The organism is Micromonospora sp. SL1-18, from assembly GCF_047921505.1.
Classification (GTDB): domain Bacteria; phylum Actinomycetota; class Actinomycetes; order Mycobacteriales; family Micromonosporaceae; genus Micromonospora.
Genome location: NZ_JBLROA010000024.1, coordinates 1 through 56067, shown reverse-complemented (window position 1 = coordinate 56067; position 56067 = coordinate 1). Strand labels below are relative to the sequence as shown.

Genomic DNA, 56067 nt, shown 5'->3' with positions numbered 1-56067 from the left:
CGAAACCGGTGGCAGAGGGGGTCGCCGACGGGGTCGGGCTCGGCGCGGCGCTGCTCGGTGCGGCCGAGGAAGGCGCGGTGTTGGTCGGAGCCGGAGCCGACGAGGTGGCGGCAGGGGGCTGCCCGCCGTCGCCGCGCTTGTCGTCGCCGCTGGTGAGCAGCGGCACGGCCACCGCGAGGCCGAGCAGCAGCACCGCGACCAGCGCGCCGATCAGCAGGTTGCGCCGGCTACGCTCCGGCTTCGTACCCGGAATGATCACGGCCCGGCCGGTCGACGGCGCCGGACTCACCGGCTCCGTCGGGACGGAGGTGGGGTTCCTCGGCGGGGCCGCCGGGGGGCCGGCGACGGGCGTCGAGTCGATCCGCGTCTCGTCGAGGCCGGCGTCGGCTCCGTCCACCGGCGTCTCGTCGACGGCGAGCGTCGGGCCGTCGTCGGTCTTCGAAGCGCTGTCGGGCGTCGAGGCGGCGCTGTCGAGCTTCGCGGTCGGCTCGGCGGCCGACGGGTCCACCCTCTCGGTGGGCGCCGCGTCCAGGCTGTCGGGCACCTTGACGGTGGCGTCGGCGGCGACGGCCGCGCCTGCGGCAGCGGCCGTACCCGCGTCGGGCTTGCGCGGAGTCGGGGTGGCGGGCGGCCGCTCGACGCGGGCAGCGGCCGGACGCGGCGCCGGCACCAGCGGTGGGCGCGGCTCGCGCGGACCGTGCGGCCCCGGCCGGCGTACGCCGTCCAGCAGTGAGATGCCCTTCGCGCGCCGGCCGGCCGCCTTGCGGAGCAGGCGCTCGGCCACCTCGGCGTTGATCCGCTCGGCCGGATCCTTGCGCAGCAGGCCCTGCAGCAGCGGCTTGAGCGGCCCGGCGTTCTTCGGCGGCGGCAGCGGCTCGGTGGCGAGCGCGGCCAGGGTGGCGATCGCCGACGGCCGGGCGTACGGCGATTTGCCCTCCACGGCGGCGTAGAGCGTCGCGCCCAGCGACCAGAGGTCGGCCTCTGGCCCGGCCGTGCCGTCCCGCGCCCGCTCCGGAGAGATGTACGCGGGCGAGCCGAGGACCATGCCGGTGCGGGTGACGTTCGGGTCGCCGGGGATGGTGGCCAGGCCGAAGTCGGTGAGCACCACCCGGCCGTCGTTGCCCATCAGGACGTTGCCCGGCTTGACGTCGCGATGCATGATGCCGGCCTTGTGGGCGGCCTTCAGCGCGCCCAGCACCCCGAGGCCGATCTGGACCGCCTGGGCCGACGACACCGGGCCGTCCTCGGCGATGGTGTCCTGCAACGACTTGGACGGCACGTACTCCATGACGATCCACGGATCGCCGTCGGTACGCAGCACGTCGAAGATGCGGACCACGTTGATGTTGTTCAGCCGGGCGATCGCCCGCGCCTCCCGCAGCGAGCGCTCCCGCATTTCGCGGCGCTCCTCGGGGGTGAGGCTGGGCGGCGGGACGAGTTCCTTGATGGCCACGTCCCGGTGCAGCACCTCGTCGCGTGCCTTCCACACTCGACCCATGCCGCCCTGACCGAGCGGCGAGATGAGCCGGTACCGATCGGCAACGAGTTGGGGCAGCGCGTTCGACATCGTTGAAACCGTACCCGGCAGCTCTGACGGGCACACCGCCGGCACGCCACTGTGCGACGAAGGTCAAGTTCTCGGCGCGTACCCTGACCTCATGCCTGCCGAAGAGCCGCTTTTCCGGATCGTCCGCGGGGTGCCCACCGCCGAGGAGCTGGCCGCCCTGGTCGGCGCGATCGTGGCGCGGGTCCGACCGGCCGCCGCCCCCGCGCCGGCCGCCGCGTCGCAGTGGGCGCGCAGCGCCCGTCCGGCGGGCGCGGCGCTCGTCGCCGGCCCGGGTGCGTGGCGCGCCTCCGGCCTCCCCCGCTGACAGTTCCCCGGGTACGCCCAGCCCGCTGCGGCCGCCGCGCTCACCGCGGACGTCCCCCCGCTGGGCTTCGAGTCGGCGGCCGCGACCGAAGCCGTCTCGACACAGGCGGCATCACCACAGGACGGCGGGGACGAGAGCGCGACGGTGCGTGGGCTGGCGACGCTGAGCGTACTGCTGGCGGCAGGTGGTGGCTATCTGGTGTGGCGGCGTCGCCGACGTGCCGACGACCCGCCACCACGGATCAGCCGGTAGCGTCGCTCACGTGTCGACCTTCATGCCGCTTCGCCTCGTACTCGCCTCGCAGAGCCCCGCCCGCCGCAAGCTGCTTCAGGCTGCCGGGATCGAACCCGACGTGCTGGTCAGCGGTGTCGACGAGTCGCAGGTGGTCAGCGACCGGCCGGAGGATCTGTGCCTGGAGTTGGCCCGGCTGAAGGCGCAGGCGGTGCTGGGCCGGCTGCGTGCCACGCCGGACGAGCGGACGCTGGTGCTCGGCTGCGACTCGGTGCTGGCGTTCGACGGGGAGATTCTGGGTAAGCCGGTCGACGCGGCGGATGCCACCCGGCGGTGGCAACGGATGCGCGGGCGTAGCGGGGTGCTGCACACCGGGCACTGCCTGATCGATATTGTCCGCGACTCGCGGGCGGAGGCGGTGGCCTCGACCACGGTGCACTTCGCCGACATCAGCGACGAGGAGATCGCCGCGTACGTGGCGACGGGCGAGCCGCTGGCGGTGGCCGGGGCGTTCACCATCGACGGGCTGGGCGGGCCGTTCCTGACCGGCATCGAGGGTGACCCGGGCACGGTGGTTGGGTTGAGTTTGCCGCTGCTGCGTAGCCTCCTCGGCGAGCTGGGGCTGCGTATCACTGATCTGTGGACGAAGGTCGCGCCTGGGGGCCAGGAAATCGAACATCTCGGCTAACGTTCGATCATGAGCACGAAGCCGCTGCCGCTGACCTCGGAACTGCACGCCTACCTCGTGGCGCACGGTTCCGCCCCCGACGAGATCGTGCGGGAGCTGGCGGAGGAGACGCGTGCTGCTCTTCCCGATCAGGCGGACATGCAGGTCGCGCCGGAGCAGGCCGCGTTCCTGACCTTCCTGACCCGGCTGCTCGGCGTGCGGCAGGCGGTGGAGGTGGGCACCTTCACCGGGCTCTCCTCGCTGGCGATCGCCCGGGGCCTCGCCGAGGACGGCAGGCTGACCTGCTTCGACATCTCCGAGGAGTACACCGGCATCGCCCGCCGCTACTGGACCCGCGCCGGCGTGCAGGACCGGATCGACCTGCGGATCGGCCCGGCCGCGGAGACGCTGCGCCAGTTGCCGCAGGAGCGCTACCTGGACCTCGCCTTCATCGACGCCGACAAGGTCGGCTACCCGGTCTACTGGGACGAGCTGGTGCCCCGGATGCGGCCGGGCGCGGTCATCGCGGTCGACAACACCCTGCGCGGCGGCCGGGTGCTCGCCCCGCAGAACGCCGACGACCGGGCCGTCGCCGCGTTCAACGACGAGATTCTGGCCGACGTCCGGGTGGACGTGGTCATGCTGCCCATCGCCGACGGGGTCACCCTGGCCCGGGTGCGCTGAGCCGCGCTTGATCGACTCGCGTTGCGGCATCCTGCGGTATTGAGGCGGCGGGACAGCGCGAGATGCCGCAAACGGAGTGGACCAGAAGCCGGAGTGGATCAGAAGCCGGAGTCGATCACGGCCGGGCCGCGAGGGGGGCGGCGACAGGGTCGGCGGCGGGGCGTGCCATCCGGAGGACCCGGCCGAGCCGCACGGTGAGCAGTACGGCCGTCGCGATGAAGCCGGGCAGCAGCAGGAAGGCCAGGTGTGGTCCGACACCGTCGGCCACCCAGCCGAGCAAGACCGGCGCGATCCCGAAACCCACCCCCATCGAGTACGACGCCCACCCGGCCGCCTTGTCTGCGGCAGGCCCGGCGACGGCGAGGGCGATGGAGATGGCCAGCGGGTAGTGCAGGGCGTTACCCAGGCCGAGTACGACCAGGCCGGCGATCGCCAGCCAACCGAGCGTGGCGGACCAGAAGAGCGCGAACCCGACCAGGGAGATGGCCAGCGCGCCGAGCAACAGCGGCACCGGCGGCCAGCGCAGCGCGAACCGGCCGCCGGCCACCCGACCGACGAACATCCCGCAGACGATCGCGGCGACAGCCGCCGACGCGCCGCCAGCGTCGAGCCCGGCGTGGGTGCGGAGCACGTCAGCGGTCCAGAGTGACAGGCAGACCTCGATCGAGCCGGTGACCGACATGAGCACCCAGGCGATCCAGTACGCTGCCGGCAGCCGGCCAGCCGCACGGTTGCCGCCCCGGTCACCTGCCCGCCCGTCCGGTGCGGCGACGGCGGCGTTCGGCAGGCGTACCCGGAAGGCCAGGGCGGCGAGGGCGACCAGCGCGATCAGCCCGACCTCGACGGCCATCGCCGGCCGCCAGCCGTGGCCGGCGTCCACGGCGGCGCCGATGACCAGCGGCGCGAGGATGCCCATGCCGGCGCAGGCGGCGTTGGCCTCGGTTAGCGCGGCGGGCGCGGCGGGCCCGTGGTGGGCGGTGAGCACCACGTTGACCCCGCTGATCACCATCATGCCGAAGGTGGCGATCACCGCGACCGCGGTGAGGGTGGCGGGCAGCGGGCGCAGCAGCCCGAGAGCGGCGACGCCGGCGGCCACGCCGGCGAGGCCGAGCCAGATGGCCGGGCCGCGGCCGAGGCGGCGGGCGACCGGCGCGAAGAGCGCCCCGCCGAGCAGCGCGCCGACCGCGATGCCCGTGCTGTGCAGGCCGGCGACGGCGGCGCTGGTGCCCTGTTCGTCGCGGAGCAGCGGTACGACGGGACCGAACCCGTAGAGGAAGAAGCCCCACAGCCCGAGTTGGGCATAGGTCAACCAGGTCGTCTTGTCATGGGTGAGGCGGGGCACCGGCTCACGCTACGCGCGTACGCCCGGTGCCCCGCGCCTGGTGAGAGGCAACTCTCGTCGACTCAGCGGACGCTGCGGGCGAACTGCCGGGCGGCCCAGACCACGCCGGCGACGGCGAGCACCGCGACGATCGTCAACCCCTGCCAGACCTTGTCACTGCTGAGGTCACCGGCGAAGAGCGCCCGGGTGCCCTCGACCGCCCAGGAGAACGGGTTCCAGTTGGCGATCCCCTTCAGCCAGCCGGGCGCGAAGGTGAGCGGCAGCAGGATTCCGGAGAGCAGCAGCACCGGCTGGGCGACCGTGTTCATCAGCGGGGCGAGCGCGTCCTCACTCTTGACCTTGAGCGCCACGCCGTACGAGACGGCCGAGGTCATCAGCGCGATCAGGGCCAGCATCAGGTACGCCAGCAGCAGGTAGCCGATGAAGACGCGCAGGTCGAACGCGAGCGCCAGCAGGGTGATGATGATCGCTTGCGCGATCAGCGAGACCACGTCCCGCAGTGAGCGGCCGAGCAGCAGGGCGAGCCGGCTGACTGGGGTGACCCGGGACCGCTCGATCACCCCGGCGCGCAGCTCGGCGATCAGGCCGAAGCCCTGGAACAGGCCGCCGAAGATGGCCAGCAGCACCAGCAGGCCGGGGACGAAGAGCTTGTACGCCTCGGCTTGGCTGGGCTGGCGCAGCGCCTTCGTGAGCAGCGGGGCGAAGAGCAGCAGGTACATCACCGGCTGGAAGACGCCGACGAAGAGCCAGACCGGGTTGCGCAGCAGGAGCTGGAACTGGCGCTGGAAGATCAGCCAGGTGTCGCGGGCGAATTTCATGACAGCTTCTCCGGGTGGTCAGGACTCGCGCAGCGAGCGGCCGGTCTTGGTGAGGAAGACGTCGTCGAGGCTGGGGCGGTGCAGCTCGATGGAGCGCAGGTCCAGCCCGGCGCCGTCGAGGCGGCGCAGCACCTGCGGGATGGCGGTGGCCCCGTCGTCGACGTAGAGGCGCAGACCGCCCTCGTCGACGGTCTCCAGCTTGTTGACGTACGCCTCGGTGTCGAGCAGCTCCGCGGCGTGCGGGGTGACGGCGGCGTCGAGGCCGACCTGCACCACCTCGCCGGAGATCTCGCGTTTCAGCTCGGCCGGGGTGCCCTCGGCGACCACCTCGCCGTGGTCCATGATCGCGATCCGGTCGCAGAGCGCGTCGGCCTCGTCCAGGTAGTGCGTGGTGATGAAGACGCTCATCCCCTCGGCACGCAGCCGGCGGATCTCGTCCCACATGTGTGCCCGGCTCTGCGGGTCCAGGCCGGTGGTCGGCTCGTCGAGGAAGACGATCTTCGGCTCGTGGATGATGCCGAGCGCGATCTCGACCCGCCGGCGCTGGCCGCCGGAGTAGGTCTTGCACTTGCGGTCGGCGTACTCGGCGAGCTGGAAGGCGTCCAGGGCGCGGGCGGCACGCCGGTGTGCCTCGGCCTTGCTGATGCCGTAGAGCCGGGCCTGGAGCACCAGCTCCTCGCGGGCGGTGGACTCGTCCCAGGTGCTGCCGCCCTGGGCCACGTAGCCGATCCGGCGGCGCACCTCGGCCGGATCCTTGCACAGGTCGGCCCCGGCGATGGTGGCCTCGCCGCCGTCCGGCTCGATGAGGGTGGCGAGCATCCGCAGGGTGGTGGTCTTGCCGGCGCCGTTGGGGCCGAGGAAGCCGAAGATCTCCCCCTCGGCGACGTCGAGGTTGACGCCCCGGACCGCGTCCACGGTCTTCGTCTCGCGACCCGCACGGGAGCGGAACGACTTCCGCAACCCCCTGGTCTCGATCATTTCTTACTCCTGGTCGTCCGGGCCGGACGTGACCGGCCACCGATCGTCCGCGAGGAGGGCACACCGGTCCCTCGCGGTCCGGGGAGACACTAACGCGATATAGCTCTTGTGGTCAATCTTGATTATTCCGCGTTGTCGCGCTGGGGTGCGGCCCCGTCCGCCCACCCGGACCAACCCTCGGCCCGCTCCATCTCAGCGGGCAGGTACGACACTCCCGACTCGATCCGGTCGGCGATCCGCCCGCACCAGGCCATCTCCGCCTCGGCCCGGGCCAGCCAGAGCTCGAACATCCACCCGACGTGCACCGGCTTCCTGTTGCGCACCCAGTCCGAGTCCAGCGACGCGCGCATCGACTCGACGCCCGCCCGGAGCAGGTTGGCCCGGTTGCGCAGGGCCGCCGCCGCCTCGTCGCGCGGCATCGCGGGCAGGAAGGAGAACGCGGCCACGAACGGGTCGGGCGGCTCGTGGAGCTGCCACCACTGCGCCCGCAGCAGGGTCTCGAACTCGTCCTCGCCCTTGGGCGTCACCTCGTAGGTGGTGCGGGCGGGACGGGCCCCGACCTGCTCGGTCGACACCGCTCGGAGCAGGCCCTCGTCGGTGAGTTTGCGCAGCGCGTGGTAGATCGATCCCGGTTGCACGTTGGCCCACTTGTCGGCGCTCCAACTCAGCAGCTCACGGCGTACGTCGTAGCCGTGCACCGGCTGCATCCACCTGACCAGGCCCAGAATCATCATCCGCGTTGCCGACATCGGGCAAGCGTAATAACCAAGTTTGACTAATGCGCGGTGGGACGTGCCGCATGCCACACTGAGCGATCGTTAGGGCGACCAGGCCGGCCGATAAACTCCCGGCATCGACCTCCGGGGAGGAGCCACCAAGGTGCGCAAGGTACTCATCGCCAACCGCGGCGAGATCGCCGTCCGCGTCATCCGCGCCTGCCGCGACGCCGGTCTGGCGAGCGTCGCGGTCTACGCGGACTCCGACCGGGACGCCCTGCACGCCACCCTCGCCGACGAGGCGTACGCCCTGGGCGGCGACACCGCGGCCGAGAGCTACCTGCGGATCGACAAGCTGATCGACGTCGCCGCCAAGTCGGGCGCCGACGCCGTGCACCCCGGCTACGGCTTCCTCTCGGAGAACGCCGACTTCGCCCAGGCTGTCATCGACGCCGGACTGACCTGGGTCGGCCCGACCCCGCAGGCGATCCGTGACCTCGGCGACAAGGTGACCGCCCGGCACATCGCCCAGCGCGCCGGCGCGCCCCTGGTTCCCGGCACCCCGGACCCGGTCGGCAGCGCCGACGAGGTGATGGCCTTCGCCGTCGACCACGGCCTGCCGGTCGCCATCAAGGCGGCCTTCGGCGGCGGCGGGCGCGGCCTCAAGGTGGCCCGCACCATGGAGGAGATCCCGCACCTGTTCGAGTCGGCCACCCGCGAGGCGGTCGCCGCGTTCGGCCGGGGCGAGTGCTTCGTCGAGCGCTACCTGGACCAGCCCCGGCACGTCGAGGCGCAGGTCCTCGCCGACCAGCACGGCAACGTGATCGTGGTGGGCACCCGGGACTGCTCGCTCCAGCGCCGACACCAGAAGCTGGTCGAGGAGGCCCCGGCGCCGTTCCTCACCGACGGGCAGCGCGCCCAGATCCACGACAGCGCCAAGGCGATCTGCCGGGAGGCCGGCTACCACGGCGCCGGCACGGTGGAATACCTGGTCGGCGCCGACGGCACCATCTCCTTCCTGGAGGTCAACACCCGGCTCCAGGTCGAGCACCCGGTCACCGAGGAGACCGCCGGCATCGACCTGGTCCGCGAGCAGTTCCGCATCGCCGACGGCGAGAAGCTGCGCTTCACCGAGGACCCGACCCCGCGCGGGCACGCCATCGAGTTCCGGATCAACGGCGAGGACCCGGGCCGCAACTTCCTGCCCGCCCCGGGCACCATCACCGCGTTGCGGCTGCCCAGCGGGCCGGGCGTCCGGGTGGACACCGGGATCTCGGCCGGCGACGTGATCGGCGGCAACTTCGACTCGCTGCTGGCCAAGGTGATCATCACCGGCGAGACGCGTACCGAGGCGCTGGAGCGGGCCCGCCGGGCGCTGGACGAGATGGTGGTCGAGGGGATGGCCACCGCCCTGCCGTTCCACCGCCTGGTGGTCCGGGACGCGGCGTTCACCGCCGAGCCGTTCACCGTGCACACCCGGTGGATCGAGACCGAGTTCGACAACACCGTCCCGGCGTTCACCGCCCCCGTCGGCGCGGTCGAGGGCCCGGCCGGGCGCGAGACCGTCGTGGTCGAGGTGGGCGGCAAGCGGCTGGAGGTCACCCTGCCCGCCGGCCTCGGCGCGGGTACGGCCGCCGCAGCGCCCGCCGCGAAGAAGCCGGCCCGCCGGGGCGGCGCCGCGAAGGCCGGCGTGGCGGTCAGCGGCGACACGCTCGCTTCTCCCATGCAGGGCACCATCGTCAAGATCGCCGTCGCGGACGGGGACACCGTCGCCGAGGGCGACCTGGTCGTCGTCCTGGAGGCGATGAAGATGGAGCAGCCGCTGCACGCCCACAAGGCGGGCACCGTCAGCGGCCTCTCCGCCGAGGTCGGCGCGGTCATCACCGCCGGCGCCCCGATCTGCACCATCGCCTGAGAGGTAAGGAGGGGCCCCTTCTTAACGCCTGCGGTAGAGGAAGGGGCCCCTTTTAACAGGCACGCTCAGCGAAGCGCGACCGTGTAACAGGCACGCTCAGCGAAGCGCGACCGCCGCCTCGGCGCGGACCGCGTCGGTGAGCGCGCCGAGCACCTGCGACTCCAGCCGCCAGTGCTGCCAGTACAGGGGCACGTCGATGTGCCGCCCCGGGTCGAGGTCGACACAGGCGCCACTGGCGAGGTCCGCCTCGGCCAACCGCTCCGGGACCAGCCCCCAGGCGAGGCCGCACCGGATCGCCTCGCTGAACGCCGGTACCGACGGCACGTGGTGCACCGGCGGGTCGAGGTCCCGGCCGGTCACCGCCCGTACGAAACGGTGCTGGACCTGGTCCTTGCGGTCGAACACGAGCATCGGCGCCGTAGCCAGCGCCTCGGCCGCCAGCCCGTCGGGAAACCAGCGGGCGACCAGCGCCGGGGCGGCGAGCGCCCGGTAGCGCATCGCACCGAGCGGGCGTACGCGGCAGCCCTGCACCGGCTCCCGCTGGGCGGTCACCGCCGCCAGCACCGCGCCGTCGCGCAGCAGTTCGGCGGTGTGGTCCTGGTCGTCCTGGCGTACGTCGAAGCAGACGGCCAGCGCGGCCGGGACGCGCGCCAGCGCGGGAACGAACCAGGTGGCCAGCGAGTCGGCGTTGACCACCACGGGAACCCGGGTGGGCCCGGCGGCGCCGTCCACCGACCCGCACGCCTCGGCGAGCGCCTCCCGTTCGAGCAGCGTCAGCTGGACGGCCAGGCGGAGCAGCGGCTGCCCCGCCCCGGTCGCCTGGCAGGGGCGGCTGCGGCGGACCAGAACCTGCCCGACGATCTCCTCCAGCGCGCGGATGCGCTGGCTCACCGCCGACGGGGTGACGTGCAGGACCCGCGCCGCCCCCTCGAAGCTGCCCTCACCGACCACCGCGGCCAGGGTGCGCAGTTGGATCGTGTCGAGCCCTTCCATAAGCTCAGCTTACGCAGCCTCAGAAAGATTAGTTGGACTGCGCCAGGCGGCCATCCGTAGCGTCAGAGCCGTGCCCGACCTGCTCCCCTCGGCCGTCGCCGGGTTCTCCGTCTCACTCGCCCTGATCGTCGCCATCGGCGCGCAGAACGCCTTCGTGCTCCGCCAGGGGCTACGCCGCGAGCACGTGCTGCCCGTGGTGGTCGCCTGCGCCGCCTCGGACGCCCTGCTCATCGCGGCGGGCATCGCCGGTCTCGGCACCGCCGTGGCGGACCGGCCGGGGCTGCTCTCCGCCATCCGCTGGGCCGGGGCGGCGTTCCTGCTCGGGTACGCCGTGCTCGCCGCCCGCCGGGCGTTGCGCCCGGGCGCGCTCACCCCCACCGACAGGCCGCCAGCCACCCTCCGCGCGACCGTGCTGGCCTGCCTCGCCTTCACCTACCTCAACCCGCACGTCTACCTCGACACCGTGCTGCTGCTCGGCGGCGTGGCCCAGCAGTACGAGCAGCGTTGGGCGTTCGGCGCCGGCGCGGCGCTGGCCAGCGTGGCCTGGTTCACCACGCTCGGCGGCGCGGCACACCGACTGGCGCCGCTGCTCGCCCGTACCGCCGCCTGGCGGGTGCTGGACGGCGCGGTCGCCGTCGTGATGACCGGCACCGCCGCGGCGCTGCTGCTCGGCTGACGCCGCCGAGGTGTTTTCCGTGACCATCGCGGGCGCGCCATCCGCCGGCCGGGAATGATGTTCCGGTGCGGTTCCTTCATGGCGCGGTTCCCGCGCACGACCTGACCTACAACGACGTCTTCATGGCGCCCAACCGCTCCGAGGTGGGCTCCCGACTCGACGTCGATCTGGCCTCCGGCGACGGCACCGGCACGACCATCCCGCTGGTGGTGGCGAACATGACGGCCGTCGCCGGCCGGCGGATGGCCGAGACCGTGGCCCGCCGGGGCGCCATCGCGGTGATCCCCCAGGACATCCCGATCGAGGTGGTGGCCAACGTGGTCGCCTGGGTCAAGCAGCGGCACCTGGTGCACGACACGGCGATCACCCTCGGCCCGACGGACACCGTCGGCGACGCGATCCACCTGCTGCCCAAGCGCGCGCACGGCGCGGTGATCGTGGTCGATGAGGCCGGCCGCCCGGTCGGTGTGGTCACCGAGGCGGACACCGTGAGCGTGGACCGGTTCGCCCAGCTCCGGCACGTGATGTCGACCGAGCTGCACACCGTGCCGGCGGACGCGGACCCGCGTACCGGCTTCGACCGGCTGTCCGCCGGGCGGCGCCGACTCGCCCCGGTGGTGGACGCCGAGGGGCGGCTGGTCGGCGTGCTGACCCGGCAGGGCGCGCTGCGCGCCACGCTCTACAAGCCGGCGGTGGACGGCAAGGGCCGGCTGCGGATCGCCGCTGCGGTGGGCATCAACGGCGACGTGACCGGCAAGGCCGCCGCGCTGCTGGAGGCCGGGGTGGACACGCTGGTCGTGGACACCGCGCACGGCCACCAGGAGCGGATGATCTCCGCGCTACGGGCGGTGCGCGGGCTCGACCCGGCGGTCCCGGTCGCGGCCGGCAACGTGGTCACCGCCGAGGGCGTACGCGACCTGGTCGAGGCGGGCGCCGACATCGTCAAGGTCGGCGTCGGACCGGGGGCGATGTGCACCACCCGGATGATGACGGGCGTCGGCCGGCCGCAGTTCTCGGCGGTACTCGACTGCGCCGCGGCGGCCCGGTCGCTGGGCCGGCACGTCTGGGCCGACGGCGGCGTACGCCACCCGAGGGACGTGGCGCTGGCCCTGGCGGCGGGCGCCTCGAACGTGATGATCGGGTCCTGGTTCGCCGGCACCTACGAGTCCCCCGGCGACCTGTACACGGACCAGGACGGCCGGCGCTACAAGGAGAGCTTCGGCATGGCGTCGTCCCGGGCGGTCAGCGCGCGTACGGCGGAGGACAGCGCGTACGAGCGGGCCCGGAAGGCGATCTTCGAGGAGGGCATCTCCTCGGCCCGGATGTACCTGGACCCGACCCGGCCGGGCGTGGAGGACCTGATCGACGAGATCGTCTCCGGGGTACGCAGTGCCTTCACCTACGCGGGCGCCCGCAATCTGGAGGAGTTCCACGAGCGGGCGCTGGTCGGCGTGCAGAGCACCGCCGGCTACACCGAGGGGATGCCGCTGCCGACCAGCTGGTGACCGTCGGGCCCGTGAAGGCAGCGGCGCACGGGGCCGACGGAGCAGACGACGGGCCGACGGAGCAGACGAGGGGCCGACCGTCAGGGGAAGAGCCGGCTGATCACCGTACGGGCGGCGGCCTCGGGATCGGGACCGATCCGGGGTGGCAGGGCGCCGGCGAGCCAGAGCGTCGCGAATCCGTGCACAATGGACCAGGCCGCGAGCGAGTCGACCTCCGGGCCCCGACCGGTATGCCGGGCCACACCGGTGCGCAGCACCTCGCCGGCGCGGGTGCGGGCGGCCGTCACCTCGGCGTCGTCGGCATGGTAGAGGTCGGGGCGGAACATCACCTCGAAGTGCGCCCGGTGGCGGACCGCGAACCTGACGTACGCCACCCCGACCTCCACCAGATCGTCCCCCGCACTGCGCAGTGCCTCGGCCAACAGGTCGAAGCCCTGCGCGGCGAGCGCGGTGAGCAGGCCTGCCTTGTCGGCGAAATGGTGGGCGGGAGCGGCGTGCGAGACACCGGCCCGGCGGGCCAGGTCGCGGAGGCTCAGCGCGGCCGGGCCGGACTCCGTCAGCGCCTCGACCGCGGCGTCGAGCAGGGCGCGGCGCAGATCGCCATGGTGGTAAGCGCGAGACCGGGTCATGCCCACAGCCTAACTTGCCATTGACAAGATGCTCCCTGCGGCGCAATCTTGTCAGCGACAAGTTGACCTTTCCGGAGGCGTACCCATGGCACCCCTGATCGCCCTGATCGCCGGCACCGCGGCAGCCCGCAGCATCGGCCTGCTCGGCGTCGCCGCCGCTGACGGCTGGCACCCCGCCCTGCGGGTCGGCCTGGCCCTGATGTTCGCGGTCACGGCCTCAGCCCACTTCCTGTCCCGCCGCGCCGACCTGATCGCCATGGTGCCGCCGCGGCTGCCCCGCCCCGACCTGCTGGTCACCCTGACCGGCGTGCTCGAACTGGTCGGCGCACTCGGCCTGCTCGTGCCGGCCGCCGCACGCCCGGCCGCCGCCGCCCTGGCACTGCTGATGCTGGCCATGTTCCCGGCCAACGTCTCGGCCGCCCGCCGCAGTCTCACCCTGGCCGGCCGCCCGGTGACCCCGATCGGTGTCCGGACCGCGCTCCAGGTGCTGTTCGTCGCGTCCGCCGTGATGGTGGCGATCGGCAACTGAGGCGACGGGATCGGAAATTAGTTTGGGGCCTGACAATCTGGGGGCTAACCTGTACCCGTGAACACGGGACCGCTCGTCAGCTTCCCCGACGCGCTCAAGCACGCGCCGCTCGGCCGGCTGATCTCCATCGCCGGCCACGTGGTCGAACAGCACTGGGGGCGCTACCTCGCCGAACACCACGGGCTCACCTCCGCCGGCATGCGCGTGCTGCTCATCCTGCTCCGGGCCGGTGACAGTACGCACCGGGAGATGGCGGAACGATGCTTCGTCCGGCCGGCCACTCTCACCGGCATCGTCGACACGCTCGAACGCGACGGTTTCGTGGCCCGCCAGCGGGATCCGAACGACCGCCGCAGCGTCCAGCTCACCCTGACCGACAAGGGCCGGGAACACGCCCTCGCCATCATCGACCTGATCCACAGCAACCGCCCGCTCACCTCGGTCGACGCCGACCCGGCGAAGCAGGCGGTGATCCGGGAGTTCCTCGTCGAACTCATCACGAGCATGTCCGACGGCGACCTCCATCGGTTGAACCGAAACAGCGATCCCGACACCGAGACGACATCGGGGGAACGTCCGTGCTGATCCGCCTACTCCGTAACCATCTGCGCCCGTACCGGCGGCTGCTGGCCGCCGTGGTGGCGTTCCAGTTCGTCGGCACGATGGCCTCGCTCTACCTGCCGAGCCTCAACGCCGAGATCATCGACCGTGGCGTGGCCGTCGGCGACACCGGCCAGATCCTGCGTACGGGCGGCTGGATGCTGCTCGTCAGCCTGCTCCAGATCGCCTGCTCGATCACCGCCGTCTACCTCGGCGCGAAGACCGCGATGAGCTTCGGCCGGGACGTCCGGGGCGCCATCTTCAGCCACGTCAACCGCTTCTCCGCCCGCGAGGTGGCCCGCTTCGGGGCGCCCTCGCTGATCACCCGCAACACCAACGACGTGCAGCAGGTGCAGATGCTCGTCCTGCTGACCTGCACGATGCTGGTGGCCGCGCCCATCATGAGCATCGGCGGCGTGGTGATGGCGCTGCGCGAGGACGTCGGCCTCTCCTGGCTGATGCTGGTGAGCGTGCCGGTCCTCGCGATCGCGCTGGGCCTGCTCATCCGGAAGATGGTGCCCACCTTCCGGCTCATGCAGACCCGGATCGACACGGTCAACCGGGTGCTGCGCGAGCAGATCACCGGCATCCGGGTGGTCCGCGCCTTCGTCCGCGAGCCGTACGAGACGGAGCGCTTCGGCGTCGCGAACGCCGACCTGACCGCGACCGCGCTGCGGATCGGCCGGCTCCAGGCGCTGATCTTCCCGCTCGTGATGCTGGTGCTCAACATCTCCGGCGTCGCGGTGCTCTGGTTCGGCGCCGGCCGGGTCGACTCCGGCCAGATCGAGATCGGCGCGCTGACCGCTTTCCTCCAGTACCTGATGCAGATCCTGATGGCGGTCATGATGGCCACCTTCATGCTGATGATGGTGCCCCGGGCGGCGGTCTGCGCCGAGCGCATCGTGGATGTGCTCGACACCGAGTCCTCGGTGGCACCGGCGGCCCGGCCGGTGACCGAGGTGTCCGGCCGGGGCGAGCTGGAACTGCGCGGCGTCAGCTTCCAGTACCCGGGGGCGAACGCCCCGGTGCTGCACGACATCTCGTTCCGCGCCGAGCCCGGGCGGACGACGGCGATCATCGGCTCCACCGGCGCCGGCAAGACGACCCTGCTCACCCTGATCCCGCGGCTGGTCGACCCGACCGCCGGGGCGGTCCTCGTCGACGGGGTGGACGTCCGCGACCTGGCCCCGGACGAGCTGTGGCGGCGGATCGGGCTGGTGCCGCAGCGGCCGTACCTGTTCAGCGGCACGGTCGCCAGCAACCTGCGCTACGGCAACCCGGACGCCACCGACGCCGAACTCTGGGCGGCGCTGGAGATCGCCCAGGCCCGGGAGTTCGTCGCCGAGATGCCGGGCGGGCTGGACGCGCCGATCGCGCAGGGCGGCACGAACGTCTCCGGCGGCCAGCGGCAGCGGCTCGCGATCGCCCGCGCGCTGGTCCGCGAGCCGGAGATCTACCTGTTCGACGACTCGTTCTCCGCGCTCGACCTCGGCACGGACGCCCGGCTGCGGGCGGCGCTGAAGCCGGTCACTGCGGAGGCGGCGGTGGTGATCGTGGCCCAGCGGGTCTCCACGATCATCGACGCCGATCAGATCATCGTGCTCGAGGACGGAGGCGTCGTCGGGATGGGACGACACGAGGAACTGCTCCAGACCTGCCCCACGTACGCCGAGATCGTGGCGTCCCAGCAGACGGCGGAGGTCGCAGCGTGAGCGCCGTAACAGAGAAGGCGACGCCGAAGCGGCTGCCACCGGCCGGGCGACGCGGCGGCGGCGGCCCACCACACATGAGCATGGGCATGCCCGCCGAGAAGGCGATGAACTTCGGGCCGTCCGCCCGGCGGCTGCTCGGGCGGCTCCGGCCGCACCGGATGGAACTGACCGCCGTGCTCGCGCTGGCCGTGGCGAGCGTCGGGCTCAGCGTCATCGGGCCGAAGGTGCTCGGCCACGCCACCGACCTGATCTTCAGCGGGCTGATCGGCCGGCGGCTGCCCGCCGGCACCACCGCCGACCAGGCGGTGGCCGCGGCCCGGGCGTCCGGCAACGGCAACTTCGCCGACATGCTGGCCAAGATGGACGTGGTGCCCGGCGTCGGCATCGACTTCACCCGGCTGGGCCAGGTGCTGGCCCTGGCACTGGCGCTCTACGTCGGGGCCAGCGTGCTGATGTGGGCGCAGGGCTGGCTGCTCAACGGGGTGGTGCAGCGGACCGTGCTGCGGCTGCGCGCCGAGGTGGAGGAGAAGCTCAACCGGCTGCCGCTGCCCTACTTCGACCGGCAGCCGCGCGGCGAACTGCTGAGCCGGGTCACCAACGACATCGACAACATCTCGCAGACCCTCCAGCAGACGCTGAGCCAACTGCTCACCTCGCTGCTCACCGTGGTCGGCGTACTGGCCATGATGGTCTGGATCTCGCCGCTGCTGGCGGTGGTGGCCCTGGTGGCGGTGCCACTGTCGGTGGTCGTCACCGGCCAGATCGCCAAGCGCTCGCAGCGCAAGTTCATCGCTCAGTGGACGCACACCGGCGAGCTGAACGGGCAGATCGAGGAGGCGTACACCGGCCACGAACTGGTCAAGGTCTTCGGTCGGCAGAAGGAGGTGGAGGCCGCCTTCCACGCCAAGAACGAGCAACTGTTCCAGGCGAGCTTCGGCGCGCAGTTCGTCTCCGGAATCATCATGCCGGCGATGTTCTTCCTCGGGAACCTCAGCTACGTGGCGATCGCCGTGGTCGGCGGCCTGCGGGTGGCCTCGGGCACGATGAGCCTCGGCGACGTGCAGGCGTTCATCCAGTACTCTCGGCAGTTCACCCAGCCGCTCACCCAGGTCGCCTCGATGGCCAACCTGCTCCAGTCCGGGGTGGCCTCGGCCGAACGGGTCTTCGCCGTCCTCGACGCCGAGGAGCAGAGCCCGGAGCCGGCGCAGCCGGCCGGGATCGCCGACCCGCACGGCCGCGTCGAGTTCGAGCACGTCTCCTTCCGGTACGACCCGGACAAGCCGCTCATCGACGACCTGTCCCTGGTCGCCGAGCCCGGACACACGGTGGCGATCGTCGGCCCGACCGGCGCCGGCAAGACCACCCTGGTCAACCTGATCATGCGGTTCTACGAGCTGGACGCCGGCCGGATCACCCTCGACGGGGTGGACATCACCACGATGCGCCGGGACGAGCTGCGCGGCCGGATCGGCATGGTGCTCCAGGACACCTGGCTCTTCGGCGGCACCATCCGGGACAACATCGCGTACGGACGGCCGGACGCCAGCGAGGAGGAGATCCTGGCGGCGGCCCGGGCCACCTTCGTGGACCGCTTCGTCCGCAGCCTGCCCGACGGATACGACACGGTGATCGACGAGGAGGGCAGCAACGTCAGCGCGGGCGAGAAGCAGCTGATCACCATTGCCCGGGCGTTCCTCGCCGAGCCGTCGCTGCTGATCCTCGACGAGGCGACCAGCTCGGTGGACACCCGGACCGAGGTGCTGCTCCAGCGGGCGATGGCGGCGCTGCGTTCGGACCGGACCAGCTTCGTCATCGCGCACCGGCTCTCCACCATCCGCGACGCGGACCTGATCCTGATGATGGAGAACGGCCGGATCGTCGAGCAGGGCACGCACGACGAGCTCCTCGCCGCCGGCGGCGCGTACGCCCGGCTGTACCGGTCGCAGTTCACCGGCGCGGTGATCACGGACGAGATCCCGGCTCCGCCGCCAGGGGGTGCCCCGGCCGGGACGCTTCCGACGGTCGCGCCAGCCAAGAACTGACGTGGACCGTGCGCCCGGCCTGGCGCCGGCTTCCCACCCCGATGGCGGGAAGCCGGCGCCGGCCGCCGCCCGGAACGCCGCCCAGGATGCCGGGACAGGCTCGGGCCGGCAGCAGTCAGGCGGCCGGGAGCAGGCCGGCCGAGCGGGTGGCGACGACCCGCCCGATCAACCCCAGCGCGTCGGCCACCGGCATCGGGTCGAGCCCGCGACCGTCGCGCAGGCGCAAGGAGACCGATCCGTCGGCCGCCTCCCGGGAGCCGACCACCCCGACGTACGGGATCTTCCGGCGCGCCGCGTCGCGGATCCGGGCGCCCAGCGAGCCGGTCAGGTCGACCTCGGCCCGCAGCCCCACCGCCTCGGCCCGGCGGCACCGGTCGACGGCCGCGTCCGCCTGGCCGTCGTCGACCGGGAGCAGCACCAGCTGCACCGGGGCGTACCAGGCCGGAAAGGCGCCGGCGTGCACCTCGATCAGGTACGCGAAGAGCCGTTCCATGCTGCCGACCAGGCTCCGGTGCACCATCACCGGTCGCTTCCGGCTCCCGTCCGCGGCGGTGTACGACAGGTCGAACCGCTCCGGCTTGTCGAAGTCGAGCTGGATGGTGGAGATGGTCGACTCCCGGCCGGCCGGGTCCACGATCTGAATGTCGATCTTCGGGCCGTAGAAGGCGGCCTCGCCCGGGCCCTCGTCGTAGTCGACCCCGTCGAGCGCGGCGCGGAGCAGCTCCTCGGCCCGCGCCCACGAGCGGTCGTCCCCCACGTACTTCTCCCCCGACCCGCGCAGCGACAGCCGGAACCCGGCCGGCCGTACGCCGAGCGCCGCGTGCGCCTCGCGGATCAGCCCGAGGATCTCGCGTACCTCCTCCCCGACCTGGTCCAGCGCGCAGAAGTTGTGCGCGTCGTTGAGGGAGATGGCGCGGACCCGGGCGAGCCCGCCGAGCACCCCGGAGCGCTCCGCCCGATACATCCCGCCCAGCTCGGCGACGCGCAGCGGGAGCTCCCGGTAGGAGCGGCCCCGGGCCCGGAAGACCAGCGCGTGGTGCGGGCAGAGCGCCGGCCGCAGCACGAACTCGTCGTCGGGGCTGAGCCGGATCGGCGGGAACATGTCGTCGGCGAAATATCCCAGGTGGCCGGAGAGCTCGAACAGCTCCCGGCGGCCCAGCGACGGCGAGTAGACGTGCCGGTAGCCGGCGCGGCGCTCCAGGTCCCGCACGTACTCCTCGACGGCGTGCCGGGCGGCGGCGCCGGCCGGCAGCCAGATGGGCAGGCCGGCGCCCGCGAGCGGGTCCGAGACGAACAGCTCCAACTCCCGGCCGAGCCTGCGGTGGTCGATCATGTCGCTCTCCTTGATCGGGTACGACCCGGAGGCGAGCTGGCCCGGAACGCCACGAGGCCCCGGGGCGGTTCGCCCCGGGGCCTCGTCGACGGATACGTCAGTGCGGCGCGCCGGGGATTCCCGGCGTCGTGGTCACCACCGCGCTGCGCATGCGGTGACGGTACGACCGGCACAGCACCCGGGGCGACCGGTTTTCCGGCCGGCACCGCCTCCCGTGCGAGGTCAACGCTTCTCGCAGGCGATGCCGTCCCTGTCCCGGTCCAGGCGGGTGTTCTTGGCGTAGACCGCGTTGTTCACCGTGAAGTTGGTGACCGGCTTGGTCTTGCCCCGGACCTTGTCCTTCGCGCCCTTCCTGCCCACGCCGTGCTTGTAGACCTTGTTCAGCGCGGTGCAGTTCGCGTATCGCTTTGCCGCCGCCTCGGCCGGGGCGACGGCGACTAAGGTGCTGCCGCCAAGCAGCAGGGCCAGGGCGAACACACCCCGAACCAGCCTGGAAACCATCGAGGAGCCTCCCGAATGGGATTGTCGGTTGAGCCCGGGATCGTATCCGAGGACCGCCCCCACGGGGGTGTGCTGTCGGAGGCCCGACAAGGAAGCTGTGGGGCGGGTCGCCGGCACGGGACCTGCCGGCGACCCGCGGCGGCCCGGCCGTCGGAAACGGGGGATCCGACGGCGGCGGAACCGCGCCTCGACAACGGTACGCCGGGAATTGGCGGTTTGCCGCCCGCGTCGGTGAGCGCCGCCACGCCGAACAGTCGTCACAAACGACACGCTGGCATCGTTGTCCACGGGTGGCACACCGGTGTCAGTGGTCACCGTCGGGCAGGGCAGTTCGGAGTGACGCGAGGCACGCCGGCAGGCTCGGTGCGACCGAACGGGGGAATCCGGCGAGGTGGCGGTCGTGCCCGAACTCATCTCTGACGTCGCGTCGCCCACGTGGGCGTACCTTGTGCTGCTGGGGTTACTGGCCGCGGACGCGTTCGTTCCGGTCGTACCGACCCAGGTCGTCATGATCACCAGCGGCGCGCTCACCGTCTACGGCGGGCTGAGCCTGCCGCTCACCATCGTCGTCGGCGCGGTCGGCGTCTTCACCGGCGATCTCGCCTGCTACCTGCTGGGCCGGAGCGCCCCGGGCCGCCGGGCACCCCGGTACACCCTGCCCGGCCGGGCCCGCCGGGCCGCCGCCCGGGTCACCCGCGGGCTACGCGAGCCGGGGCCACTGGTGATCCTGCTCTGCCGCTTCGTACCCGGCGGGCGGATGGTCGCCTGCTTCGCGGCCGGGCGCAGCCGCTACCCGTACCGCCTCTTCCTGCTCTACGAGGCCACGGCGGCGACCAGCTGGGCGGCGTACGGAACGCTGGTCGGCCACCTGGGCGGCACGGCGCTGACCCAGTCGGCGTGGCGGCTCGCGCTCATCGGTGGAGCGGCGGCGGCCGGGTTCGCGGCGGCCGGCTGGGCGGTGAGCACGATCAGCGCCCGCCACACCCGCGCCGAGGGCGAGACCGAGGTCCCGGTCGGCGTCGACTGACCGGCTCACTCCGCCGTCCGCTCGCGTGTCTTCTACCACGGCGTATAAGCTGGCCTTATATTGGCGACATGTGGGAGATCAGACTGCACCCTGAGGTCGAATCGTGGTTTCTCGACCTGTGCAGGAGTGATCCCACCTCAGCCGATCTGGTCAGTGAGGCGATCGACCTGCTCGGGGAGCATGGCCCAGCACTGGGCAGGCCCCTGGTCGATCGCCTCAAGGGCAGCGCCTTTCACCACATGAAGGAACTACGGCCCGGCTCGACCGGCTCCACGGAGGCACGGATGATCTTCGCGTTCGATCCGTTACGGGAGGCAATCTTCCTGACGGCAGGCGACAAGTCCGGACAGTGGCAAGGTTGGTACCGGACGGCCATACCCTTGGCTGACGCCCGCTTCCAGGAGCACCTGATCGACCTGAAGGAAGCCTAACAATGAGCGGTGGAGCGAACTGGCGAGACGTCAAGGCGAAGGCCAGGGAGATCGATCCCGCCTGGGACGAGCCTGAGCGCGCTGCTCGGCGGGGACGGATGCGCGAACAGATGCTCGCCTCGGTGAGCGGTGCCCAGCTCGCGGAGATCCGGAAGCAGCTGGGCATGACACAGACGCAGTTGGCTGAGGCTGCAGGACTATCTCAGGCAAGGATCAGCCAGATCGAGAATGGGGAGAGCACCAGTTTGGAAAGCCTGAGGGCGTACGTGATCGGCCTCGGCGGGCATCTCGATGTCGTCGCCCGGATCGGGAACATCCACCTCAACGTCGCCTGACGCGCCGAACATGATCATCAGCACGCCGGACAGACGCGATGAAGGGGCGGACCGCCGAGCTGTTCCGCGCCGAGGCCGACGCAGTCACGCTCGACGACGGCAGCCTGGAGTGCTTCTGGGACTGATCGGCCGTCACTCCAACTCGTGGAGCATGAGCTGGCGGGCCGCCTCGGTGATCGAGCCCGACAGCGAAGGGTAGATGGTGATGGTCTGGGCCAGCTCGTTGACGGTGAGGTTGTTCTCCACCGCCATGGTGATCGGCAGGATCAGCTCGCTGGCCTTCGGCGCCACCACCACACCGCCGATCACCTGGCCGCTGGCCGGGCGGCAGAAGAGCTTGACGAAGCCGTCGGCCAGGTCGGCCATCTTGGCCCGGGCGTTCCCGGCGAGCGGCAGCATCACCTGACGGGCCGGCACCTTGCCGGCGTCCACCTCGTTCTGCGAGACGCCGACCGTGGCCAGTTCCGGGTCGGTGAAGGCGTTCGCCGCGACGGTACGCAGCCGCAGCGGACGCACCGCCTCGCCGAGCGCGTGCCACATCGCGATCCGGCCCTGCATGGCGGCGACGCTGGCCAGCGGCAGCACCCCGGTGCAGTCACCGGCGGCGTAGATGCCGGGCACGTTGGTCCGGGACACCCGGTCGACGGTGACGTAGCCGCCCCGGGCCAGCTGGACGCCGTACTCGGCGAGGCCCAGGTTGGCGGTGTTGGGGATCGAGCCGACCGCGATCAGCGCGTGCGAGCCGACCACCACCTGGCCGTCGGCGAGCACCACCTCGACGCCGTCGCCGATCCGGCGGACCGCCTCGGCGCGGGAGTTGTTGAGGATGGTCATGCCCCGGTTGCGGAACACCCGCTCGATCGCCATCGCGGCGTCGGCGTCCTCGTGCGGCATCACCCGGTCGCGGCTGGAGACCAGCGTGACCTCCACACCCATCGCCAGGTACGAGCTGGCGAACTCAGCGCCGGTCACGCCGGAGCCGACCACGATCAGATGCTCCGGCAGCTCCGTCAGGTCGTACACCTGGCGCCAGGTGAGGATGCGCTCGCCGTCGGGCAGCGCGGTGGGGAGCTGGCGTGGGGTGGCGCCGGTGGCGATCAGAACGGTCGAGGCGTCGATCGAATACTCCGCGCCGCCGTCGGACGGGGTGACGACCACCCGGTGGGTGTGACCCAGCGTGTCCTCGCCCAGCCGGGCGGTGCCGGCCACGAACTCCACCCCGGCCTTGACCAGCTTGGTGTGGATGTCGGCGGACTGGGCCAGGGCGAGCCGCTTGACCCGCTCGTGCACCGCCGGGGCGTCGACGGTCACCGCCTCCAGCCCGTCCGAGTGCACACCGAACTCCTCAGTGTCCCGGTAGCCGGTGACCACCTCTGAGCTGGCGATAAAGGTCTTCGACGGGACGCAGTCGGAGAGTACGCAGGCACCGCCGGCCCCCTCCGCCTCGACCACGGTGACATCAGCGTCCAGCTGGGCGGCGACCAACGCCGCCTCGTACCCGGCCGGGCCCCCGCCGATGATCACGATCTGGTTCACAGCGCTCGCCCCTCGTCAGTGCTCACAGTGACTTTCTTTCCCCCGTCGCGTTCGACACGCACCGTCGTATTCTCCCCCACCCGCCGATCGGGCTATCGTCATCGCCGTGCGTGTGTACGCCGCTTATGGCTCAAACCTGGACCCCGCCCGCATGCGCGCCTACTGCCCGCATTCGCCGATGGTGGGCACCGGCTGGCTGGAGGGGTGGCGGCTCACCTTCGCGGGCGAGGGCGTCATCGGCTGGGAGGGCTCGGTCAGCAGCGTGGTCGAGTCCCCGGGCGACCGGGTCTTCGTCGCGCTCTACGACATCCACCCGTACGACGCCGCGCAGCTCGACGAGATCGAGGGCGTGACCGCCGGGACGTACCAGAAGCTCACGGTCCGCGTCTCGACGCTGGACGGGGACGTGACCGCATGGGTCTACGTCTTCGACGGGTACGAGGGTGGCCTGCCGACGTCGTGGTACCTGTCCGAGATCGCGAACGCCGCGGAGAAGGCTGGTGCGCCGGACGACTACGTCACCGAACTGCGGTCCCGCCCCACCGGCACCGCGTCGGCCTAGCGCGGGTCCCACGTGGTGTCGGCGTAGCGCGTATCGCACGCCTTCAGTCTCCTCGGCGGGTCCCCCGGCGGGCGGGCGGCCCCGCGCCGGGTCGCCTATCCCACACCCACGGCGGTGACCGTGCGCTCGTAAATGTCGGTCCAGCGCACCTCACGCAGCCCGACCGAGCGGTAGAGGGTCACCGGGGTGGTCGGGTTGGCCAGGTCGACGCCGAGGCCGGCGGATGTCCGCCCCTTCACGGCGTAGGTGGCAAAGGCCCGGCGCAGCAGCGCCGCCCCCACCCCGCGCCGCCGGTACGCGGGCAGCACCGACAGCGTGCGTACCCAGCCCATGTCCAGCTCCAGCGCCTGGTCCGAGGACTGGAGGGCACCGGCCGGCTCCCCGTCGACCTCGGCGACGAACCACTCGTCCCACACCTTGCCGTACGACGGGATCAGCTCCCGCCACGACTCGAAGCCGAGCGGCTCGTAGTCCGGGGTGTCCTGGAACGCGGTGTCGAAGATGCGGTGGAACAGCCGCAGGTCCGCCTCGTCGCCGGCGTGCAGCGGGCGGATGGCCACCCCGGCCGGCGGGGGCGGTTCGGCGGGCAGGTCGGCGAGGGAGCGGCTCATCCGGATGTACCGCTTGACCCGGGTGAAGCCGGCCTCGACCAGCTCGGCCGCCCAGCGGGTCTCCGGGGCGAAGACCCCGCAGCGCACGGTCAGCGCCGGCAGCTGGCGTTCGGCGGCCCGTTCGGCGACCCGGTCGAGCTGCCGGGCCAGCAGCGGGGCGCGCAGCTCGTCGGCGCGGTCCGGGTCGACGAGGACGTCGACGAACTCGCGGCCGATCCCGGTCGGGTTGTTCAGGATCGCCCAGGCGACCGCGGTGCCGTCCGGGTCGGTGACCAGCCACGAGTCCCGGCCCGGGTCGAAGAAGGGGGCGGTCAGCACGGACTCGACGTCCTCGGCGTCGAAGTCCGGGTAGCCGACGGCGAAGATGTCGGCGGCGTGCACCACCTTCAGGATCGCGGGTACGTCGTCGCGGGTGGGGCGGCGGGCGGTCCAGCCGGCGGGGAGCGTCACGCCGCCGATCCTGGCAGCCCACCCGGGGCGTCCGCCCCTCAATTTATCCGCGGACGTGCAGCCGGGCGGCGGTGAGCAGGTTGAGCAGTTCGGCCGCCTCCCCGGGGGCGAGCGCCCGGAACGCGGTCGAGGCCAACCGGTCGGTCACCGTCTCGGCCCAGAGCCGCCGCCGCACCAGCGGCCCCACCGGCGGGTACGGGGGCGACCAACCGCAGGCGGCCGCCCCCGCCTCCCCCTCCGGCCCGGCCAGCACCGCCTCGAGCGGGGTCATCCCGGCGGCCCGGACCGCCAGCAGGTACGCCCCGGCGAAGTGCTCGCGGAGCAGCAGCAGCGCGACGGCCGCCCGCGCGCCCGGCGAGCGATCCGGGACCGGCATGGACCGCCAGGCGGCGAAGAGCGGCATCCCGCTGGCGTCCGCCGCCTCGACCGCCCGTTCCAGCAGGCCGGCCAGGCGGGGCGCCTGGGGTCCGTCACCCAACTGCTCGGCGCCCCACCGGCAGCACTCGGCCAGGGTCGCGCCGGCCACCTCCAGCGGCCGGACCGTACGGGCGGCACCGTCCCAGCCGTCGGCGAACGCTTCGGGGGCGATGAAGCCGAGCGCGGCGGCGGCCGTCTCGGCACGGACGTCACCGAGCGCCCCGGCGCGGCCGGTGATGTAGAACGCCCAGCCGGAGATGCCCAGCAGCCGAGCCCGGCGCAGCGTCGCCGGACGGCGGGAGAAGATCTCCCCGAGCGCCAGCACCAGCGGCTTGCTGGCGGCGGCGACCTGTTCCGGAGTCATCGGCGGGGCGCCCCCGTCCAGCCACCGTGGTCATCCATCCCGGTCAGTCTGCCCGGTCGCCGCCCACGTCGGCATCCCCCTCTTCGGCGTCCAGCGCCTCCAGCGCCGCCTCCACCTCCCCGCTACGCCGACGGGCGGCGGTGACCGACCGCTCGGCTCCCCGCCGGGCCAGCTTGGCGCGGCTGAGATCCTGCTCGGCGACGGCCCGCCGGCGTTCCAGCTCGGCCAGCTCGGTCTCGATCCGGTCCAGCGTCGCGCCGCCGTCCCGTTCGGACCGGACGGCCTCGGCCAGCTCCTGCTCGGCCCGGTCCTGATCGCCGCGGGCCTTCGACAGCTCGCGGTCCAGCGCGCGGCGGCGTTTCGCCCGTTCGGCCCGGGCCGCCCGCTCGGCAGCCCGCTCGTCGTGCGCCCGCCGGGTCTCGGCCCGCTCGGGCGGCTCCTCCACGCCCCCGGTGACCAGCCGCAGCTGTGGGCGCGGCACCTCACCGAAGCCGGCGTAGTGGGTGGCCCGGAGCAGTCGGCCGGCCCGGATCTGCTCGGCCACCTCGGGGTCGGACAGGGCGGCGTTGAGCGTCGCCTCCACCTCGGCCAGCGGCAGCTTCCCGGCCGGCGGGGCGGCCGGCTCGGCGGCGGCCAGCTTGCGTACCTCGCCGACCAGGGCGCCGACGACGGCCCGGCGTTGCGCGGAGAGTTCGCGCAGCTTGCCGCCGCGCAGCTCGCGTTGGGCGGTGCGCAGCGACTCGGCGAGCCGCGCCAGGTCGGCGACCAGCTCGGGCCGGCGGATGGCCAGCAGGTTGACCAGCCAGGCGGCGACCGTGGGTCGGCGCAGCCGGCCGATCTCCCGGGCGGTCTTCGGGTCGCCGGCCCGGCGCGCCTCGGCGGCCGCGGCGTCCCGGTCCGCGATGAACCGATCCGGCGGCGTGGCGTAGAGCCGCTGGACCAGCTCGGGGGGCGGACCGGCCATGTCGGTCAGACGTCGATCCTGGTGCCCGGTTCGAGGCGGCGGTACTCGGTCTTCGACAGCGCGGTGTACTGCCGGTCGAGCACGCCGAAGCCGTTGGCGTTGAGCAGCCCGTCGTGCAGCGCGAAGGCGCGACGCGGGGCCACGGCCCGGATGAAGTCGACCACCTCGGAGAACTTCGACCAGGGTGCGTGGATCGGGGCGAAGAGGGTGTCCACCTGGAGGTCGTCGGGTACGACCAGGGAGTCGCCCGGGTGGTAGACGACGTCGTTGAACACGTAGCCCAGGTTCTGGATGACGGGGATGTCGGGGTGGATGACGGCGTGCTGCCCGCCGTACGCGCGGACCGGGACGCCGGCGGCGGTGAACGACTCGCCGGGCGCGACCACGACCAGCGCTTCGGCGGCGGCACCGAGGATGCCGGCCAGCGAAGCCGGACCGTTGACGGTGAACGGGCGGCGCTCCAGCGCCTGGTTCAGCGCCTCGACGTTCACGTGGTCCGGGTGCTCGTGGGTGATCAGCACCGCGTCCACCCCGTCCAGTGCCTCCGGTTCGCTGTAGACCCCCGGGTCCACCACGACCACTCCCCCGTCGTGCTCCAGCCGGACACAGGAGTGGCCGTACTTGGTGACCTGCATCGTGACTCCTCGATTATCGAATCGTGATGTCCTCAGCGCAGTCTGCCGGAACCGGCGCGATGGCGCGCCGCGTCCGACGTATCGACCCCGGGGTGGGGTCGACGAGGATCGGAGCGGGGACATGAGCGAGCAACAGCGAGCGAATCATCAGCACGGCGTCGTGGTGCCTCATGCCGGCGCCGAGCGCGGCGAGGTGGCGGCATGACTGGACAAGGGAGACGTCGCCGGGCCGTGGCGCTGGCGGCGATGGGGCTGGTGGCGGTGCTGGCCGCGGGGGCCTGCGGCGCCGACGGCGGGAAGAACGCCAGCGACTCCGGGATGCCTGCCGCGGCCCCCAACGCGGGCGGGGCCGCCAAGGCGGAAGGCGGCGCCGACCAGGACAAGGCCGCAGGCGGCTCGGGTGGAACGGACCTGCGGGTGGACCAGCGGTCGATCATCTACACGGGAACGATGCAGGTCCGGGTGGAAGACGTGGACCGGGCGGCCCGCGAGGCGACCGCCCGGGCCCGCGAGGCGGGTGGATTCGTCGGTGGCGACCAGCGGACCAGCGAGTCGGCGGACGCCCGGGCCGAGCTGATCCTGCGGGTGCCGGCGGACCGGTTCACCGCGCTCATCGACGGACTCGCCGGCCTCGGCAAGCAGGAACGACGCGAGATCCGCACCGAGGACGTCACCGAGGAGACCGTCGACCTGGACGCCCGGATCGCCACCCAGCGGGCCCGGGTGGACAGCGCCCGGAAGCTGTTGGCCCGGGCCACCTCGATCAACGACCTGGTCACGCTGGAGAACGAGGTGGGCCGGCGGGAGGCCGACCTCGCGTCGCTGGAGGCGAAGAAGCGCCGGCTGGCCGACCTGACGGCGCTCTCCACGATCACCGTGGCCTTCGTCGGCCCCCACGCCGTGACCGTCGAGAAGGAGGACGACCTGGGCTTCCTGGTCGGGCTGCGGGGCGGCTGGTCCGCGTTCCTGAGCTCGCTGACCGTGGCCCTCACCGTGCTGGGCGCGGTGCTGCCGTTCGCGCTGATGATCGGCGTACCGGTGGCGCTGCTGATCTGGCTGGCCCGGCGGCGGCGGGCGCGGCGGGCTCCGCCGGCCGGTCCGGCGCGGATGGTGCCGGGACCGGCCGGGCCGGTGCCTGGTCCGACGCCTAGCGCGCCGCCGCCAGTGCCCGCAGCGCGGTCTGGACCATGAGGCGTACGCCGACCGGGATGGCGCGCTCGTCCACGTCGAACGAGGCCCGGTGCAGGTCCACGTTGGGCCCGCTCCGGCCGACCCCGAGGCGGGCGAGCGCGCCTGGCACATGCTCCAGATACCAGGAGAAGTCCTCGCCGCCCATGCTCTGCGGGGTCTCCGCGATCCCCTCGGGGCCGAGGGCCGCGGCGGTGGCGGCGGTGAGCACGCCGATGGCCCGGGCGTCGTTGGTGACCGGCGGCCGGCCACGCAGGTACTCCAGGTCGACGGTGGCGCCGGTGGGCGCGATGACGTCCCGGACCACCTGGGCCACGATCTTCGGGGCCTGGTCCCAGGTGTCACGGTCCATCACACGCAGGGTGCCGGCCGCGCAGGCCTCGGAGGGGATGACGTTGTAGCGGGTGCCGGCCGAGGCGTGGCCGAACACCAGCAGCAGCCCGCTGTTGGCCGGCACCCGGCGGCTGACCAGGGCGGGTACCTCGGTGACCAGCCGGCCGAGCGCGTCGACCAGGTCGACGGTGAGGTGCGGTCGCGCGGTGTGCCCGCCCGGGCCGGTGAGCCGGACGGTGACGTTGTCGGCGGCGGCGGTGATCGGGCCGACCCGCAGGCCGACCCGGCCGACCGGCAGGTTCGGGTCGCAGTGAACGGCGAAGATCTGCACCACGTCGTCCAGGCCGCCGGCCTCGATGACCTCCAGGGAGCCGCAGGGCAGGATCTCCTCGGCCGGCTGGAAGATGAGCCGGACCCGGCCGTCGAGCTGGCCGAGGTCGGCGAGCTGGGCGAGCAGCATGCCCACGCCGAGCATCACGGTGGTGTGCACGTCGTGCCCGCAGGCGTGGCAGACGCCGTCCACGGTCGACCGGTAGGGCACGTCCTTGGGGTCGGCCAGCGGGAGGGCGTCGATGTCGGCGCGGAGCGCGATCACCGGACCGTCCGGGCGCCCGTCGATGTCGCAGATGACGCCGTTGCCCTTGGGCAGCAGGCGCGGTTTCAGCCCGGCGAGGGAGAGCTCCCGGTGGATCAGGGCGGCCGTCTCGAACTCCGCGCCGGACAGCTCCGGGTGGGAGTGGATGTGACGGCGGGTGGCAATGAGGCCGGGTATCCGGAGGGCCAGCAGATGGTCGAGCTCGAAAGGCAGGGGCTGGGATCCGGATGGCGCCTCCGGCCAGGACGACGCCAGCGGGCTGCCGGCTGAAGGCAGCGTCAACGCACTCGTCACGTCGAATTCTCGATCACTAGAAGTGGATGGATCTTCGGGCAGAACAGCAGACAGCCTAGACCTCCGGCGGTGACGCTGGGCAACATCTTTCGCGTAGCGGTCGGACCGCGCAGCGTTACGAATGCCCTGGTAAGAGGGCTCAACCATCTGCGGGACAGCAGGTAGATCGCGGTCGAAGGCCGTCATCTGCCCCACACCTCCTACAACGCGTAACCGGTTCGGCGATCGCCAAATCACGGACCGTCGTTCCGAATTGTCGCATTAGTCGCCGCAGTTAACTGCCGCTCCGACAATTGCGCGACAACGGCCGGCTGTCGGGTGACTCCCGAGAGTCACATGTCGACCCGGGATGCGACCGCACAGGCTGTCCGTCCCGTTCACCCGATCGGGTTACCCGCATCCCCGATCCACACACGCGTCACGGCGGGGCTCCACTGCCCCGACGGCCCGGGCGGACGGGCCGGACAGCACGGCGGCCCCGTCGGGCACCCGGAGCGGGCGCCGGCGGGGCCGCCGTCGGATCACGTCAGAACCGGTCGCTCGGCCGGTACGTCCCCCACACCTCGCGCAGCGTCCCGCACACCTCGCCGACGGTGGCCTTGGCGCGCAGCGCCTCCTTCATCGGATACAGCACGTTTCCGGTGCCCTGGGCAGCGGCGCGCAGCTCCGCGAGGGTCCGCTCGACCGCCTCGGCGTCCCGCTCGGCGCGCAGCTTCGCCAGCCGCTCCGCCTGGGCGGCCTCGATCGCCGGGTCGACCCGCAGCGGCTCGTACGGCTCCTCCTCGTCGATCTGGAACCGGTTGAGCCCGACCACCACCCGCTCGCCCGAGTCGATCTCCTGGGCGATCCGGTACGCGGACTGCTCGATCTCCCGCTTCTGGAAGCCCGCCTCGATCGCGTCCACCGCCGAGCCGTGGTCGAAGACCCGCTGCATCAGCTCGCCCGCGGCCGCCTCGATCTCGGCCGTCATCGCCTCCACCACGTACGACCCGGCGAACGGGTCCACGGTGGCGGTCAGGTCCGTCTCGTACGCCAGCACCTGCTGGGTACGCAGCGCCAGCCGGGCCGCCTTCTCGGTGGGCAGCGCGATCGCCTCGTCGAAGCTGTTGGTGTGCAACGACTGGGTGCCGCCGAGCACCGCGCCGAGGCCCTGGATCGCCACCCGGACCAGGTTCACCTCCGGCTGCTGGGCGGTGAGCTGCACGCCCGCGGTCTGGGTGTGGAACCGCAGCATCATCGACTTCGGGTTCTTCGCCCCGAACTCGTCGCGCATCAGCCGGGCCCAGATCCGCCGGGCCGCCCGGAACTTGGCGACCTCCTCCAGCAACGTGGTGCGGGCGACGAAGAAGAACGACAGCCGGGGCGCGAAGTCGTCCACGGCCAGCCCGGCGGCGAGCGCGGCACGCACGTACTCCGCGCCGTTGGCCAGGGTGAACGCGATCTCCTGCACGGGCGAGGCGCCCGCCTCGGCCATGTGGTAGCCGGAGATGGAGATGGTGTTCCACTTCGGCACCTCGGCGCGGCAGTACGCGAAGGTGTCGGCCACCAGCCGCAGCGAGGGCTTCGGCGGGAAGATGTACGTCCCGCGGGCGATGTACTCCTTGAGGATGTCGTTCTGGATGGTGCCGTTGAGCGCGGTGCCCGGCACCCCGGACTCCTCGGCCACGAGCTGGTAGAGCAGGAGCAGCACCGAGCCGGGCGCGTTGATGGTCATCGAGGTGGAGACCTTGTCCAGCGGGATGCCGTCGAAGAGCAGCCGCATGTCCTCGATCGAGTCGATGGCGACGCCGACCTTGCCCACCTCGCCGTGCGCGATCGGGTCGTCGGAGTCGTACCCCATCTGGGTGGGCAGGTCGAAGGCCACCGACAGGCCCATGGTGCCGGCGCGCAGGAGCTGGTGGTAGCGCGTGTTGGACTCGGTGGCGGTGCCGAAACCGGCGTACTGCCGCATGGTCCACGGGCGGGAGGTGTACATCGTCGGATACACCCCGCGGGTGTACGGGTACTCACCCGGAGCGCCCAGCCGCTCCACCAGCTCCGCTGGGACGTCGTCCGCCGCGTAGACGCCCTTGATCGGGAAACCGGACTCGCTCGACCGCCGTTCGCTCATGTCCGGATGGTAGGACGCGACGGGCCGTCGATGGATGAGGGATGGCGCACATCTGGGCGTCGGCGGCAGCCAACCAGGGGTGAGTAGCTGACCGCATACGGTCAAGTAGGTAAACGTCCGCCGCGTCGGGTTTCGCATCGGGGGCCGGAACCCGCAAGATAGGGAGGTTGTGTCCCAGCCCCCTCGATATCCCCCGGTGGCTTTTCTGTGACTCAGATCCCGACGTGGAGCGGCGGACCGGTCAGTCCTCCCACTGGCCGCGCGGCACCCGGCACGACCATTGGCGGTCGCTACTCCCTGCACTCTCCGGTGGGCAACGGCGGCATGGGCACGGTGTGGCGCGCAAACGACACGCTGCTGCGCCGTGACGTGGCGGTCAAGGAGGTCGTCCTCCCCCCGGGGCTGGCCCCCAGCGACCGTGACGCGATGTACGAGCGGACCCTCCGTGAGGCCCGCGCGGCCGCCGCGATCCAGCACCCGGCCGTGGTCCAGGTGTACGACGTGGTCACCGAGGGTGGCCGCCCGTGGATCGTGATGGAGCTGCTGGACGCGCGCAGCCTGGCCGACATGGTGATCGAGGACGGTCCGGTCGCCCCCCGCGCGGTCGCCAAGATCGGCATCGCGCTGCTCGGCGCCCTCGAGGTGGCGCACGCGATCGGCGTGCTGCACCGCGACGTCAAGCCGGCCAACGTGCTCATCTGCTCCGACGGCCGCTGCGTGCTGACCGACTTCGGCGTCGCCCGGATGCCCACCGACGTGCAGCTCACCACGCCCGGCATGGTGCTCGGCTCGCCGCACTTCATCTCGCCCGAGCGGGCGATGGGCCAGGATTTCGGCCCGCCGAGTGACCTCTTCTCGCTCGGCGTCACGCTCTACACCGCGGTCGAGGGGCGCCCCCCGTTCGACCGGGGCGACCCGATCGAGACCATGCACGCCGTGGTCGAGGACCCGCCGGCCACCCCGCAGCGCAGCGGCCCGCTGACCGGCGTGCTGATGGCCCTGCTGGAGAAGGACCCGGCCCGGCGGCTGGAACTGCACACCGCCCGAGGCATGCTGCGCGAGCTGCTCACCGGGCCACTGGCCAGCAACGCCACCGCCGTCCACTCGGTCACCGACCCGTACGCCGTGGTCCCGGTGCAGCGGCCGTCGATGCCGCCCGCGATCGCGACCGAGCCGAAGCCGACCGGCCAGATCGGCGGCCCGGCAATGATCGCCCCCGGCGAGTCGCTGACCGACCGGCTCGCCGCCCTGCGCCGGGGCGAGCGCCCCGAGCCGAATCCCGCGGCCAGCGGCGCGGCGTTGGACGAGACCAATGCGGACGCGCTGGCCGGCCCGCTGCACACGCCCACCGGCGCGATGCCGGCCCCGGAGGCGACCCAGCGGATCTCGCCCGACACCACCCAGCCGGTCTACGGGCACGGCGCCGATACCACCCAGCCGGTCTACGGGCCCGGCGTCGAAGCCACCCAGCCGGTCTACGGGCACGGCGCCGACACCACCCAGCCGGTCTACTCCGGCAACCAGTGGTCGGTGCCCGGCACCGGTCAGCCGTGGGCCACCCCGGCTCCGACCGGCGGCGGTGTCCCCGGCAAGGCCCGCAGCGCCGGCAACCAACTCCTCGACACGGTCAAGGGCTGGCCGCGGAAAGTGCAGCTCGCGGTGGCCGGCGGCGTGGCCGTGCTGCTGCTGATCACCGTGATCGCCCTCAACAGCGGCGGCGACGGCGAGAACGACACGCCGATCGTGGGCACGCTGCCCACCGCCACCGCCGAGGCGCCGCCCGTCGAGATGCACGAGCAGACCGTCAAGGGCGTCACGGTCCAGGTGCCCAAGGGCTGGGCGCGGAGGGACGCCGGCGGCGTGTACGTCGACTACGTCGACCCGCAGCAGGAGGGCCGGAAGGTGCGGGTGCTCGCCGAGTCATGGAAGAACGGCGACTCGACGAGCTGGGCCAAGTCCGCGTCCCGGAACCTGGGCAGCAAGCCCAAGTCCTGTGTCCCGCCTTACAACCAGCTCGCCATGTCGGAGACGACACTGGCCGGCAAACCGGCGGCGGAGTTCGAGTACACCTGCGGCGAGGGCGACTCGAAGCGGCACGGCGTGTGGCGCGGCGTGGTCCAGGACGGCAAGGTCTACTCGTTCTACCTGACGTCGAACGACGCCGAATTCGCCGCGAGCAAGCCGATCTTCGACGCGATGGCCGAGTCGTTCCAGCTCACCGGGGCCAACTGAGTCGAGGCCCGGCGGGCAGTGGTGATCCGCCGCCGTGCTATCAAGTGGCAATGGCGGCGGATACCACTAATCTTGACAAACTTCGCGAGCAGGCCCTTCGGTGGGTCGACGACGACCCCGACCCGGCCAGCCGGGACGAGCTGCGGGCGGTCCTGGACGGGCTGCCGGGCACCGCGCCGGAGCTGGCCGACCGGTTCGCCGGGCCGCTGACCTTCGGCACCGCCGGGCTGCGCGGCCCGCTGCGTGCCGGCCCGAATGGGATGAACCTCGCGGTGGTCACCCAGGCCGCCGCCGGGCTGGTCACCTGGCTCGCCGACCAGGGCGGCGAGGGGCCGCTGGTCATCGGGTACGACGCCCGGTACGGGTCGAAGGCCTTCGCCGAGCGCACCGCCCAGGTCGCCACCGGCGCGGGCCGCCCGGCCCTGCTGCTGCACCGCCCGCTGCCCACCCCGGTGCTGGCGTACGCGGTGCGGCACCTCGGTGCGGTAGCCGGGGTGATGGTCACCGCCAGCCACAACCCGCCGCAGGACAACGGCTACAAGGTCTACCTGGGCGCGCAGCTCGGCGGGGAACTCGGCGCGGGCGCCCAGATCGTGCCGCCGGCCGACGCCGGCATCGAGGCCGCCATCCGGTCGGTCGGCCCGCTGGCGAAGGTGCCGCTCGGCCCGGCCGGCGAGGTGCTCGGCGACGACCTGGTCGCCGCGTACGTGGAGCGGGCCGTCGGGGCGGTCGGCCCGACCGGCCCGCGCAACCTGAAGGTCGCGTACACCCCGCTGCACGGGGTGGGGGCCGCGGTGCTGACCGCCGCCTTCTCCCGGGCCGGCTTCCCGACCCCCGGCGTGGTGCCCGACCAGGCCGAGCCGGACCCGGCCTTCCCGACGGTCAACTTCCCCAACCCGGAGGAGCCGGGCGCGGTGGACAAGCTGGTCGCGCTGGCCGGGGCGACGGGTGCGGACCTCGCCATCGCCAACGACCCGGACGCGGACCGCTGCGCGGTGGCCGTACCGGACGCGAGGCCAGCGAGCGCGAGGAGTGAGCTTGCGAGCCCCGCAGTCGCGAGCGAAGATCGGCACGGAAACTGGCGGATGCTGCGCGGGGACGAGGTCGGCGCGCTGCTCGCCGACCACCTGATGCGCCGCGGGGTCACCGGCCTGTACGCCACCACCATCGTGTCCTCGTCCCTGCTCCGGGCCATGTGCGCCGCCCGGGGCCTGCCGTACGACGAGACGCTGACCGGGTTCAAGTGGATCGTCCGGGCCGGGGGCGGGGAGCAGCCGCTGGTCTTCGGCTACGAGGAGGCGCTCGGCTACTGCGTCGCGCCGGAGCACGTACGCGACAAGGACGGCATCACCGCCGCGCTGACCGTCGCCGAGCTGGCGGCCGGTCTGAAGGCCGAGGGCCGTACGCTCACCGACCGGCTGGACGAGCTGGCCGCCGAGTTCGGCGTGCACCACACCGACCAGCTCTCGGTACGGGTCGACGACCTGCGGGAGATCGCCGGCATGATGGCCCGGATCCGGGCGGCCACCCCGCAGGCGCTGCTCGGGCATCCGGTCACCGAGGCGAAGGACCTGCTTCCCGGCGCGGATGTGGTGATCCTGCGCACCGACGCGGCCCGGGTGGTGATCCGTCCGTCCGGCACCGAGCCGAAGCTCAAGGCGTACCTGGAGGTGGTGGAGCCGGTCGCGGACGGCGACGTGCCCGCGGCCCGCGCCCGGGCGATGGACGCCGTGGCGGCCCTGCGCACCGAGGTGGCCACCGCCCTCGGCCTGTAGTGGTAAGTAAGCAGGGGCCCCTTGTTAACACTCGCGTGTTAACAAGGGGCCCCTGCTCTGCCGGAGGCGTTAACAGGGGGCCCTTCCTTACGGGTGGCGCTTGCCGCCACGCCCCGGCCGCACAGGTCCCCGAGGATCCGGTCGCGCAGGCCGTGCCGTAGCCGCTGCACCCAGGACGAAGGGGTGTGCGGGGTGTCCGCGGCGATCCGGGCGAGCACCTCGTCGGCGATCGGCTCCCCGGTCGGTGCCGGGTCGATCGCCGCCAGGGAGCCATTGGCGTACGCGATCCGGCCGGCCAGGGCCAACTCGACCAGCACCGCGGCGGCCATCCCGAGATCCAGGCTGATCCGGGGCATGGTGGCCTTGCCGGTTTCGTCGTCGTAGGCGAGGAGCAGCAGCTCTTCGGCGAGCGCAACACCAGTCACGCCCGGAGACGCTAGCGGGTGCGGGCACCCCGCGCAGGAAACTCCCCGCCGACACGGCGGCCGACCGCCGGCGTGGGCGGGACGTATGCCCCGCCCACGCCGGCCGGACCCCCGTTCCGGTCAGCCGAGCGTGTCGGTACGGCTGGCCTCCAGCAGCAGCCCGTAGTGGAGCACGCGGCGCCGAGGGGCCAGCTCCAGGTACTCCTCGGCGAGCAGTTCGCCGGTGTTCGGATCGAAGATCAGCAACTCCTGGGCGCGCTCCGGGTAAGTGCCGGCCGGCAGGGTGTATTCGGCGGTGACGGCCAGGCCCGGGCGGCCGGCCCGGTCGACGACCCGTCCACGCCACACGAAACCCGGCTTGTCGGCAAGCATGGTGAGGATGTCGGCGCGGGTCCGCCGCGGCACCAGGAACCGGTAGTACATCTTGAACACCCCACCGGCCACCTCGAAGGCCGGAAGGTCGGTCCCGAGCCATCGGGCGAGTGCCGCCCGATCGGAAGGCAACCGCCAGTCATTCCGATCCGGATGATCCGGATCCCGTGGTTCCTCGACGGGCCCTGCCGGCGGTGGGGCCGTCTGGCTGACGGCGGGCGCGGGCAGCTGCTTCGTCCAGTAGTCCCGGGACGCCGCGTCGGGGAACTCCATGCCCAGCGTCGTCTCGTCCGTCCACCGGCGGCCGTCCGGCGTGTCCCAGCTCCGGCGTTCCTCCACGGAACTGAGCACGTGCCCCTCGTCAGACATCCGCGAATTGCCGCCCCAGGACTTGAGCCGGTGGTAGGCGTAGCGGCCGCCTTCCCGGTCGTAGGGAGCGGCCGTGATGCGTCCGGCGAGCGCCCGCAGGTGCGGCCCGGCCGGTTCCGCGTCGGTGGCGATCTCGTAGCCCACCGGTTGCAGCACGATCCCGTCGACCGGCCGCGTCGGCCTGGTGGGTGCGCTGCCGTCCCGGAGGACCGGCACCAGGCCGGCGGACGCGACCGCGGCCGCCGCGACGGCCGCGCCGACCAGGACGGTGCGGCGGCTCGTACGTCGGCGAGCCGGCACCGGCGCGGGGGGCGCGCTGGTCTCCGCCCGCAGGATCACGTCGTGTGCGGAGAGCGATGCCGGCGGCAGGGCGACGCCACGGGCCGGATCGGCCGGGCCCAGGAGGTCCCGAACCTGCTGCTTGGTGTGCATGGTGCTCCTTTCAGACATGGACGGACACCGACCGGGGGTTGTTGAGCGGCGCGGGTGTGGCCAGGGCGGAACGCAGTCGACGCCGGGCTCGAAAGAGCCGCACTGCTGCGGCTGACCGGGTGCAGCGCATGGCGACGGCTGCGTCCGTGACGCTGAGGTCCTCCCAGCCGACCAGCCGGAGGATCTCCTGGTCGGCTTCGGATAGCTCGCGCAGCGCCCGGTGCAGGTCGAGCACGGGTGCCATGGCGTCGGGCTCGATGAGCCCCGCCGGTAGCTGGTCGGCCTCGGTGAGCGGGAGCAGGATGGGAGCAGCGCGCCCGTGCCGCCAACGGTTCGCCACGGTGTGGCGGGCGACGGCATAGAGCCACGGAAGAGGACGTTCGGGGACCTCGCTCCGCCGACGCCAGGCGACGACGAACACGTCCTGAGCGAGTTCGGTGGCCGCGTCGGCATTCGGAAGCCGCCGCAGGCCGTATCTCACAATGTCCGGGTAGTGCGTGGCGTAGAGGCTGGTGAACCAGTCCTCATCCCGCTCACCCACGGGCTTCATCTGATCGCTCTCCCGACCGGAGTTCCTGACAGGGACACCAGGTATGTGTCGCGGGCGGGGCGGATCATTACCGGCGGGTGCGGGCCGGGCGCGACGGCGACGCCCGAGTTCCGCCCCGGCCGTGGCCGGGGCGGTGGGCCGCCGAGAAGGAGACTAGAAGCGGGGCATACCGCCGAACTGGCGGTCGCCTGCGTCGCCGAGGCCCGGGACGATGAACTTGCGGTCGTTGAGGCCCTGGTCGATCGAGGCGGTGACCAGGCGCAGCGGCAGGCCGGAGCGCTCCAGCCGCTCGATGCCGGCCGGCGCAGCGAGGACGCAGAGCACCGTGATGTCGGTGCAGCCGCGGTCGGCGAGCAGCTGGCAGCAGTGCTCCAGCGAGCCGCCGGTGGCCAGCATCGGGTCGAGCACCAGCACCGGCAGGCCGGTTAGGTCCCGGGGCAGCGACTCCATGTACGCACGCGGCTCGTACGTCTCCTCGTCGCGTGCCAGGCCGACGAAGCCCATCGACGACTCGGGCAGCAGGCCGAGCGCGGCGTCGGCCATGCCGAGACCGGCCCGCAGCACCGGCACCAGCAGCGGCGGGTTGGCCAGCCGGGTGCCCTCGGTGGCGCTGACCGGGGTCTGGACCGGGTACTTCTCGACGGGGAAGGAGCGTGCGGCCTCGTACACCAGCATCGTGGTGAGTTCGTTCAGCGCGGCCCGGAAAGACGCCGAGTCGGTCCGGGCGTCCCGCATGGCGGTCAGCCGCGACTGGGCGAGCGGGTGGTCAATGACGTGTACGTCCACGATCGCCCAACCTACCGGTCCCGGCCCGTCCACACGTCTCGTGCGGGGCGGCCAGCGACGCCGCTCACGTACGGCTCGCGATCGGGTGGCGTGACCAAGATCACTCGACACGCGGATGCGTACTATTCACGCCATGACGGCGACACCGACGTCGGCCCGGTCGGACCTCTCCGAGCTGGGACGATCCGAGACCGCTCTGCGGACCTTCCTCCACGGCCTACCCGGCGTGGATCAGGTCGGCGCGGAGCAGCGGGCGGCACAACTCGGCACCCGATCCATCAAGACCACCGCGAAGGCTCAGGCGATCGACCTGGCGATCCGGATGGTCGACCTGACCACCCTCGAAGGGGCCGACACCCCCGGCAAGGTGCGGGCACTGGCCACCAAGGCGTTGCGGCCCGACCCGGCCGACCCGTCCTGCCCGCACGTCGGTGCGGTCTGCGTCTATCCCTTGATGGTCCCGTACGTGGCCGAGGTGCTGCGCGGCAGTGGCGTGCACCTGGCGAGCGTGGCGACCGCGTTCCCGTCGGGCCAGGCCCCGCTGGAGATCAAGCTCGCCGACACCCGGGCGGCCGTCAAGGCCGGCGCCGACGAGATCGACATGGTGATCAACCGGGGCGCGTTCCTGGCCGGCCGGCACAAGGAGGTCTACGACGAGATCGTGGCCACCAAGGAGGCCTGCGGTGACGCGCATCTCAAGGTGATCCTGGAGACCGGCGAGTTGATCACGTACGACAACGTGCGGCGGGCCTCCTGGCTGGCGATGTTGGCCGGCGGCGACTTCATCAAGACCTCCACGGGCAAGGTGCCGGTCGCGGCCACCATGCCGGTGACCCTGGTGATGCTGGAGGCGGTCCGCGACTTCCGCGCCGCCACCGGACGGCAGGTCGGCGTGAAGCCGGCCGGCGGCATCAAGACCAGCAAGGACGCGATCAAGTACCTGGTCATGGTCAACGAGACGGTCGGCGCGGACTGGCTGGACCCGGACTGGTTCCGGTTCGGCGCGTCCAGCCTGCTGAATGACCTGCTCATGCAGCGGACCAAGCTGAAGACCGGGGTCTACTCCGGTCCCGACTACTTCACCCTGGACTGAGCGTGATGTTCGAATACGCCCCCGCCCCCGAGTCGCGCTCGGTGGTGGACATCAAGCCCTCGTACGGACTCTTCGTCGACGGAAAGTTCGTCGATCCGACCGACGGCGGCAGCTTCAAGTCGATCAACCCGGCCTCTGAGGAGGTCCTCGCCGAGGTCGCCGAGGCCGGCGCGCAGGACGTGGACCGCGCGGTCCGCGCCGCCCGCACGGCGTACGAGAAGGTCTGGGGCCGGATGCCGGGCCGCGACCGGGCCAAGTACCTGTTCCGGATCGCCCGGATCATTCAGGAGCGCTCCCGCGAGCTGGCCGTGCTCGAGTCGCTGGACAACGGCAAGCCGATCAGGGAATCCCGGGACGTCGACGTCCCGCTGGTCGCGGCGCACTTCTTCTACTACGCCGGCTGGGCCGACAAGCTGCCCCACGCCGGCTTCGGGCCGAACCCGCAACCGCTGGGTGTCGCCGCGCAGGTGATCCCGTGGAACTTCCCGCTGCTCATGCTGGCCTGGAAGATCGCCCCAGCCCTGGCGGCGGGCAACACGGTGGTGCTGAAGCCGGCCGAGACCACCCCCTTGACCGCGCTGCTCTTCGCCGAGATCTGCCAGCAGGCCGACCTGCCGGCCGGCGTGGTCAACATCGTCACCGGCGCCGGCGACACCGGCCGGGCGCTGGTCGAGCACCCGGGCGTGGACAAGGTCGCCTTCACCGGCTCCACCGACGTCGGCCGGGCCATCGCCCGGGCTGTCGCCGGCACCGGCAAGAAGCTCACCCTGGAGCTGGGCGGCAAGGCCGCCAACATCGTCTTCGACGACGCCCCGGTCGACCAGGCCGTCGAGGGGATCGTCAACGGCATCTTCTTCAACCAGGGGCACGTCTGCTGCGCCGGTTCCCGCCTGCTGGTCCAGGAGTCGGTCGCCGACCGGGTGCTGGAGTCGCTCAAGCGCCGGATGGCCCAGCTGCGGGTCGGCGACCCGCTGGACAAGAACACCGACATCGGCGCGATCAACTCGGCCGCCCAACTGGCGCGGATCCGCGAACTGTCCGAGGCCGGGGCCACCGAGGGCGCGCAGCGCTGGTCGCCGCCGTGCGAGCTGCCCGAACGCGGCTTCTGGTTCGCGCCGACGATCTTCACCGGGGTCACCCAGGCGCACCGGATCGCCCGGGAGGAGATCTTCGGGCCGGTGCTGTCCGTGCTGACGTTCCGCACCCCGGCCGAGGCCGTGGAGAAGGCGAACAACACCCCGTACGGGCTGTCGGCCGGGATCTGGACCGACAAGGGCTCCCGGATCCTGTGGATGGCCGACCGGCTGCGCGCCGGCGTGGTCTGGGCCAACACGTTCAACAAGTTCGACCCCACCTCGCCGTTCGGTGGCTACAAGGAGTCGGGCTACGGCCGCGAGGGCGGCCGGCACGGGCTGGAGGCGTACCTCAATGTCTGAACGGGTCACGGTACGCAAGACGTACAAACTGTTCATCGGCGGGAAGTTCCCCCGCAGCGAGTCGGGACGGTCGTACATCGTGCAGGACTCCAACGTCGTACTCGCCTCCCGTAAGGACGCTCGCGACGCGGTTGTCGCCGCCCGAGCCGCGGTGAAGGGCTGGGCCGGGGCGACCGCGTACAACCGGGGCCAGATCCTCTACCGGGTCGCCGAAATGCTGGAAGGCCGCCGCGAGCAGTTCATCGCGCTCGGCGTGCCCGCCGGCGAGGTGGACGCGGCGATCGACCGCTGGGTCTGGTACGCCGGCTGGTCGGACAAGCTCCCCCAGGTGTACGGCGGCGCGAACCCGGTGGCCGGGCCGTACTTCAACCTCTCCGCGCCCGAACCGACCGGCGTCGTGGCCGTGGTCGCACCCGAGGCGCCGGCACTGCTCGGCCTGGTCAGCGTGATCGCCCCGGCGATCGTGACCGGAAACACCGTGGTGGTGGCCGCCTCCCCGTCGGCGCCGCTCGCGGCGGTGACCCTGGCCGAGGTACTGGCCACCTCCGACCTGCCCGGCGGGGTGGTCAACCTCCTCACCGGCCGGATCACCGAGACGGTGCCGACCCTGGCCGGTCACATGGACGTCAACGCGCTCGACCTCACCGGGGTGACCGACGCCGAACTGGCGGCGGAGTTGGAGGTCAAGGCGGCGGAGAACCTGAAGCGGGTGCTCCGGCCGGCCCCGGCCGACCACGACTGGCACGCCGACCCCGGCCTCACCCGGATGACCGCCCTCCTCGAAACCAAGACCGTCTGGCACCCCAAGGGCGCCTGACCCCCGGGGTGCCCGCGCCCCTGCGTCCAAGATCTGCACAAATACACGGAAAGAGTGGCCTCCGCGCGCCGGATGGCCACTCTTTCCGTGAAAGAGGGCCCTCCGCACCTACGGGCGGAGAGCTTCTACTACGGGGGGTAGGATTGGGGGCGTGACTCGGCTGGGTGATCTTGAGCGTGCGGTGATGGACGTGCTGTGGGACCTGGACCCGGGCACGTCGGACGGAGTGACCGTGCGCGAGGTGGCCGACGCCCTGGACGGGCGGGAGCTGGCGTACACCACGGTGATGACCGTGCTGGACCGGCTCGCCGGCAAGGGCATGGTGCAGCGCCGGCGGGACGGGCGGGCCTGGCGCTATCGGGCCGCGGCCAGCCGCGAGGCGCACATCGCCCAGCTCATGCTCGACGCCCTCGACCTCGGCGGCAGCCGGGACGCCGCGCTGGTGCGCTTCGCCCGCTCGGTAACCGGCACCGAGGCGGAGGTGCTGCGCGCGGCGCTGAGCGCCGAGGCCGGGCTCACCCGCTCGGGGTCGGCCGAGCACGCGGCCGGGCTGACGGACCGGGTCGAGGATCCGCGGGCCGGCCGGCCGGCGCCGGCCGGCGAGGCGACGGACCGGTAGGGCGGCGGCCGTGGCGTACACCGTGCACTTCGCCGCTAGCATCCTGGCCTGCTGGCTGACCGCGCAGGTCCTCGCCGTTTCGAGATGGACCTGGCAGGCCCCGCGGGTGGCGATCGTCTGCTGGCAGGCGATCGGGCTCGCGCTCGGCCTCTCCGCGATGGGTCTGCCGATGGCGCTCGGCCTGGCCGCGTACGACCAGCCGACCGGGAGCGCGCTGCTCGCCCTCGCCACCGACCTGGCCCACGGCAGCCTGCCGGCCGGGGCCGGGGTGGTCCATCTCAGCCTGGTCGGGGTCGGCTTCGGCATCGGCGCGGTGCTGCTCACCACGACGGCCCGCAGCATCTACGGCACGATCCGCGCTCAGCGCCGGCACCGGGAGCTGCTCAGCCTGGTCGCCCGCCGGGACCCGACCGTGCCCGGCGCGCTGGTGCTCGACCATCCGAGCGCGGCGGCGTACTGCCTGCCGGGGGTGAAGCCCCGGGTGGTGGTCAGCGCCGGCACGCTCAACCTGCTGGACCGCGCCGAGCTGGCGGCGGTGCTCACCCACGAGCGGGCGCACGCCGAGGAGCGGCACGACCTGGTGCTGCTGCCGTTCACCGCGCTCTGCCGGGCGTTGCCCTGGTTCGGCTGGGTCCGCGAGGCGCACGAGCGGGTGGCGCTGCTGGTCGAGATGCGTGCCGACGACAAGGCCCGCGAGCTGCACGCCGAGGCGCCGCTGGCCGGGGCGCTGCGCCGGTTCGCCGCCGCCGGGCACCGGATCACGCCGGCCGGCGCGCTCGGCCTCGGCGACCGCGACCTCGACGTACGGGTGCAGCGCCTGCTGCTCCCGGACCGGCCGCCCCGGCTGCTCGGCGCCACCGCGCTCGCCGTCGCGGCCACCCTGGTCGCCCTGCCGATCTCCCTCTTCCTGAACTGACCGCCCCTCGATCGAGCGCTCGCCGCCGAGGGCGTGCTGATAAGTAGACAACCTACCTGTAGGCTCCCTATGACAATGGTGCCTACCCGTGGGAGGACGGCCATGGATCCCCTGCTCCTCGCCCGCCTGCAGTTCGCCACCACCACCTCGATCCACTTCCTGTTCGTGGTGGTCACCCTCGGCCTGGTCACCCTGCTGGTCGGCTTGCAGACCGCCGGGTTCATCACCGGCAAGCCGGTGTACGAGCGGCTGACCCGGTTCTGGGGCCAGCTCTACGTGATCAACTACGTACTCGGCATCGCCACCGGCATCGTGATGGAGTTCCAGTTCGGGCTGAACTGGAGCGGCCTGTCGCGGTACGTCGGCAACGTCTTCGGTGCGCCCCTGGCCATGGAGACGCTGGTCGCCTTCTTCCTGGAGTCCACGTTCCTCGGCATGTGGATCTTCGGCTGGCACCGGCTGCGCCGGGGCGTCCATCTCGCGCTGCTCTGGGGCGTCGCGCTCACCGCGTACGCCTCGGCCTTCTGGGTCATGGTGGCCAACGCCTGGCTCCAGCACCCCGTCGGCTACGAGCTACGCGACGGCGTGGCCCACCTCACCGACTTCGGCGCGCTGCTCACCAACCCCACCCTCGGCTTCGCCCTCGCCCACGTGATCTCCGCGAGCCTGGTCACCGGCGGCATGCTGATGGCGGCGGTCAGCGCCTGGCACCTGATCCGACGGACCACCGACTTCGCGCTGTTCCGTACGTCACTGCGGCTCGGGCTGATCACCTTCGCGGTCGCGGTGATCCTCCTGATCGGGTTCGGCTTCGCCCAGTTCGGCACGGTCGGGGATCTCCAACCCACAAAGTTCGGCGGCGGCGCGGGCCGGGACGCCCTGGTCGCCGAGTGGACGGCGAGGTTCGGGCCCGGCGACTACAGCCCGCCCGTCCTGTCCAACGTCGGGCTCGGCTTCATGATCCTCATCGGGTTCGCGCTCTTCTTCGGCACGCTCCTGCTTCCGCTGCTCTGGCGGGACTGGATCATCCGGCTGCGCTTCCCGCTCTGGCTGATCCTGCTCGCCCTGCCCCTGCCCTTCGTGGCGGTGATCCTCGGCTGGATCGCCCGCGAGGTGGGCCGCCAGCCCTGGGCCGCGTACGGGCTGCTGCCGACCGGGCAGGCCGTCTCGCCGGTCGGCCCCGGGCTGATGCTCACCTCACTGGTCGGCTTCAGCCTGCTGCTCGGCACCCTGGCCGTCACCAACTGGGTGCTGCTGGCCCGGCACGCCGCCCGGGGCGCGCACGACCCGGCCCTCGGCCGGCCGCCCGCGCCGGACACCGACCACCGCCCCGACCCCGTGTTCGCCTGAGGGAGCCCGCCGTGGAACTCGTCTGGTACGCCCTGCTCGGCCTCTTCTTCGCCACCTACCTCGTCCTCGGCGGCTACGACTACGGCGTCGGGCTGCTGCTCGCCCGCGGCAGCACCCTGGCGACGGCTCCAGGTCGCGGCGCGGCGTCAGACCGGCCTTCATTCGGTCCGGAGCGCCGCTTGGCGGCGCGGAGGCCGAATTATGGCCGCCAGCCGAGCTCGAGTTGTCGAGCCCGCCGGACGGCGCTCACCGCCGTCGGGCCGTTCTTCCTCGGCAACGAGGTCTGGCTGGTGGCCGCTGTCGGCATCCTGTTCGGCGCCTTCCCCGTGCTCGAGGGCGAGCTGCTCACCGGCTTCTACCCGGCCGTGCTCGGCGCGCTCACCGGGGTGGTGCTGGTGACCGCCGGGGTGCAGCTGCGCAGCCGGCCGCGCGCCGAGTCGGCCCGCGCCGCCTGGGACCGGGTGGTCGTGGCCGGCAGCGTGCTCGCCGCGCTCGGCTGGGGCGCCGTGCTCGGCGGGCTGCTGCAGGGCGTCCCGCTGCGGGCCGACGGGCACGTCGCCGGGGTGGGTCACCTCTTCACCCCGTTCGTGGCCGCCGCCGCGCTGGCGATGCTGGCGCTGGTCGCCGTGCAAGGTGCGACATTCCTCACCCTCCGGCTCCCGGCCGCCGATGTCCCGTCGACCGCTCGGCTGGCTCGCGGCCTGGTGCCGGCGGCGCTCGCCGCGGTCGCTGCGGCCACCGTCCTGGGCCTGCTCTCCGATCGGGTACGCGCAACCGTGGCGCGGCCGGCACTCGCCGTACTCCTGCCGTTGGCGCTGGTCGCGGCGCTGCTGGTGGCCCGCGCGGCGCTCGGCCGGGGCCGGGCCGGGGTGGCCTTCACGGCGACCAGCGCAGCGCTGGCGCTGCCGGTGGCGCTGATCGGCGCGGCCCTCTGGCCCCGGGTGCTGGTCTCCACGGTCGACCCGGCCGCCTCGCTGGCGGTCGCGGACGCGGTGGCGAGCAGGCCTACGCTCTCCCTGCTCGGCTGGCTCGCGCTGCCACTACTCCCGGCCCTACTAGGCTTCCAGGCGATGTGCTGGTGGGTGTTCCGGGGACGGACCGACGGCAGGGCACCGGTGTACTGGTGAACCGCCGCCCGTTCGACCCGCGGCTGCTGCGCCGGGTCCCCGCGGCCCGGCGCGACCTCGCCATGCTCGCGCTGCTGGGCGGGCTGACCGCGCTGCTGGTCGTCGCGCAGGCCACCGCGCTGGCCACGCTGCTGGCGGCGGCGGTCGACGGGCGGCTGCACCGGGCGGCGCTGGCCGGCTTCATCGCGGCGGTCGCCGCCCGCGCGCTGGTGAGCTGGGCGCAGGGCACGGTGGCCGCCCGGGCGGCGGCGACGGTGAAGGCCGCGCTCCGCGCCGATCTGCTCGGCGCGGTCGGCCGGCACGGCCCCACCTGGGTGGCCGGTCAGCGGGCCGGGCAGCTCGCCACCCTCGCCGGGCGGGGGCTGGACGCGCTCGACCCCTACTTCACCGGCTACCTGCCGCAGCTCGTGCTGAGCGTGACCGTGCCGCTGGCCGTGCTGGCCCGGATCGTCCTCGCCGACTGGAGCTCGGCGGTGATCATCGCGCTGACCATCCCACTCATCCCGGTCTTCGGCGCGCTGCTCGGCTGGCAGGCGCAGGCCGCCACCGAGCGGCAGTGGCGGCGGCTGTCGCTGCTCGGCGGGCACTTCCTCGACATGGTGGCCGGGCTGCCCACGCTGCGCGCGTTCGGCCGGGCCCGGGCCCAGGTCGACGTGGTACGCCGGATGGCCGACGGGCATCGTCAGGCCACCATGAAGACCCTGCGGATCGCGTTCCTCTCCGCGCTGGTCCTCGAACTGGTCGCCACCCTCTCGGTGGCGCTGGTCGCGGTGCCGGTGGGCATCCGGCTGCTCGGCGGCGGGATCACCCTCTCCACCGCGCTGCTGGTGCTGCTGCTCACCCCGGAGGCGTACCTGCCGCTGCGGGCGGCGGGCAGCCGGTTCCACGCCAGCATGGAGGGACTGACCGCGCTGAACGAGGCGCTCACCATCTCCACCGCGCCCGAGGCCGCCGCACCGACCGGCGGGCGGCGGCCGGCCCCGGACGGGCACGGCGAGATCCGCTTCGAGGGCGTCACCGTCGAGTACGAGCGGACCACCGCGCTGCGGGACGTCACCCTCACCATCCGCCCCGGCGAGCGGGTCGCGGTCATCGGGCCCAGCGGCGCCGGCAAGAGCACCCTGCTCGGCCTGCTGCTCGGGTTCGTCAACCCGACCGCCGGCCGGGTCACCGTCGACGGGGTGGATCTCGCCGACGTCGACCTCGACGCGTGGCGGCGCCAGGTGGCCTGGGTGCCGCAGCGGGCCCACCTCTTCGCCGGCTCGCTGGCCGACAACATCCGCCTCGGCGCGCCCGGCACCCCGGACGCCGCGCTCGCCCGCGCGGTCACCGACGCGGCGCTGGACGAGGTGGTCGCCGCCCTCCCCGACGGGTTGGCCACCACGCTCGGCGAGCGCGGGCACGGCCTGTCCAGCGGGCAGCGGCAGCGGGTGGCACTGGCTCGGGCGTTCCTCCGGGACGCCCCGCTGGTGCTCCTCGACGAGCCGACCGCCCGGCTGGACAGCGCCAGCGAGGCGATCGTGCTGGCCGCCACCCGTCGGCTGGTCGCCGGGCGTACCGCGCTGCTGGTCGCGCACCGGCCCGCGCTGCTGGAGGACGCCGACCGGATCCTGCGGGTCGAGGACGGCCGGGTCACCGAGCTGAGCCCGGTGCCGGCGGGAAAGGTGGCGTGATGACCGCCGGACCGGCCGGGCCCGAGCGCCCGGACCAGCCGGTACGGGCCGTACCGGCCGGGACCTCCCGGGACGGCGTGACCCCGGCCGCCCGTGATCCCGGCGCACCGACCGCCGCCGAGCCGAACCCGGCCGAGCTGACCCCGACCGGCCCCGATGCCGTCGTCGCCCCCGACCGCAGGGCGCGTGCCGAGCGGGCCGTGCTGCGGCTCGCGCGACCGTACCTGAGCCGGCTGCTGGGGGCCGGGCTGCTCGCCGCGGCCACCGAGTTCGCCGGGCTGGCCCTGATGGCGACGGCCACCTGGCTGCTGATGACCGCCGCCGGTCGGCCGACGCTGGACCGGTTGACCGTGGCCATCGTCGCGGTCCGGGCGCTCGCCGTCGGCCGGGGCGTGTTCCGCTACACCGAACGGCTCGCCGGGCACGACGCGGTGCTCCGCATGATCACCGACGTCCGGGCCCGGGTCTTCGCCGCCCTCGCCGCCCGGCGGGACACCGCCGCCCAGCGGACCGGGGACGCGTTGAGCCGGCTCGTCTCCGACGTGGAGGCGGTGCAGGACCTGCTGCTCCGGGTGCTCGTCCCGGGGGCGGCCGCCGCGCTGGTGAGCCTGCTCGCCGTCGGGGGCGCGGCGCTGATCTCGCCGCCGGCGGCCGGGGTGCTCGCCGTCGGGCTGCTGGTGGCCGGGGTGGGGCTGCCCGCGCTGGCCACCGCGCTCACCCGGCGCGCCGCCGACGAGGTGGCTCCGCTGCGTGGGGCGCTCGCCGTGGACGCGGTCGACCTGACCCACGGTGCCGCCGACCTGGCCGCGTTCGGTGCCACCGGCACGGCGCTGGCCGCCGCCGAGGTGCGGGCGCGGCGGCTCGCCCGGCTGGAACGCCGGCTCGCCGCGACCGGCTTCGCGGTCGACGCGGCCGGGGTGCTGGTCGGCGGGCTCACCGCCGCCGCCGTGGTCGTGGTGGCGTTGCGTGCGGGTGTCGGCGGGGTGCTCGTCGGCGTGCTGGCCGTCGGCGCCCTGGCCGCCGTCGAGATCGCCCTCGCCCTGGTCGGGGCCGCCCGGCAGCGCACCCAGCTCGGTGCCGGCCTGGCCCGGGTGGCCACCCTGCTCAACGCCCCCGCCCCGGCACCCGGTCCCGCCCCCACCCCGGCACCCAACCCTGCCCGGGCACCCGGCCCCGAGCCGGCGCCCCGTCCCGAGCCGGCGCCCCCTCCCGTCCCGGCGGCCGGGCATGACGTGCGGTTCACCGGCGTGACCGTGCGATACCGGGAAGGGGCGGCACCCGCCCTCGCCGGGATCGACCTGGACCTGCCCGCCGGGCGCCGGGTGGCCGTGGTCGGGCCGAGCGGCGCCGGCAAGAGCACCCTGGTCGCCGTGCTCAACGGCGCGGTACGTCCCGACGCCGGTCGGGTCACCCTGGCCGGGGTGGACGTGTCCGCGTACCCGGCCGAGGAACTGCCCCGGATGGTCGGCGGCCTGCTCGCCGAGGCGTACGTCTTCCACGCCTCGGTACGGGACAACCTGCTGCTCGGCCGGCCGCGGGCCGACGAGGAGGAGTTGACCGCCGCCGCCCGGGCGGCCGGCCTGCTGGACTGGGTACGCGCGCAGCCCGACGGCTGGGACACCGTGGTCGGCGAACAGGGCGGGCAGCTCTCCGGCGGCCAGCGGCAGCGACTCGCGCTGGCCCGGGCGCTGCTGGCCGCCCCGGCCGTGCTGGTGCTGGACGAACCGACCGAGGGCCTCGACCCGGCCGCCGCGGACGCCGTGCTCGCCTCGGCGTTGGCGGCCACCCCAGCCGGCCACTCCGTCCTGCTGATCAGCCATCGGCTAAGTGGGCTGGCCGGGCTCGACGAGATCGTGGTGCTCGACGCCGGCCGGGTGGTGCAGCGCGGCCGGCACGACGAGCTGGTGGCGCAGCCGGGCTGGTACCGCGAGCAGTGGCTGCTCCAGGCGGCGGCCGAGCGCGGCTACCTGGCCCTGGCGCCCTGAGAGCCCACGCGGAATGGACTGGCGGGGCCTCCACCGCCCATTCCGCGCGGGCTCTTAAGTGCCCGGTCCGGGAAATACCCGGACGTGGTCGAGGCCCCCGGATGGCAGGTTGGTGCCATGCGGGGCTACGAGGGCGTGCTCGTGGAGCGACGGATGGGCGAGCTGGCCGGCCGGTTGCGTGGACCGGCCCGCCTCAAGGCCGACCTGCTGACCGAGGCGCGGCACGCGTTGTTGGACGCCGTCGAGGCGTACCGGGAGGCGGGCCTGTCGCCGGTGGAGGCCGAGCGGCGGGCGGTAGCCGAGTTCGGCAGCCCGGCCCATCTGGTCCCCGGCTACCAGGCCGAGCTGGCGGCGGGGGCGCTGCGCGGGCTGGCGCTGCGGGCGCTGACGGTGGCGGTGGTGCTGATGGCCGGCGGCGACCTGACCTGGCGCGGGTCGAGCTGGAGCGACGGGCCCCGGCCACCGGAGGGCTACCTGCTGCTCTCCGCCTCGCTGAACGGGATCTGGGCGCTGGTCGCCGGCCTCGCGGTGGCCGGGCTGCTGCTCGGCTTCCTGGCCGCCCGGTACGCGTCGTCCCGGCTCAACCGGCTGACCGTGGCCGTGGGCTACGGGCTGACCGGTGTGCTGGCGGGCGGCGCGCTCGCCGGCACCGCGCTGTTCGGCTGGTCGGTCGGCCTCTGGGACGCGGCCCTGACCTGGCCACCCATGATCATCGGCGCGGTGCTGGTCGGCGCCAGCTGGTTCGCGCTCGCCCGTGCGGCCCGCTGCTGGTTGTCGGCCGCCTACTGACGCGTCAGACCGGCGCGGCGGACGGCTCGTCGGTGCCGAGGAAGCGACCCACCGTCGCGCTGAACTCGCGCCAGCCGGCTCGCTCACCGACGAGCGCCCGCCCACCGGCCTCGGTGAGCTGGTACGTGCGCCGTTCCCGGCCGTTGACCGTGCTCCACGCGCTCGCCACGTAGCCGGCCCGCTCCAGGCGGCGCAGCGCCGGATAGATGGTGCCGGTGGGCAGATCGAGGCTGCCCCCGCTGCGCGCTCGGAGCGCTTCGATGATCGCGTAGCCGTGCAGGGCGCCCTGCTCCAGCACCGCGAGCAGCAGCGCGTCCAGGTGTCCGTGCAGCGCCTGGGCCTTCATGCGTAGCAAGGCTACTTGTCCGCCGGCCGGGACGCCACCGGGGTGGACTCCCGGCCAGGCCGGGTCGCCCATTAGGGTATGTGCCCAGAGTCACTCGGCGACGGAGGTGTTGCCGGGTGGGCAACCCGAAGCACACGGAGGTCAGCGTGGCCCGCCAGTCGCCCCAACGGCCCGACGCCGACGAGCCCGAGCTCGACGACACCACCGCGTCGGCCGCCGAAGACGAGGTCGAGGTCGACCACCCGGCCGCGGACCGCGCGCTCTGGGAAGAGCTGCGGATCGACCCGGTCGAGATCGCCCTGCCCGCCGGCACCGGCTTCACCCTGCGGGCGTACCGGCCGGCGCGGGAGCTGGTCCCGACCGACGTCGCCGAACGCGACCAGGAGGACCCCTTCCTGGCCCGTCGCCAGGTCGTCGAGTCCGAGGACGACGAGGAAGTGGTGATCCTCGATGAGGAGTTCGCCGCCCTCTCCGCCGAGGACGACGAGGAGGCCGAGGGCGAGCGGCCGGAAAAGCGCCGGCGGGACGCGACCGAGGCGGCGGACGAGGACGCCGAGGCGGACGAGGACGAGGACGAGGACGAGGACGAGGCGGACGACGCCGGCGACGAGGAGGTTCCGATCTTCCTCAGCCACCGCGGCAAGCTGCTGCTGTTCAAGTCCCCGGAGTCGCTGGTCAGTTTCATCCGGTCCGGCGCACCCAACGACCTGTCTCAACTGGACAGCTGGAATGAACTGTCCGAACGGGTGGACCCGGCCGACATCGCCCCGCTGGACGAGGATGCCTACGAGCTGGACCTCGTGGTGGAGAACCTTCGCGGCGGCCACGACGCGTGGGATCCCGCGCTCCTGATCGAGGCCGGCGAGATTGCCCGTGACGTGGCGTACGGCCTGCGGCTACCAGCTGTGCTGGACATGCTCTCCGCCGGCTCCAGCCTCGATGACCTGGACGAGGCCCTGCGGGCAACCGTCAACGGTGGGATCGGTGGTTTCCTGGGCCGGCGCCGGCTGAAGAAAATCGGGGCACAAACCGCAAGTTTGGGTTGGCGCACCATTGTCGGCAAGATCTCTGCTGTCGTGGACTGGCGCGACTGACCCTTACCGGGGAGCATCAGTCTCTGGCAGAACAAGACCTGTGTCCCGGGAGGGAGGACGACGCCGTGGCGCTCGTGCGCGTGTACTGCGGTCTGGCCTCGGCGGATTCGGCCGACGGGCCGGCTTCGGCCGGTTCGACGCTGACGTCCGCTGTGGTCGACGACGCAGGTCGTCTGCTGCAGGTCTGCGAGATCGACGACGACCCGGCCGGCTACGCCCGGCTGGTCGCGCTGCTCGTGGAGCGGTCGGGCGGGCCGAGCGGTGTGGCCATCGCCGCCGACAGTGACGACCACAACGTCACCTCGCTGCTCAGCGCCGCCGGTCGGCCGTTGGCGATCGCGGACGACGACTCGGTCGACGACTTCGCCGAGCGCTTCGCCGACGACGACTCGCTGGAGGAGATGCAGTCCCCGCCCGCCGAGCGCCGCGCGGTCGGGCTGGCTCGCGCGCTGCAGGCCGGTGCCCTTTCCGCGGTCACCCTGCCGGCACCCCGCGACCTCGCCGGCTACAAGCAGGTTCTCGCCGCGCACGCCGCGCTGGCCAGCGGGCGGCACTCTGCCGCGGTGGCGCTGCGCGAGGTGCTCCGCGAGCTCTACCCGGCCGCCCTCCGGGCCTACCCGGACCCGGCCGAACCCGTCCCCCTGGCCGTCCTCGACGCGCTGCCGGAGCCCGGCATGCTGAGCGGCACGGTGGCCCGGGGCCGCGAGGTGGCGGTCGCCGCGGACGCCGTCGCCGCGCACCTGGCGACCGAGGGCGTCGCGGACGCCGACACCATCAACGACGCGGTCACCGCGCTGCGGGTCGCCATCACCGAGACGCCCCGGCGGGCCACCGTCAACCGGGCGCTGACCGCCGCCGTCGCCCAGACGGTGCGACAGGCGGTCTCCTCCGTCCGGGCCTGCGACGCCGGCTGCGCGGCGCTGGTGGGCGCCCTCAACGCCCGGGTCACCGCGCCCGCCCCGGCCCCCGGCCGCCAGGCCATCGCCGGGCGCGGCGAGCCGGTCGACGAGCGGCCCGAGCCCACCAAGTCCGGCCTGCGGTCGGTCCGGCCGGCCGAGCCCGAGCCGGTGGGCCGACGCAACCGTCCCGAGCCGGTCTCCGGGCCGGCCACGCCGGCGTCGCCGCGGCCACTCGGCCCGCCACCGGTCGCCCCGCCGCCAGTCACGCCGCCGCCAGTCGCCCCCGCGCCGGTGGCACCAGCCGCCTCGGCCGCCCCAGCCCCGCCGGTCGCCCCAGCCGCCTCGGCGGCCCCAGCGCCGCCGGTCGCCCCAGCCGCCTCGGCCGGCCGGCCGACCTCGGCGCCGCCGTCACGTTCCGAACCGGCCGGCGCGCCGCAGCGGGTGGACGGGCCCACCAACCGGCCGGTCTCCGCGCCGCCTCCGCCGCCCCCCGGGATCACCCCGATCGCCCCGGCGCAGCGAGGCAAGGTGCCGCCGGCCGAGGCCGGCGAGCCGTTCCGCCCGACGCTCACCACCGCGGCGATCAACAAGGCCCGTGCCGAGCGCCAGCGCACGGTCATTCCACCGCGCCGCAAGACCACCCAGGAGCCGCCGGCCGCTGGCATCAGCGCCACCGACCTGAGCGTCCCGGTGCCGACACCACGCCCCGGGCAGGAGGCGGCTCCCCCGGGTTCCCGGGCAAACTGGCCGCTGGTCAACAACGGCGATCAGGATGACCGCGCCGCGGAGCCAGTGGCCGGCTACCCGTTCGGCGGCCGGGGCGTGGACGCGCCGACCGACCCTGGCAGCAGCCGGGTCACCCCGCCGTGGCTCGCCGACGACCTGCCCCAGGAGCCGCCGTTGCTGCGGCTCGTGGAGCCGCCGCCGCTGGCCGATCGGGCGCTGCGCGACGAGCTGGACGCGCCGACGGACCCGGGCGTGGACGCTCGGTCGCTGCGGCTGGTCGACCGGCAGGAGGCCGACCGGTCCGACCGGCCGGCGCCCCGCGCCGATCTGCCCGGTCCGCCGGAGCGCCTCGACCACTCCAGCTCGGCGCGTCTGACGCCGCGCCGCGACCCGGAGCAGTCGCCCGCGCCGAAGGAACACCGGCCGCCGCCGGTCTCCGACGAGGGCGACGGTGATCTGCTGATCTTCGCCCAGGCGAAGTCCGCCTGGTTCGTCGGGCACGGCGACGACGCCGACTCCGACTGGTCGAGCACGGCCGACACCGGCTGGCAGGCCGCCGAGCAGGCGGCCCGCCCGTCGGTTGGCGCGGAGACCACGGCCGGCCTGCCAAAGCGCGTCCCGCAGGCCAACCTGGTGCCGGGCTCGCCGCTGCGCGAGGAGCGCCCACTGCGGATCGTGCGAGACGCGGCCAGCCTCGCCGAGAACACCACGGGCTACTTCCGCGGTTGGCGGCGCGGCCAGGAGATCGGCGGTTTCGCCGTCGGCGGCCGCCCCGGCCGGGAGGCGGCCGGCGGGTGGGACTTCAGCCGGGACACCGGCGACCGCGACGACGAGCACGAATACGAGTACCGTTCCGCCGGCTACCGGTCCTGATCGGATGCTCGCCCTTCCCACCTGCGTGTTCATGCCCACACCCGGATAATTTGACGCCGCGTCTGGCCGGCCGGGACCATTCCCGGCGGAACAGCCGGCCATGGGCGTCGCCGGCGTGGGAAGGCATCCCGGTCGGCAACCTGCGGCGTACGGTGCGCCTGGAGATCCGGGACAACCGCAGCGACCCCCGGGAGGCGGCCCGGCAGGCCACCGAGCTGACCCGGCGGGACCAGGTGCACGCGCTGGTCGGCGGCACCTCCGCCGCGGCCTCCATGGCGATCGTCGAGGTCGCCCAGAAGCTCCGGGTGCCGTTCGTGTCGCTGGCCGCCGGAAACGACATCGTGCTGTCGCTGGCCCAGCGCACGTACATCTACAAGCTCACCCCGGACGCCGGCGACGTGGCCCGCCGGATGGCCCGCCTGATCGACTCACTGCAGGTCCGGCGGGTCGCCCTGCTGGCCGCCGAGGGGATGCACGGCGACTCCGGCGTACCGGCGGTGCGCAATGCCCTGCGAGACGCCGACGTGGCCCTGGCGCAGACCGTACGCCTGCCCGCCGCCGGGCGGAGCTTGGCGTCCGCCGCACGACGGGCCGTGGCCGGCGACCCGGACGGCGTAGTCGTCTGGGGCACCGCACCGGACTCCGGCGCGGCGGCCCGAGAGTTGCGACAGGCCGGCCACAAGGGCGCGCTCTTCTTCGACCCGGGCGCGGTCGCCGAGGACACGCTCTCCGGGGCGAACGCCGCCACCGCCGAAGGCGCGTACGCCGTGCACCCGGCCTGCCTGGCCGCGAGCACGCTGACCACGACCACCACGGCGGAACTGGCCCGGCGGGACTTCACTTACCGCTATATCCAGCGGTACGGCAGCTTCAGCGGCTTCGCCCCGTACGGCTCGGACGCGGTCCAACTGCTCGCCGCGGCTGCCCGCGCGGCGACCAGCGTCGACCGTGGGCGGCTGCGGGCGTGCCTGCAGACCCAGGTGATCGAGGGCGTCGCGGGCGCGTACGCCTTCGCCCCGATCCGGCACGGCGCGGGATGGAGCGGGACTCGCTCGGCGTCTACGTGGTCAGCCGGGGCGCCTGGACCCCGTACTCCTGATCGCCCCGGCACCACCGGCCGGGCCGGCCGGCCTGCTGCGGCAGCGTGAAGCGCCCGGTGACCGGCGGCCACCGGGCGCTTCGTGACGCCGATCAGGCGGGCGCGACGGCCCGCGAACGCCGCATGGTGAGCACGTACTCGACGAGCGAGATCAGCACGTGCTTGGTCGACTCCCGGTTCCGGGCGTCGCACGGCACCACCGGTATGTCGCTGGAGATGGCCAGCGCGTCCCGGACGTCCTGCGGGTCGTGGTACTGCATGCCGTCGAAGCAGTTGATGGCCACCAGATACGGCAGCCGCCGGTGCTCGAAGAAGTCGATCGCGGCGAAGCAGTCGGCCAGTCGACGAGTGTCGACCAGCACCACGGCGCCGATGGCACCGCGGACCAGTTCGTCCCACATGAACCAGAACCGCGTCTGACCCGGCGTACCGAACAGGTACAGGATCAGATCCCGGTCGATCGAGATACGACCGAAGTCCATCGCCACCGTGGTCGTTGTCTTGCCCGGCACCTGCCGGGTGTCGTCGACGCCTACGCCGGCGGAGGTCATGATCGCCTCTGTGGTCAGCGGCGTGATCTCCGAGACCGAGCCGACCAGCGTCGTCTTACCGACGCCGAATCCACCGGCGATAACAATCTTCGCCGACGTTACGCGACCGCTCTGGGCCGGCGGCCGGTGCGACATGTCA

51 protein-coding genes and 1 pseudogene (1 of these 52 only partly in view) are annotated in these 56067 nt (G+C 73.0%); 30 read left to right on the top strand and 22 right to left on the bottom strand.

Annotation, left to right across the window (positions count from 1 at the left end; translation table 11 throughout):
* Nucleotides 1-1567, bottom strand: the 5' portion of a protein-coding gene (locus tag ACNAW0_RS14230; RefSeq protein ID WP_416288304.1) for a protein kinase domain-containing protein. 449 nt of this gene lie to the left of the window's left edge; only the first 1567 of its 2016 coding nucleotides appear in the window; it begins with the start codon at nt 1565-1567; its stop codon lies beyond the left edge, outside the window.
* A gap of 91 nt (nt 1568-1658) precedes the next feature.
* On the opposite strand from ACNAW0_RS14230, the gene ACNAW0_RS14225 reads away from it, so the two are divergent.
* From ACNAW0_RS14225 to ACNAW0_RS14215, 3 genes are all read left to right on the top strand, one after another.
* A complete protein-coding gene (locus ACNAW0_RS14225; RefSeq protein ID WP_416288303.1) occupies nt 1659-1871 on the top strand; it encodes an acyl-CoA carboxylase subunit epsilon in 213 nt (70 codons plus the stop codon).
* 262 nt (nt 1872-2133) lie between these two features.
* The gene (locus ACNAW0_RS14220; RefSeq protein WP_416288302.1) at nt 2134-2790 is read left to right on the top strand and encodes a Maf family protein; all 657 of its coding nucleotides are present in this window, start codon (nt 2134-2136) and stop codon (nt 2788-2790) included.
* Between the two features lie 9 nt (nt 2791-2799).
* On the top strand, nt 2800-3453 hold the full coding sequence (locus ACNAW0_RS14215; protein ID WP_416288301.1) for an O-methyltransferase: 654 nt from the start codon (nt 2800-2802) through the stop codon (nt 3451-3453).
* A 115-nt stretch (nt 3454-3568) separates the two neighbouring features.
* On the opposite strand, the gene ACNAW0_RS14210 is transcribed toward ACNAW0_RS14215, so the two are convergent.
* The 4 genes from ACNAW0_RS14210 to ACNAW0_RS14195 form a co-directional block, all read right to left on the bottom strand.
* Entirely contained in the window at nt 3569-4795 is a 1227-nt protein-coding gene (locus ACNAW0_RS14210) for an MFS transporter (RefSeq protein ID WP_416288300.1), read from the bottom strand.
* Nucleotides 4796-4857: 62 nt separating this feature from the next.
* A complete protein-coding gene (locus ACNAW0_RS14205) occupies nt 4858-5613 on the bottom strand; it encodes an ABC transporter permease (RefSeq protein ID WP_416288299.1) in 756 nt (251 codons plus the stop codon).
* A gap of 18 nt (nt 5614-5631) precedes the next feature.
* Nucleotides 5632-6591, bottom strand: coding sequence for an ATP-binding cassette domain-containing protein (locus tag ACNAW0_RS14200; protein WP_416288298.1), 960 nt, complete (start codon nt 6589-6591; stop codon nt 5632-5634).
* Between the two features lie 122 nt (nt 6592-6713).
* Entirely contained in the window at nt 6714-7340 is a 627-nt protein-coding gene (locus ACNAW0_RS14195; protein WP_416288297.1) for a PadR family transcriptional regulator, read from the bottom strand.
* A 130-nt stretch (nt 7341-7470) separates the two neighbouring features.
* On the opposite strand from ACNAW0_RS14195, the gene ACNAW0_RS14190 reads away from it, so the two are divergent.
* Entirely contained in the window at nt 7471-9222 is a 1752-nt protein-coding gene (locus tag ACNAW0_RS14190) for an acetyl/propionyl/methylcrotonyl-CoA carboxylase subunit alpha (RefSeq protein ID WP_416288296.1), read from the top strand.
* Between the two features lie 96 nt (nt 9223-9318).
* Here the strand turns inward: ACNAW0_RS14190 and ACNAW0_RS14185 are convergent, their stop codons facing one another.
* The gene (locus ACNAW0_RS14185; RefSeq protein WP_416288295.1) at nt 9319-10215 is read right to left on the bottom strand and encodes a LysR family transcriptional regulator ArgP; all 897 of its coding nucleotides are present in this window, start codon (nt 10213-10215) and stop codon (nt 9319-9321) included.
* A 79-nt stretch (nt 10216-10294) separates the two neighbouring features.
* Between ACNAW0_RS14185 and ACNAW0_RS14180 the strand changes: the two genes are divergently transcribed.
* Together ACNAW0_RS14180 and ACNAW0_RS14175 are read left to right on the top strand one after the other, a co-directional pair.
* On the top strand, nt 10295-10891 hold the full coding sequence (locus ACNAW0_RS14180) for a LysE/ArgO family amino acid transporter (RefSeq protein WP_416288340.1): 597 nt from the start codon (nt 10295-10297) through the stop codon (nt 10889-10891).
* A 65-nt stretch (nt 10892-10956) separates the two neighbouring features.
* On the top strand, nt 10957-12396 hold the full coding sequence (locus ACNAW0_RS14175; RefSeq protein ID WP_416288294.1) for a GuaB1 family IMP dehydrogenase-related protein: 1440 nt from the start codon (nt 10957-10959) through the stop codon (nt 12394-12396).
* Nucleotides 12397-12476: 80 nt separating this feature from the next.
* Here ACNAW0_RS14175 and ACNAW0_RS14170 read toward each other — a convergent pair whose 3' ends face one another.
* Nucleotides 12477-13025 carry a TetR/AcrR family transcriptional regulator gene (locus tag ACNAW0_RS14170; RefSeq protein WP_416288293.1) on the bottom strand — a complete coding sequence of 183 codons (549 nt, stop codon included), beginning with the start codon at nt 13023-13025 and terminating at the stop codon, nt 12477-12479.
* 85 nt (nt 13026-13110) lie between these two features.
* On the opposite strand from ACNAW0_RS14170, the gene ACNAW0_RS14165 reads away from it, so the two are divergent.
* The 4 genes from ACNAW0_RS14165 (at nt 13111) to ACNAW0_RS14150 (ending at nt 17908) form a co-directional block, all read left to right on the top strand.
* Nucleotides 13111-13554, top strand: a complete 444-nt coding sequence (locus tag ACNAW0_RS14165) for a DoxX family membrane protein (protein WP_416288292.1) — start codon at nt 13111-13113, stop codon at nt 13552-13554.
* 57 nt (nt 13555-13611) lie between these two features.
* Entirely contained in the window at nt 13612-14139 is a 528-nt protein-coding gene (locus tag ACNAW0_RS14160) for a MarR family winged helix-turn-helix transcriptional regulator (protein ID WP_416288291.1), read from the top strand.
* The gene (locus ACNAW0_RS14155) at nt 14133-15866 is read left to right on the top strand and encodes an ABC transporter ATP-binding protein (RefSeq protein ID WP_416288290.1); all 1734 of its coding nucleotides are present in this window, start codon (nt 14133-14135) and stop codon (nt 15864-15866) included. The genes ACNAW0_RS14160 and ACNAW0_RS14155 overlap by 7 nt, the downstream gene beginning before the upstream one ends.
* A 74-nt stretch (nt 15867-15940) precedes the next feature.
* Nucleotides 15941-17908 (top strand): ABC transporter ATP-binding protein, encoded by a 1968-nt coding sequence (locus ACNAW0_RS14150; protein ID WP_416288339.1) that lies wholly within the window; start codon nt 15941-15943, stop codon nt 17906-17908.
* 115 nt (nt 17909-18023) lie between these two features.
* Here the strand turns inward: ACNAW0_RS14150 and thrS are convergent, their stop codons facing one another.
* Nucleotides 18024-19256 (bottom strand): threonine--tRNA ligase, encoded by a 1233-nt coding sequence (thrS, locus tag ACNAW0_RS14145; protein WP_416288338.1) that lies wholly within the window; start codon nt 19254-19256, stop codon nt 18024-18026.
* Nucleotides 19257-19463: 207 nt separating this feature from the next.
* A complete protein-coding gene (locus ACNAW0_RS14140; protein WP_416288289.1) occupies nt 19464-19742 on the bottom strand; it encodes an excalibur calcium-binding domain-containing protein in 279 nt (92 codons plus the stop codon).
* Nucleotides 19743-20142: 400 nt separating this feature from the next.
* Here ACNAW0_RS14140 and ACNAW0_RS14135 point away from each other — a divergent pair, with 400 nt between their 5' ends.
* The 3 genes from ACNAW0_RS14135 to ACNAW0_RS14125 all read left to right on the top strand — a co-directional run bounded on the left by ACNAW0_RS14135 (nt 20143) and on the right by ACNAW0_RS14125 (nt 21535).
* Nucleotides 20143-20769 (top strand): DedA family protein, encoded by a 627-nt coding sequence (locus tag ACNAW0_RS14135; protein ID WP_416288288.1) that lies wholly within the window; start codon nt 20143-20145, stop codon nt 20767-20769.
* 68 nt (nt 20770-20837) lie between these two features.
* Nucleotides 20838-21200, top strand: coding sequence for a type II toxin-antitoxin system RelE/ParE family toxin (locus ACNAW0_RS14130; protein WP_416288287.1), 363 nt, complete (start codon nt 20838-20840; stop codon nt 21198-21200).
* A 2-nt stretch (nt 21201-21202) separates the two neighbouring features.
* Nucleotides 21203-21535: a helix-turn-helix domain-containing protein gene (locus tag ACNAW0_RS14125; RefSeq protein WP_416288286.1), complete on the top strand. Its 333-nt coding sequence runs from the start codon at nt 21203-21205 to the stop codon at nt 21533-21535.
* Nucleotides 21536-21667: 132 nt separating this feature from the next.
* Here the strand turns inward: ACNAW0_RS14125 and ACNAW0_RS14120 are convergent, their stop codons facing one another.
* Nucleotides 21668-23071 (bottom strand): NAD(P)H-quinone dehydrogenase, encoded by a 1404-nt coding sequence (locus ACNAW0_RS14120; protein ID WP_416288285.1) that lies wholly within the window; start codon nt 23069-23071, stop codon nt 21668-21670.
* A 106-nt stretch (nt 23072-23177) separates the two neighbouring features.
* Here ACNAW0_RS14120 and ACNAW0_RS14115 point away from each other — a divergent pair, with 106 nt between their 5' ends.
* On the top strand, nt 23178-23633 hold the full coding sequence (locus tag ACNAW0_RS14115) for a gamma-glutamylcyclotransferase (protein ID WP_416288284.1): 456 nt from the start codon (nt 23178-23180) through the stop codon (nt 23631-23633).
* Nucleotides 23634-23728: 95 nt separating this feature from the next.
* Here the strand turns inward: ACNAW0_RS14115 and ACNAW0_RS14110 are convergent, their stop codons facing one another.
* Genes ACNAW0_RS14110 through ACNAW0_RS14095 form a run of 4 tightly spaced genes read right to left on the bottom strand, consistent with a single transcriptional unit; the run spans nt 23729 to nt 27074 of the window.
* Entirely contained in the window at nt 23729-24694 is a 966-nt protein-coding gene (locus tag ACNAW0_RS14110; RefSeq protein ID WP_416288283.1) for a GNAT family N-acetyltransferase, read from the bottom strand.
* A gap of 43 nt (nt 24695-24737) precedes the next feature.
* Nucleotides 24738-25475 carry an SCO6745 family protein gene (locus ACNAW0_RS14105; RefSeq protein WP_416288282.1) on the bottom strand — a complete coding sequence of 246 codons (738 nt, stop codon included), beginning with the start codon at nt 25473-25475 and terminating at the stop codon, nt 24738-24740.
* A gap of 43 nt (nt 25476-25518) precedes the next feature.
* Nucleotides 25519-26439: a hypothetical protein gene (locus ACNAW0_RS14100; RefSeq protein WP_416288281.1), complete on the bottom strand. Its 921-nt coding sequence runs from the start codon at nt 26437-26439 to the stop codon at nt 25519-25521.
* A gap of 5 nt (nt 26440-26444) precedes the next feature.
* Nucleotides 26445-27074, bottom strand: a complete 630-nt coding sequence (locus ACNAW0_RS14095; protein WP_416288280.1) for an MBL fold metallo-hydrolase — start codon at nt 27072-27074, stop codon at nt 26445-26447.
* A 201-nt stretch (nt 27075-27275) separates the two neighbouring features.
* Here ACNAW0_RS14095 and ACNAW0_RS14090 point away from each other — a divergent pair, with 201 nt between their 5' ends.
* Entirely contained in the window at nt 27276-28265 is a 990-nt protein-coding gene (locus tag ACNAW0_RS14090; RefSeq protein ID WP_416288279.1) for a DUF4349 domain-containing protein, read from the top strand.
* Here ACNAW0_RS14090 and ACNAW0_RS14085 read toward each other — a convergent pair.
* Together ACNAW0_RS14085 and ACNAW0_RS14080 are read right to left on the bottom strand one after the other, a co-directional pair.
* Entirely contained in the window at nt 28222-29484 is a 1263-nt protein-coding gene (locus ACNAW0_RS14085) for an amidohydrolase (protein ID WP_416288278.1), read from the bottom strand. The two genes, ACNAW0_RS14090 and ACNAW0_RS14085, sit on opposite strands and share 44 nt — an antisense overlap.
* 526 nt (nt 29485-30010) lie before the next feature.
* Nucleotides 30011-31594, bottom strand: a complete 1584-nt coding sequence (locus ACNAW0_RS14080; protein WP_416288277.1) for an acyl-CoA mutase large subunit family protein — start codon at nt 31592-31594, stop codon at nt 30011-30013.
* Nucleotides 31595-31801: 207 nt separating this feature from the next.
* Here ACNAW0_RS14080 and ACNAW0_RS14075 point away from each other — a divergent pair, with 207 nt between their 5' ends.
* Both ACNAW0_RS14075 and ACNAW0_RS14070 read left to right on the top strand, forming a co-directional pair.
* Nucleotides 31802-33826: a protein kinase domain-containing protein gene (locus ACNAW0_RS14075; RefSeq protein ID WP_416288276.1), complete on the top strand. Its 2025-nt coding sequence runs from the start codon at nt 31802-31804 to the stop codon at nt 33824-33826.
* Between the two features lie 50 nt (nt 33827-33876).
* Nucleotides 33877-35601, top strand: coding sequence for a phospho-sugar mutase (locus ACNAW0_RS14070; RefSeq protein WP_416288275.1), 1725 nt, complete (start codon nt 33877-33879; stop codon nt 35599-35601).
* Between the two features lie 83 nt (nt 35602-35684).
* On the opposite strand, the pseudogene ACNAW0_RS14065 reads toward ACNAW0_RS14070, so the two are convergent.
* The 4 genes and pseudogenes from ACNAW0_RS14065 to upp form a co-directional block, all read right to left on the bottom strand.
* Nucleotides 35685-36026: pseudogene (locus tag ACNAW0_RS14065) on the bottom strand (GOLPH3/VPS74 family protein); the annotation flags it as partial.
* 120 nt (nt 36027-36146) lie between these two features.
* Entirely contained in the window at nt 36147-37199 is a 1053-nt protein-coding gene (locus ACNAW0_RS14060; RefSeq protein WP_416288274.1) for a CU044_5270 family protein, read from the bottom strand.
* Nucleotides 37200-37209: 10 nt separating this feature from the next.
* The gene (locus ACNAW0_RS14055; RefSeq protein WP_416288273.1) at nt 37210-37749 is read right to left on the bottom strand and encodes an RNA polymerase sigma factor; all 540 of its coding nucleotides are present in this window, start codon (nt 37747-37749) and stop codon (nt 37210-37212) included.
* 153 nt (nt 37750-37902) lie between these two features.
* The gene (gene upp, locus ACNAW0_RS14050) at nt 37903-38535 is read right to left on the bottom strand and encodes a uracil phosphoribosyltransferase (protein WP_416288272.1); all 633 of its coding nucleotides are present in this window, start codon (nt 38533-38535) and stop codon (nt 37903-37905) included.
* 133 nt (nt 38536-38668) lie between these two features.
* Between upp and deoC the strand changes: the two genes are divergently transcribed.
* The 10 genes from deoC (at nt 38669) to ACNAW0_RS14000 (ending at nt 50340) form a co-directional block, all read left to right on the top strand.
* Complete coding sequence (gene deoC / locus ACNAW0_RS14045) at nt 38669-39628, top strand: deoxyribose-phosphate aldolase (protein ID WP_416288271.1); 960 nt, start codon at nt 38669-38671, stop codon at nt 39626-39628.
* Between the two features lie 5 nt (nt 39629-39633).
* Nucleotides 39634-41064, top strand: a complete 1431-nt coding sequence (locus tag ACNAW0_RS14040; RefSeq protein ID WP_416288270.1) for an aldehyde dehydrogenase family protein — start codon at nt 39634-39636, stop codon at nt 41062-41064.
* Nucleotides 41057-41881, top strand: a complete 825-nt coding sequence (locus ACNAW0_RS14035) for an aldehyde dehydrogenase family protein (protein ID WP_416288269.1) — start codon at nt 41057-41059, stop codon at nt 41879-41881. Before ACNAW0_RS14040 ends, ACNAW0_RS14035 begins: the two co-directional genes overlap by 8 nt.
* 151 nt (nt 41882-42032) lie before the next feature.
* Entirely contained in the window at nt 42033-42500 is a 468-nt protein-coding gene (locus ACNAW0_RS14030) for a BlaI/MecI/CopY family transcriptional regulator (protein ID WP_416288268.1), read from the top strand.
* A gap of 10 nt (nt 42501-42510) precedes the next feature.
* Nucleotides 42511-43416, top strand: coding sequence for a M56 family metallopeptidase (locus ACNAW0_RS14025; RefSeq protein WP_416288267.1), 906 nt, complete (start codon nt 42511-42513; stop codon nt 43414-43416).
* A gap of 102 nt (nt 43417-43518) precedes the next feature.
* A complete protein-coding gene (locus tag ACNAW0_RS14020) occupies nt 43519-44766 on the top strand; it encodes a cytochrome ubiquinol oxidase subunit I (RefSeq protein ID WP_416288266.1) in 1248 nt (415 codons plus the stop codon).
* Between the two features lie 11 nt (nt 44767-44777).
* The gene (locus tag ACNAW0_RS14015; protein WP_416288265.1) at nt 44778-45893 is read left to right on the top strand and encodes a cytochrome d ubiquinol oxidase subunit II; all 1116 of its coding nucleotides are present in this window, start codon (nt 44778-44780) and stop codon (nt 45891-45893) included.
* Nucleotides 45890-47566, top strand: a complete 1677-nt coding sequence (cydD, locus tag ACNAW0_RS14010) for a thiol reductant ABC exporter subunit CydD (protein WP_416288264.1) — start codon at nt 45890-45892, stop codon at nt 47564-47566. Before ACNAW0_RS14015 ends, cydD begins: the two co-directional genes overlap by 4 nt.
* Entirely contained in the window at nt 47566-49551 is a 1986-nt protein-coding gene (gene cydC, locus ACNAW0_RS14005) for a thiol reductant ABC exporter subunit CydC (protein ID WP_416288263.1), read from the top strand. The genes cydD and cydC overlap by 1 nt, the downstream gene beginning before the upstream one ends.
* A 117-nt stretch (nt 49552-49668) precedes the next feature.
* Nucleotides 49669-50340, top strand: a complete 672-nt coding sequence (locus ACNAW0_RS14000) for a permease prefix domain 1-containing protein (protein ID WP_416288262.1) — start codon at nt 49669-49671, stop codon at nt 50338-50340.
* 4 nt (nt 50341-50344) lie between these two features.
* On the opposite strand, the gene ACNAW0_RS13995 is transcribed toward ACNAW0_RS14000, so the two are convergent.
* A complete protein-coding gene (locus ACNAW0_RS13995) occupies nt 50345-50686 on the bottom strand; it encodes a PadR family transcriptional regulator (RefSeq protein ID WP_416288261.1) in 342 nt (113 codons plus the stop codon).
* A gap of 116 nt (nt 50687-50802) precedes the next feature.
* Between ACNAW0_RS13995 and ACNAW0_RS13990 the strand changes: the two genes are divergently transcribed.
* The 3 genes from ACNAW0_RS13990 to ACNAW0_RS13980 all read left to right on the top strand — a co-directional run bounded on the left by ACNAW0_RS13990 (nt 50803) and on the right by ACNAW0_RS13980 (nt 55426).
* Complete coding sequence (locus tag ACNAW0_RS13990) at nt 50803-51780, top strand: DNA primase (RefSeq protein WP_416288260.1); 978 nt, start codon at nt 50803-50805, stop codon at nt 51778-51780.
* A gap of 65 nt (nt 51781-51845) precedes the next feature.
* The gene (locus ACNAW0_RS13985) at nt 51846-54278 is read left to right on the top strand and encodes a transposase (RefSeq protein WP_416288259.1); all 2433 of its coding nucleotides are present in this window, start codon (nt 51846-51848) and stop codon (nt 54276-54278) included.
* Nucleotides 54279-54328: 50 nt separating this feature from the next.
* The gene (locus tag ACNAW0_RS13980) at nt 54329-55426 is read left to right on the top strand and encodes an ABC transporter substrate-binding protein (RefSeq protein ID WP_416288258.1); all 1098 of its coding nucleotides are present in this window, start codon (nt 54329-54331) and stop codon (nt 55424-55426) included.
* A gap of 43 nt (nt 55427-55469) precedes the next feature.
* On the opposite strand, the gene ACNAW0_RS13975 is transcribed toward ACNAW0_RS13980, so the two are convergent.
* The gene (locus tag ACNAW0_RS13975; protein ID WP_416288337.1) at nt 55470-56063 is read right to left on the bottom strand and encodes a GTP-binding protein; all 594 of its coding nucleotides are present in this window, start codon (nt 56061-56063) and stop codon (nt 55470-55472) included.
* Between the last annotated feature and the right edge of the window lie 4 nt (nt 56064-56067).

What these genes read in the sequence shown, in the direction of transcription:
- ACNAW0_RS14225 (WP_416288303.1), top strand. Translation starts at nt 1,659, where the DNA reads ATGCCTGCCGAAGAGCCGCTTTTCCGGATCGTCCGCGGGGTGCCCACC.
- ACNAW0_RS14215 (WP_416288301.1), top strand. Translation starts at nt 2,800, where the DNA reads ATGAGCACGAAGCCGCTGCCGCTGACCTCGGAACTGCACGCCTACCTC.
- ACNAW0_RS14205 (WP_416288299.1), bottom strand. Translation starts at nt 5,613, where the DNA reads ATGAAATTCGCCCGCGACACCTGGCTGATCTTCCAGCGCCAGTTCCAG.
- ACNAW0_RS14200 (WP_416288298.1), bottom strand. Translation starts at nt 6,591, where the DNA reads ATGATCGAGACCAGGGGGTTGCGGAAGTCGTTCCGCTCCCGTGCGGGT.
- ACNAW0_RS14195 (WP_416288297.1), bottom strand. Translation starts at nt 7,340, where the DNA reads ATGTCGGCAACGCGGATGATGATTCTGGGCCTGGTCAGGTGGATGCAG.
- ACNAW0_RS14185 (WP_416288295.1), bottom strand. Translation starts at nt 10,215, where the DNA reads ATGGAAGGGCTCGACACGATCCAACTGCGCACCCTGGCCGCGGTGGTC.
- ACNAW0_RS14170 (WP_416288293.1), bottom strand. Translation starts at nt 13,025, where the DNA reads ATGACCCGGTCTCGCGCTTACCACCATGGCGATCTGCGCCGCGCCCTG.
- ACNAW0_RS14165 (WP_416288292.1), top strand. Translation starts at nt 13,111, where the DNA reads ATGGCACCCCTGATCGCCCTGATCGCCGGCACCGCGGCAGCCCGCAGC.
- ACNAW0_RS14150 (WP_416288339.1), top strand. Translation starts at nt 15,941, where the DNA reads ATGAGCATGGGCATGCCCGCCGAGAAGGCGATGAACTTCGGGCCGTCC.
- ACNAW0_RS14140 (WP_416288289.1), bottom strand. Translation starts at nt 19,742, where the DNA reads ATGGTTTCCAGGCTGGTTCGGGGTGTGTTCGCCCTGGCCCTGCTGCTT.
- ACNAW0_RS14130 (WP_416288287.1), top strand. Translation starts at nt 20,838, where the DNA reads ATGTGGGAGATCAGACTGCACCCTGAGGTCGAATCGTGGTTTCTCGAC.
- ACNAW0_RS14125 (WP_416288286.1), top strand. Translation starts at nt 21,203, where the DNA reads ATGAGCGGTGGAGCGAACTGGCGAGACGTCAAGGCGAAGGCCAGGGAG.
- ACNAW0_RS14105 (WP_416288282.1), bottom strand. Translation starts at nt 25,475, where the DNA reads ATGACTCCGGAACAGGTCGCCGCCGCCAGCAAGCCGCTGGTGCTGGCG.
- ACNAW0_RS14100 (WP_416288281.1), bottom strand. Translation starts at nt 26,439, where the DNA reads ATGGCCGGTCCGCCCCCCGAGCTGGTCCAGCGGCTCTACGCCACGCCG.
- ACNAW0_RS14095 (WP_416288280.1), bottom strand. Translation starts at nt 27,074, where the DNA reads ATGCAGGTCACCAAGTACGGCCACTCCTGTGTCCGGCTGGAGCACGAC.
- ACNAW0_RS14090 (WP_416288279.1), top strand. Translation starts at nt 27,276, where the DNA reads ATGACTGGACAAGGGAGACGTCGCCGGGCCGTGGCGCTGGCGGCGATG.
- ACNAW0_RS14080 (WP_416288277.1), bottom strand. Translation starts at nt 31,594, where the DNA reads ATGAGCGAACGGCGGTCGAGCGAGTCCGGTTTCCCGATCAAGGGCGTC.
- ACNAW0_RS14070 (WP_416288275.1), top strand. Translation starts at nt 33,877, where the DNA reads ATGGCGGCGGATACCACTAATCTTGACAAACTTCGCGAGCAGGCCCTT.
- ACNAW0_RS14060 (WP_416288274.1), bottom strand. Translation starts at nt 37,199, where the DNA reads ATGCACACCAAGCAGCAGGTTCGGGACCTCCTGGGCCCGGCCGATCCG.
- ACNAW0_RS14055 (WP_416288273.1), bottom strand. Translation starts at nt 37,749, where the DNA reads ATGAAGCCCGTGGGTGAGCGGGATGAGGACTGGTTCACCAGCCTCTAC.
- deoC (WP_416288271.1), top strand. Translation starts at nt 38,669, where the DNA reads ATGACGGCGACACCGACGTCGGCCCGGTCGGACCTCTCCGAGCTGGGA.
- ACNAW0_RS14040 (WP_416288270.1), top strand. Translation starts at nt 39,634, where the DNA reads ATGTTCGAATACGCCCCCGCCCCCGAGTCGCGCTCGGTGGTGGACATC.
- ACNAW0_RS14035 (WP_416288269.1), top strand. Translation starts at nt 41,057, where the DNA reads ATGTCTGAACGGGTCACGGTACGCAAGACGTACAAACTGTTCATCGGC.
- ACNAW0_RS14020 (WP_416288266.1), top strand. Translation starts at nt 43,519, where the DNA reads ATGGATCCCCTGCTCCTCGCCCGCCTGCAGTTCGCCACCACCACCTCG.
- cydC (WP_416288263.1), top strand. Translation starts at nt 47,566, where the DNA reads ATGACCGCCGGACCGGCCGGGCCCGAGCGCCCGGACCAGCCGGTACGG.
- ACNAW0_RS14000 (WP_416288262.1), top strand. Translation starts at nt 49,669, where the DNA reads ATGCGGGGCTACGAGGGCGTGCTCGTGGAGCGACGGATGGGCGAGCTG.
- ACNAW0_RS13995 (WP_416288261.1), bottom strand. Translation starts at nt 50,686, where the DNA reads ATGAAGGCCCAGGCGCTGCACGGACACCTGGACGCGCTGCTGCTCGCG.
- ACNAW0_RS13975 (WP_416288337.1), bottom strand. Translation starts at nt 56,063, where the DNA reads ATGTCGCACCGGCCGCCGGCCCAGAGCGGTCGCGTAACGTCGGCGAAG.